The organism is Picosynechococcus sp. PCC 7002 (assembly GCF_963860125.1).
In the GTDB taxonomy this organism is placed as follows: Bacteria; Cyanobacteriota; Cyanobacteriia; order Cyanobacteriales; family MRBY01; genus MRBY01.
The window spans coordinates 1-57,671 of record NZ_CAWLFA010000001.1 but is presented as its reverse complement, the minus strand read 5'-3'; the positions used below and the strand labels follow the sequence as shown (position 1 = coordinate 57,671).

The following is a 57,671-nucleotide window of genomic DNA, read 5'->3' as shown; positions in this document are numbered from 1 at the left end:
TGAGGCGGCCCATGTCGAGGCGCACGCTGAGGCTATTGGTGTCGATGCTTGGTAGAACGGGATTGGCAGGGGGGGCGATCGCCTTTTCTGGAACCGGAGCCTTTTCTGGAACCGGAGCTGCTGCTGCAGAATTTGGAATTAACTTGGGTTCTAACGCCTCAGTCTGAGGAGGGCTGGGGGGAGTCTCGTCCTCGGTGGAAACAATATCATTCTGGATAATCGGTTCGCTGGGTTCCGGTTCATCCATGAGCACCAGGCTCGTGAGATCTACATCGACCTCCCCTAGGGCGTCATCGGCTTCTAGGATCAGTTCAGCCAGATCAATGTCACTCAGAACGGGTCGCATCTCGGCTTCTGGTCGGGCATTTTGGGTTAAAAATTGGAGGGCGGCCAGTTCATCGGCATCGAGGGAAAGACCGTTTCCTAAATCTTCGCCATTGCCGTTATTCACGAGGTCATTGACCGTCTCTAGGGGAAGAGTTTCTGGTGCCGTTGACGGGGAGGGAGTCTGGGTTTGGCTGAGTTGGTGGAGGGCGGCACTGGGTTCTCCTCCCTGGGTGCGATCGCCAGCGAGGACAGCAGCTTGGCCCGCTTGAAAATCAGTAAGGGCGCAGCGGGCAATCTCTAGGTACTGCTCAGCATTGGTTTCAAGGGCCGTTTGGGCCACCTGGGCGATCGCCGCAAAGCCTTCGAGGTTCAACATATCGCCTAGGGTCGCCAAAACTTCCATTTGGGAAACGAGTTCCCCGTGGGGATTTTTCGTCGGCGGTTTGTTGACGTAATTTTCGAGGCGACCAAGGGCCTGGGGGACTTCTTCTTTGAAAATAAATTCAGTAATATCCCCTTCCATCTGCATTTCCGGCAGTTCTGCCGCTTCATCTAGGGCATGACCTAACTTTTCTTCTAACTGGCTAAAGATCGGTTTTGCCCGTCCTAAAGCGTGGTCAGGGTCATATTCTCCCTGGTGAATTTGCTGATTGATGGGGTCTTGGAGGGCGTCATAGGCTTCGAGCAACAGGTTTTCCAGCTCCACATCGAATACAGTGTCTTCTTTATAAAGAGCCCGGATGCCGTTTTCTAGATCATGGGCGATCGCTTGGATAGCCATCAAGCCCACACAGGCAGCGCCCCCTTTAATGGAATGGGCGGCCCGCATCAAACCATGGATTGTCGGTGTTTCGTGGTCTTGGCAGAGGTTCATCAAACCCGTTTCGAGGTGCTGCAAAAGCGCCTGTGATTCCTGGACAAAGAATTCATAGGCTTGATCGTTTGTATCAACTGTTTCCTTGGCCATGATTGGATGATGATCCCCTACTCAACCGATGTGATGATAAAAAATAATGTTGCGATGCGATGTTACTCGACAGGGTGGGGAAAGGGCGATCGCCTCTCCCCGATACCCCGACAACTACTGCACCTTAAAGCGAGACACACTCTGTTGCAGTTCCCCGGCTACCCCCAGGAGCTTGGTGAACGATTCCGCCACCTTCACCGATTGGGCGGAGGTTTGACTAGAAACATTGGCCACATCCTGCATCGTTTGGTTCAGCTCATTGGAAATATCAACCTGGGTAGACGCCGAATCCGCAATTTTTTCGACGGCTTGGTTGATACTCATACTGACCTTGGCGAGATCCGTGAGGGCTTGGCGTGTCCCTTTCACCAATTTCGTCCCGATCAAGACCCGCTTCCGGCCCACATCCATGGCTTTGATCACCTCGTTGGTTTCCGCCTGGATTTCTTCGATGATCGCCTCAATCTCCTTGGTGGCGTTGGCCGATTGTTCCGCTAGGGTGCGCACTTCATTGGCGACGGCAAATCCCTGTTCTTCTTCCCCGGCGCGAGTTGCCTCCACAGAAGCATTTAGGGCGAGTAAATTGGTTTGGTTGGCCAGTTCGCGGATCAGGTTTAAGACCCGGGAGATCTTCTGGGAAGAATCCGCCAGATTTTTAACCTTGCGGGCCGTTGCTTCAACAGTCTGTTGGATCGCCACAATCCCCTGGACAGTCCGGTTCATGGCCATGTCCCCTGATTGGAGGGTTTTGTTGGCCAATTGGACTTTGGCTTGGGCTTCCTGGGCGTTGCTGGCGACCTCTTGGATGGATCCAGTCATTTTAAAGAGCTTATCAAGGGCCACATTGACGCTTTCGGCTTGGCGCAACGCTTCCGCAGACAGGTTTTGAATCAAGGATTCACTTTCTTGGGCAGTGTCTGACACAATGGTTGTCGATTCCTGTACCCGCTGTACCAGCAGTTGGAGATTTTCGAGGGTGGCGTTGAAAAAGTCAGCGACAGTGCCCATTTCCCCTTCGGTGACCCCAGCCCGCACGGTCAAATCCCCTTCAAAGGATTCTTCGATTTCTTCGAGGAAGTTTTCAATTTGCCCTTGGAGTTGCTCCCGCTGTTGACGCTGTTCTTCGGAAACAATTTCTGCTTGGCGACGGGATGTTTCGACTTCCTCGAGGAGGAGGGCTTGGTCGAGGGCATAGCCCAACTGGATCGCCACCTGACGGAAGGACTCTACCAGGGGAGCTTCCCATTCTCTGGTACTCGAACATTGGTGCGCCCCCAAAAGACCATAAAGCTTTTGGTTAACGAGAATGGGAACCACCACGTTGGCTTTTACCTGCCATTTACCGAGTTGTTCTTCGTGACAAGCGGTGAGGCCAGCTTGGGAGACATCGGGGGTCACTTGCACCCGCCCTTGGCGATAGGGTTCAACGTAATCTTCGGGGAAACAGGGGGCATCGCCGGAGGTCATCATATCTTCGCTGAGTTTGCGCCAACCGGATTTGACGGCTTCGTATTTAATCCGGCCATCCCAGTTGTCATCAAAGCGATAAACTACGACCCGATCGCACTTCATGAGCTTGAGGGCTTCTTCGACGCCAGTCCGGAAGATTCGTTCTAGATCGAGGGATTCACGGATCCGGAAACTGATGAGGTTTACTTGGCGTGTCCGGACGAGTGCCTGCTCCTGTTCCCGGCGGAGGAGGGCCTGGTCGAGGGCATACCCCACCTGTTCTGAGAGTTGACGGAGGATATCAATTTCCGTCTCACTCCAAAGACGGGTGCTGGCACATTGGTGCACAATCAACATGCCATAGAGACGTTGGTTCGCACTAATCCCGGTGGCCATATAACCCTTGACGCCATAGGGGGCAAACTCATTCACATGGCAGTCAACAAAATCAGCATTAAAAATATCGGGAATCGCGACGATGTGACCCTTCTGGTAATTTTTTGAGAGCTTTTCTGTGACTCGGGGTTCATTGGTGCGTAAGCCGAGGGTTGTGGGGTAGCCCTGCTCCACCGATTCCGCGGTGATCAGCCCTTTCCAAGAGGAATCAAATTCATAGACAATTGCCCGGTCTGTGCCCAAAAGATCCTGGGCTTCTTCGACGGCGACATTGAGAATGGCCTCTACCGTCGAGGCGGCCTGGAGTCGCATCCGGGTTTCATTCAGGCGCTTGGCACGGTCTTGTTCTTCCTTGAGGAAAGCCTGCTCTAGAACATAGCCAATCTGCTGGGCAATTTGCTTTAGGGTATTGATCTCTAGGTCAGTCCATTGGCGCGGCCCAGAACATTGATGCACGATCAACATGCCATAGAGCTTTTGGTTAGCGACGATGCCAACGGCCATGTAGCCTTTAACGGCATGGGTCGCAAATTCGGTGATGTGACAGTCGATAAAGTCGGCTTCGTAGATGTTGGCGTAGGCCGTCACTTTCCCCCGGATGTAGGCCTTGGCAAATTTTTCGGTGACACGGGGTTCGTTGGTTTTTAATCCCAGGATCGACTCAAAACCAGACACAACGGATTCTGCATTGATCAGGCCGCGCCAGTTTTGATCCAAGCGATAGACAATCGCTCGATCAGCAGTGAGGATGTCTCGCGCTTCTTCGACGGCGGCGCTGAGAATTTCTTGGACTTCGAGGGATTCCTGGAGACGGGCACTCATCTCACTTAGGCGTTGGGCGCGCTCGGCGGTCATCTGCCGTTGTTCAATGAGGCTAATGCGTTCGAGGGCAAAGTTAACTTGGTTGCTAATTTGCTGGAGTAGGTTGCTATCGACTTCTTGCCAGGGGTGGGCACCTTGGCAACGGTGGACGACGATCAGGCCGAAAAGATTGCGTTCGATGGTAATAGGAGCAATCATCATTGCCCGCACCTGGGCCTGGTCGAGGGTTTCTAGTTGGGAGGCACTCAAACCGATGTCGCTGAGGCGATTTAGGACGGTGAGTTTGCCGCGCTGGGCCTGCTTGAGGTAGCGTTCATCGAGGCCACAGTCCTGGAGTGTTTTGCCCATGAGGCTTTTCCAGCGGGGATCAGCAGCTTCGGCGATCGCCAGGGCTTTTTGGGGGCCATCGACCCGAAAAATGAGCACTCGGTCGGCTTGGAGGGCTTCGCGGGCATCGTCTACTGCTGTTTCGAGGATCTCTGCGGTGTCATTAAAACTACCGAGACGGGACGACAATTCATTGAGAATTTGGGCCTGGAGGGCGGCATTTTCTTGCTGTTGGAGGGCAAAGGCTTGATCGAGGGCAGTGCTGACCTGGGTGGCGGCCTGGCGCAAAATCTCTAGTTCACTATCGGCCCAACGGCGGGGTAGTGAGCATTGGTGCACCATCAAAAAGCCCATGAGTTTTTGGCGGGCGATAATGGGGGCGATCGCACTGGCGCGAATCCCTTTCGCCTTGAGGTGATTGAGCACCGCTTCATCGAGGTTGGCCTCGTAGATATCCTCGATGACAGTCACCTGACCCCGGAGATAGGCGTCTTGGTGGGCGGCTTCCAGCCAGGGAAGATCGAGTTCTAGGCCCAGGATTGTCGGAAACTGCCGTTCTACAGCTTCGGCGACCACTTGACCCCCAAGGGCATTTTCACCGAGCTGATAGACCACCGTGCGATCGCCCCGGAGCGCAGTTTGCACTTCCTGAACCACCGCCGCAAAAATATCCGCTGGCGTGAGAGATTCCCGGATCCGCGCACTGATTTGGTTTAACCATTGGGCCTGTTCCGCCGCCGCCCGCTGTTGATCTAACAATTGGGCTTGGTCGAGGGCGTAACCCACCTGTACCGCTAACTGCCGGAAAAATTCGATCTCCGACTCTGACCATTCCCTGGCGATCGCACATTGGTGGGCCACCAATAACCCATACAACTCTCCCCCCAAAAGCAGCGGTGCCGTTAAACTTGCCTGGACTTCCAATTGTTGCCATTGATCCAGTTGGGTATCATCCGTTGTTGTTCCGTGGCCGAGATTGTTGAACGCTTCAACCCGCCCCTGCTGAAAGAGCCGAATGGCATGGTCTGACAACCCCACCAGGGAATAGGACATTCCCAAAGCACTGGGCCACCGCCGTTCCACGGACTCGTACATCACTTTGCCGAGCCAATCTGGATCATCAAAGACATACACTACCACCCGGTCTACATCCAGGGCATTGCGTGCATCCGAGACCGTCGCATTGAGAATATATTCAAAACTTAAGGACTCACGAATGTGGGAAGTCATCGCATTGAGCAGTTCCGCCCGCTCCACCGCTGCCCGTTCCGTGGCTAACAGAGATTGGAGTTCTTCCGTCATCATGTCGATGTTGGAACGGAGATTACTAAGCTCACTAACAAGGGTGCCAGCCTTCGAGGTGAGGGTAGAATGCTTCTTGTTGGTGCTGGTGGCTTGTACCGGCACAATGGTCACCGTTTCTTCGATGGGGTGTTCTTTATGGTCGTGGTCGAGGGGTTGGGGCTGAAGACGGTTGTCTTGGGAGCTGTTGGGGCGGAAGGGAGCTTGAGTCATGGCAGTTTCAGGGAATTTCAATTTAGATAAACGCAGGGAAATGAAAAAATGAGGGGCCAAAACATTGGGCCGATTCATTATTCAGTCTGGAAAAATTAGCCTGGGGATTTGAGGTGATCTAGCAAGGCTTCGAGGTTGATGCTCAAGATGGTTTCCCCCGAAGCCGTCCGAAACTGGCCAGCCACCAAAGCTGAAACCTCAGGGGGGATTTGCCCTGGAGGACCAGGTAATAACTCCAGGCGATCGCCGCGTATGAGATGCTGCACCTCGGCGACGAGAATCCCGAATGTCTGGTGGTTGACCGTAACCCGTAAAACATGGCATTGCGATCGCCCATAATCACCAGCCAATAAAGGAGGCAAACGCAGGGCATAGGCTAAATCCACCAGCCACAGCACATCGCCGCGCCAGCCACAGACCCCCACCACCGCAGGCGGCAAATCTGGCATTTGCACAATGTGTCCCAACTCGACATTGATCGTTTCGACCAATTGAGCCGTGGGTACCATGGCCCGAAAACCATCGGCCAAAAGGATACTAATGTATTGTGTTGTGCTACTTTCCGGGGCAGAGGTCACAGGGGCCATAAACAACGCTCCAAATCAAACTTCAGTCAACAAAAGTTGCGCTAGACGGGACGGCAAATCAGGCAGCGCCAAGCTTAAGGGATCCAACGCCGTACCGCGTTTAACAATTCATTTTGGTCAATGGGTTTAGTGACATAATCATTGGCCCCCTGTTTACTGGCCCATTTTTTATCCATTTTTTCAGCTTTGCTAGAGCACATGATGATGGGAATATTTTGGGTTTTTGGATTATTTTTCACCTCACGACAAAAGCCAAAACCGCTTTGGCCCGGCAGCACCACATCCAAGACAATGCCATCGATCATTTTGTGATCTAGGATGGCCCGCGCTGCCTCTGCCGTCGTCACCTTTAGCAAGCTAAACCCGGCATTTTCTAGGCAACTTGTGATAATTTGTGCTTCTGTCGGACTATCTTCAACTAATAATAAAGTTGCCATTACAAACCTCTGGGGAAAATTCAAATTAAATAACAATTCTTGTTTGAGAGCAACCCTTAAGTAAACTTTGAAAAGTCAAATTTTATCGGGTAGAGCTAGAAACTTTTAAGGTGACATCTTCTGTTTCATTATCCTGTGCGGCAACTTCATCTAAATATTTTTCAATTAAGGCAATGGTTTTTTCTGGATCCGGTGGTTTCCCCAAAAAATCTGAAGCCCCCACGAGCTTGGCTCGATTGCGATCAATCAAGGTATCGCGGCTGGTCAAGACAATAATTGGCGTTTTTTCAAACACAGAGGTTTGCCTGAGAAACTTACACACGGTATAACCACTAGCATTGGGCATCACGAGGTCAAGAATGATCACGTCTGGTTGACTCTCGATAAGCTTGGCAACGCCCCGCATGGGTTCACTAATGCCGATGGTGCGATAACCAGCCCCTTCGAGGATTTTCCGTAGGGTTTGGAGAATCACGGGGCTATCATCAATGCAAGCAATGAGGGCATCACGCTTTTCGGGCGATCTCAGACTGCCGGAAGTGGGGCTATCAGCATCGGTAGATTCTGCAAGATGGCCTAGGGGAGGGGGTAAATCGGCAATTTTTTTCAGTTGAACAATGCGCTTTTTTAATAGGGGAATTAGGGCATTGGCAACGCTATTAACCGATTTACCAAGGCACACAGAAATGTCCCACATGGTGAATTGTCCATTGAGATACTGACCCAAACTGCCAAGGGCACTGGCATCAATACCTGCCTTTAGCACTGGGGCGAGGGTGGGACTCAAGTTACCAAGACCAGCGGCTTGCCATTGTTGTTGGAGTTGCATCACTCGCTTGAGGTCGGGTTCGACTTCTAGGTAAGACAAGGACAAACTGAGGGCGATTTCTGTGGCATTTTTTTGGGTTTCATGGGATTCGATGGTGGCATCGGCATAGCAACCAAGATCGAAGAAGACTTCCTGGGCGATCGCCCGAATAATTGCCTTCGCTTGCATGACCGTCAGTTGTTTGGTTGTGATCCCTTGGTAAAGGAGCTGATATTCCCACATTTGGGGACTTGTCAGTTCTTGAGGATTTGGCGTCCACTGGGGGGCGAGCCGTTGGGTAATGCGGTACCAACGACGGGTAGAGTGGATACCGGCGGTGGCATGGAGAAGACGCCCGGACAGGAGATGAATATGCCCCTGGTATTGACTATTCCCCACAATCAACTCCCCCGTAGCCCGGGTTTGGCACAACTGGTTTAGTTGATCGGCGATGAAACTGAGTGTATTGCCTGCAGCAGTCATATTCTGTGTCTAGAGCATTCTCGGTTTTAATATACCCATAACATCACGATCACCTAACAAAAACTTTGCAACAATACACAAATCAATTTATTAATTTAAAACCCTAGAAATCAAGCGATTAACAGCACAATAAACCCAAACAATATTTTCTTTGCATGGGAATTTATTCGCTTTATTTTGATTTTTATTGCCGCACAAGTATTGAGGCGGTTCTTAATTCCGTTGTTGTTTTCTACGTATAAACACTGAAGCTTGTTTTAACTTTTGTGAAGTTCAAGAACATGTTGACTGTGGGACGTTTGAAAGTAATTCTTAAGAAAAAATTATAGAGATTTCTCCTAGACAATTTTGTGAAGATTTGATGTAGCTTTTGCTGTTCTAGGCGAGAAAAAGACGCCGTTAGCGATGGTTTGGGTTGACAAAGGGCAGTGGCGATCGCCAACAATGACATAGATTTCTAGCCCTCTCCAGTTGAGACCATGACGGATATTGCGACGTTAATTGCCCAGGTAAAGACAGAGGCAGAGCGGGAACCATTTCCCATTGATGTGCCTGTGTACCAAGCAGCACGCCTTAACCCCACGGAGCCAGTGCTCTATGCGGGGAATCTCAAGGCATCCCTGTGTTTTTTCGGGCGGGATTTGGGACGGGATGAGGTGCACGCCCGCCAACCCCTCTATGGTGCTGCGGGCACCCTGGTACGCCAGGGATTTTATTATGCAGTTCACCACAAAAAAATCCATGACAAGGCGCAATTGGCGACGGTGTGCGATCGCATTTTGCTGACCAATACGGTGCCCTACAAACCACCGGGCAACAAGGCCTATCCGGTGTCGGTTAAGGAACGATTTCGCCCTTTTGTGGAGCGGCTGTTGGTGTTGCACTGGCAGGGCAACCAAATCATCACCCTGGGTACGGAAGCCTTTAAGTGGTTTGACCCCTACGGACGACGGGGAGAGGTAAACGGGTTCTTCCGGCGGGGCGATCGCTTTGAGACATCCTTGCAAGTGACCCTCCGGGCGGTGGATGATCTGGGAATGGAACACCAAAAGATCGTTACTTTGTCGCCTTTGCCCCACCCATCTCCCCTAAATCAACGCTACTATGCCCAGTTTCCTCAGATGTTGCAAAATCGTCTGGGGGCGATCGCCTTTTGAGACCTCGCTTTTGCGGGCTGTGCTTAGTCCTGTTCCGTGAGTCCTGCCTGATGAAAATCTTGGCCCGACCCATATTGCCACGCTTCACGCCGTCGTTTGGCCTGGTAACTATCTCCCATGGGCAGACGCTGACTGAGCGCATAGCTAGAGGTATAGAGACCCAGGGCAAGGTAATGGCGCAACCAATCGGCCAACGCGCCCACCCCCAAATGGGGCAACAGGGGCAACACCGTTTTAAAGTTCACCCTGGGTAATGTCTTCGTTAGGCCTTGGAACTGCACCACATCCTGTAAGAAAGGATTGAGGGTGTCTTCCCCTAACTGGGCCATCACCCCAAAGACCGCATTTAACAGGTCATTAATCTGATTGGGTGGGCAGCTTTGGTTTACTCCAACGCTCATCGCTTTTTGAAAAAGCCAGGTGACCGAAAGATTCGGTTGGTAGGGTTGTAGCTGGGCGAGGGATTGGCGATCGCAACAGTCCTGGGTCAGGGCATCATCTAAACCGTTGGTGAGTCGCTCCAGATGCCTCAACATTGCCCCAAAGCCACCAAAACTAACGGGAGATTGGCCACCACTACTGTCGCCAATTGGCAAAATGCGGTCCCAAGGATAATGCAGAGGACTGCGACGATAGCTCGGAAAAAAGCCAAACAAAAACCGTTGAAAATCTAAGGCCGCTAAATCCACCTGTTGATAGTCAGGCAGTAATTTTAGATATTCCTCCAGGAGAAAAGCCAGGTCAAACCGTTGGGGATGGGCATCGAGATAGGTAAATAGATAGGTAGTGCGGCCATCGTGGGCGGGAAAGGCTTCCCAAAAGTATTGACATTGGTTGCGAATCGGCGTGAAGGAATAGATTAAATCTCCCTTACTATTCGCCGCAAACCCCTGGGCGCAGCTTCCCACCACTAGACAGACACCGTCTGGCTTTTGGCCTTGGCGCACCTGTTGGGCAATGGGAGAAAAATGCCCCATACCATCCAAAATTAAGCGGGTGTGGAACGTGAATTTTTCAGTCCTGGCGATCGCCCCCTGCGGCGAAACCGTAATCCCTGTGCAAGGGTGATTCTCAAAAATCTTGCCGCCCCAGGTGAGGAATTTTTCCTTCAAAACCGCCAGTAATCGCCGGGGACTCACACCAATATTTAAAATATCTTTCACCCAGAGGGGATCTCCCCCATGGAATTGGATACGCAGGGGATTGAATTCCGTGGCGATGACTTCGCGCAGTTCGGTCTCACTGAGCAGTTCTAAATCCAGAAGCGTCTGCAACTCACTCCGGGAAATATTCCATTCCTGAACGCGCCCTTGCAATGGCCCCCGCTCCAAGATAATCACTCGCCAGCCTCGCCGTTGCAGGGCCGCCGCGAGGAGCAAGCCTAAAGTGCCCCCGCAGACGAGCACATCACAATCATAGTCAGGGCAGTCTTCCGTACCAATTTGCACCATCGCCGGAGCGCCAATCTTACCCTGTCGCCAATTTTGCCACCGTTGATCAGCGGCCCGTAGCCCCTTGAGGGGATCCCCTGGCATTGCGCCCAAAATTGTTTTTACCTGACCCATGGCGATCGCCTCTCATTTTTCTGCACACTGTGGCTCTTTTTTATCATTTTCCCTGGGAGTGATGGTTATAAATACTTAAAAAATCTTGAATTTCCGGGATTGCCTTGACTTCATAAAACTTAATCAATAGAATCAGCGTAACTTAACACCGCCAAAATATTCAGGCTTAATCATTTGGTGCGTTGAGTGCTGTTTTAATTCATTTTTAATATTCAGGAGCTTGCCCGTGCTAGGAAAAATTTTAGGAAAAAAGAAAGATAACTTTTTCATGGAATTACCTTCCCAAGGTAACGACACAATCGCCGAAGCGTCCGTTGCGCCCGAAGTGCGGGTACAGGAAACACCTCAGGTAGAAGCCCCTGCTGCTGAAGCTTCCCAAAAGGCCCCCGCTCCCGTAGCCAGTGCCCCGGCCCCCAATGTAAATGACCCCACCGATGTGATTGTGGCCGCCATTCAGGCTGCAAGCCGAGAAGCCGTCCTCGCCCAGACAGTAGAAGTTGGAGCCTTCGCAGAAAACTATCTCCTCAAACCCGGCAACCGTTCCAATCGTCGCCGCCCAGGGGCAAACATGGCTGCTTTTAAAGCGATGGCCCAAAACATCAAATTCTAGAAAGAGGCTTGAGTCAACAGAGTTTCTGTCAGGGATAACGACATCCATTCATGATTTAGGGTTGAGAAAGGGAAGTGATTACTTCTCTTTTTTTGTGACAAATTTATTAATGTAGCGATGGTCAAAAAATAAATCTTTGACACTGGGGCCACGGGGAATTTGTGCTGCATGGAATTGGGACCAAAATTTTTTTCGCTGACCGTTTGGGGCAGATCCAAAATCTGTGGTAATTAAAAAGCGACAAAAGCCATTGCGATAGGGTCATCCTCTCTATAATGATCGCAACACTTGCAAACTGTTGCCACCATGAGCCAAAACCTTCCCCCTTCTTCCGAAAACTCAGTGCAAGTTCCACCATCCCGTCGGCGTCAACGTCTCATTACGGGGGCGGCTGTGGGCCTTGTGTTAGCCGTGGGAGCGGGCCTAGGCTATGGGCGTTACTACATCTACCAGCGCTTATCACCACAAATTGAGCAGCAGCTTAATAAGCAAATTGATCGCCCCATTAACCTGGGGTCAGTGCAAGGATTTTCCTTGGGGGGATTACGGTTTGGCCCGTCTGAACTGCCACCAACGGCGGATTCCAATGATCAGCTTCTGGTTGAGGCGATCGCCGTTGATTTTAACCTGTGGACATTGCTCACCCAGCGGCGCTTAGACCTAAACCTCACCCTGATTAATCCCCAGGTGACCGTTGAGCAAAACCAAGCCCGCAGATGGCTAGATTTGAACATTGCTCCCGATGACCCAGACACCGAAGGTCTCGAAGTTAATATCAACAACATCCGCCTCCGCCGGGGTCAACTGACGTTAATTGCCCGCCAACGTTCCGGCACCCTGAGTCCCCCTGTGCAGTTGGCGATCGCTTCTGGTAAAGGCCGCCTCACGAACCAAAACAAAGTAATCAATTTTGATGTCCAGGGGAAGTTGGCGTCGGGGGGAGACTTAAACATCGAAGGAATCCTCGATTTTGAGCAAGAAACCAGCAATCTCAGGATTCGCGCCCAGAAATTAGACCCTGTCGCCATTTCTAACCTGGTGGTTCCCCCTGTCACCTTTTCCGGTGGTGTAGTAGATGGTGCCATCGAGTTATTCCTAGAAGAAGGCGACCTCAGCGATTGGAATGGGGAGTTAATGGCCGAGGGTTCGACCCTAATCGTTCCGGCCCTTACCAAACCCGTAGAAGATTTTTCCGGCAAAATTGGCTTTCAAAACCAAGAACTTCAATTCCAACAGACGACAGGCCGCCTGGGGACGCTTCCATTTAGTGGCGATCTAAATATCAATTTTGAAACGGGTTTTACGGGGCAAATTGAGACGGCCCCCGCCGAAATCGCCCAAATTCTGGACACCTTTGAATTAGAATCCCCAGCCTTTCCGGTGGAGGGTCAATTGGCAACGACGGTGACCTTTGGGGGGCCACTGGAACAAATTCAGTTGGCCGTTGCGGCAACGAATGCCAGCCAATTAAAAGTTGATCGCCTGACCCTGGAGCGTTTTCAGGGCGATCTGACCATTACGGGTAATCGTTTTCTGGTTGAGCAGTTCACCGCCCAACCTACCTTGGGGGGCAATATCACCGGCCAAGGGGTGATTCAATTGGCTGATGAAAGTACGTCTTCGCCTGGGGCGATCGCAATTGCGGCCCAGGGGGATCAATTACCGACAAATGCCCTGGCCCAACTCTACGAACTCAATTTACCCGTCACTGCCGGGCCGGGACGCACAGATGTGGTGTTTGAAGCGCCCCTGAACCAAGTCTCAGAATTTGTCGTCTCAGGTACCGCTGTGGTGCCCGTGGCTGGGGGCCTGGTGACAATGCCCAACCTGCGCATTACCCAAACCCAATTCCAAACCCCTGCCCGCGCCCAGGGACTGCGTCTCGCCCAGCTTACGGAACAGGAACTGCCCTCCTTTCTCCAGCGCAGTATCGTCAATGGTGATTTCCAAGTTGCGGGCACCTTTGGCCAGTCAGAACCCCAGGCACAAGCGGGTTCCCTCGACATTACTGGTCAGGCCCGCACCAGTTTTGCCAATGGTCAGGCGATCGCCCGCAATATTCGCGTTGGGGATGGTCGGTGGCGCGCTGACCTGGCTTTAAATAACCTCGATCTTAAAGAAATTTTACCCGCTGTTCCCCGTACCCTAGTGGCGGACTACTCCGGCCAATTCCAGACTGGGGGAACCTTAGCCGAAGTGAACTTAAATACCATCGAAGCAACGGGTTCTGGACGCCTCACGGTGGGCAATGGCGAGATTCGCACCGAGGGCGTCACCGTCGCTGGGGGGGAATGGTACAGTCGCACCGCCCTAAATAATGTAGATTTAGTGAGCTTTGCCCCCCAATTGGCCAATGTGGCAAATACAGTCCCCAGCCAAGGTCAGTTTGAGGTGCGGGGTAATTTAGAGGATCTCTCAGTAGAGGGGATTTTGGCCCAAGGTTCCCTGAGCGCCAGACTAGCAGGCGGTGTCATTGACGGCGGATTGTTAACGCTTCAGAATGGCCAACTCCAGGGGGATTTTACCGCTCAAAATTTGGCTCTGAATCGCCTCAATAGCAGCCTGGAGGGAATTGGCAGTGGCGCTGTGCAATTAACAGCGGATGTGACCCAGCCAGACCTGAAGAACGTGCGGGCCGAAGGGGATCTGCGCCTCAGTGAAGGGGTCGCCCTGATTAATTCTCCGTTAACCAGTCAATGGGCTTGGAATGGGCAGCAACTGCAAATCCAAAGGGCGATCGCCGAAAATTTCCGGGCCGATGGGGTCTTAACCATTGATAGTGATCGCCTTGGTCGCGATGCAAGCCAAGCAATTACACAATTGGCCCTCAACCTAGAAGCCCAAAATCTCGATCTCCAGCAACTGCCTTTACCGGAGGTGGCCCAGTCTCTCGATGTTGCAGGTCAAGGGGATTTTCGAGGCACGATCCAAGGGACACTCCAGCAACCCCAGATCAATGGTCAAGTCGCTCTTAATAATGTGCAGTTAGCCGAATTAACCCTCGACCCCACCCTCCAGGGCACCATTCAAACCCGCAGCGATCGCCGCACCATCATTGCCATCGAAGGGGAAGAAGACCAGATTTTTGCCCGTCTGAACTCCCGTCTCCGCCCAGAACAGGCCGAACTCAAGCTCGATGGCTCGACCCTAGACCTCGCCCTGGAGTACAACCAAGCGGGCCTCGAACCTACCCGACTCCAACTGAGTAGTGGCAACCTCCCCGTTACTTTGGTTCAACAGGTGGCCCAGGGACAACCCGCTTTGCAACGACTTGATTTTCCCCTAGAAACGATGGTCTTGGGGGGACGACTCTCCAGTGAACTGCGGGCGGATCTCCAGGCGAATTCGGTGTCCGGTCAGATGGCGATCGCCCAACCGATGCTGGGTTATCTTGAAGGCGATCGCCTCAGTGGAAACTTTTACTTTGCCAACGATACCCTCAGGCTCCAGGATTTCCAATGGGCGCAAAATGGCGGCCTCTACAGCGTCGATAGCACCATTGCCCTGGCCAACGAAAACCGTCCTAGCCCAACCATTCAAACCACGGGCACCATCGAACAAGGCCGAATTGAAGATGTTTTAGCGGCCCTGCAAATTTTTGATTACGACGATTTCCAAAATCTCGGCAGTTTGTCCCTACCGGATTATTTTGGCCGTTCCAGTCGCTTCGATCGGAGCGCCGATCTCTATGCCAACCGTCCCCAGGATCCGCCCCCCATCACCACTGAAATTGAGTCTGTGGCCGTGCCAGCCCAACCCACCCTGGAATTAGCCGATGCCACGCCCCCTGAACGGGAAAAATATCGTTGTGATACCCTCCTCAACGGCATGGCTGAAGCGACTCCGCCGGAAAATAATGGCGAAAATCCGGCCCTCTACAGCCGTGGCGATCGCCAACAATCCTTTGCCGAAAGAATCGCTCTCCTCAGTTGTGTCCAAAGCCAACTCAATTTAGATGTCGCCGAGAGTAAACCACTCCTGCCCGCAGAATTAGCAGACCTCCGGGGGGAATTTAGCGGCGATTTGAGCCTTGCCTACAGTGCAGAGACTGGCCTCCAGGCGGATTTTGATCTCACTGGCGGATACCGCGAAGTGGCCGTGTTTGGCGAATCACAGATTGTCGGTTCCCCTTGGCAGTGGGGCGAGATCACGATGCCCCAGATTATCGCCCGTGGCGTACTGCGAGACCGGGTCTTAACGTTGCGGCCCGTGGGCATTCGTCTCTCGGAACAAGATGGCGGGGGACGCCTAAGCTTTATTGGTAGCTTTGGGGGCGATACCCAAACGGGACAATTGCGTCTCACCGAAGTCCCCGTGGCCTTTTTAGAAAAGTTCGTTGATTTACCTGAGGCGGTGGCGATCAACGGTTTTATTAACGCCAATGCCGCCCTTGCGGGAACTCCTGATGATCCCTCGGCCCGGGGTGAAATGACCATGGCCAACGCTAGCATCAATGACACGCCAATCAATAGCGTCAAGGGGAACTTCACCTATGATGATGCCCGCCTCGATTTCATCGTTGATAGTGAACTGGTGCCTGAGGCTGACCCCCTCCAAATTACGGGCAGTATTCCTTACCAACTCCCCAATGCGACAGTCGTCCCGGAGAGTAACGCGCTCAATCTCACGTTTAACCTTGAGAATGAAGGCTTTGCCCTCTTAAATATTTTGACGCGGGGTCAAGTGGCTTGGCTGGGCGGTGAAGGGGAAGTGGATCTGTCCATTGACGGAGAAATTGATCCCGACACGGGGCGGCCAGTGGATCTGGTGGCGGACGGTCAGGTGGCGATCGCCCAGGCAGAGATCCAAGCCCAGGTACTGCCCGATGCCCCCTTGACCAATGTCCATGGGCAAATTGACTTTAATCTAGATACCCTGACCGTCCAAGAACTCACCGGCGATTTTAGTGGTGGCCAGGTGGCGATCTCTGGGCAACTGCCCCTCGCCAGGGCGACGACCGAGAGCCAAACCCTCGATGTGCGCCTAGAAGATCTCAACTTTGTGCTGCCTGATCTCTACCAAGGGGGCGTTGCGGGCAATCTGATCATTGCTGGTACCAGCCTAGAGCCGACCATTGGGGGCGATTTAACCCTCCGAGAAGGGCGTATTTCACTGGCAGGGAACCAAGAAAATGGCAATGGTAATGGCAACTCAGCCGCAGCCATAGACCAACAAACCACGGCCGGGAATAAACAGCTTGACCCAGGGACATCCCCAACACCGAAACGCGTTTCCAATGTCGATCTGCGGGCGATCACAGAGTTTAAAGACCTGAAAATCACCCTTGGCGATCGCGTACAAATTACCAGGCAACCGATTCTGAACTTCCTCGCAACGGGCGATTTAACCCTCAATGGCACCCTCAATGATCTGCGTCCTGCCGGGGTGATTCAGTTAGATCGAGGTCAAGTCAATCTCTTTGCTGCCCAACTGCGGCTTGCGGGTAATCGTAATACCGCGACCTTTACCCCCAACTTTGGCCTCGATCCAGAGCTTGATATCACCCTAGAGACTTCTCTGTTGGAAAATTCCCGGTCATTTCTTGCCACTACCGATCCCCTTTCTGCTGAAATTCGTGACAATAGCGTCTTTGGCCCCAGCCAGATCGGCACCGTCGAAACCATCCGTATCCAAGCCAATGTGCGGGGACGGGCGAGCAATTTAGATGAAAATATTGAATTGACCAGTAGTCCGCCCCGTAGTGAAACGGAGTTGATTTCTCTCTTGGGGGGATCTTTCTTAGAAAACTTCACCGGGGGCAGCACCAACGAAACCCTAGCTTTGGCTAACCTAGCTGGTTCCGCCCTTTTGAGTAATATCCAAGATGTCATTGGCAATGCCCTTGGTTTGAGCGAGCTACGCCTCTTCCCCACGGTGATTACAGAAGATGAAAATGAGAGCAGTTCAACCTTGGGACTGGGGGCAGAACTCAGTGCCAACATCAGCCCAGATTTGTCCTTGTCGGTGCTGCAAATTCTGAATAGTAGCCAGCCCGCTCAGTTTGGTCTCCGGTATCGGGTCAACGATGAGATTTTTGTGCGGGGCTCCACGGATCTCAACAACGATAATCGCTTTTCTGTCGAATACGATCTGCGATTTTAGACACAAAAGCAGAAAATTTAACAATCTTTCCTGAGAAACGTTAACATTATTTAATAACCAACCTGAAACACAGGATAAGACGCTCTTTTAAGAATCGCATAATTATTTTGCTTATCCTCAAATCCTAGGAGGCTCTCAGTAGTGAACAAAAACAACAAAAAATGGCGCAGTACCGGGCTTTATGCCCTATTGGCGATCGTCGTGATCTCCTTGGCTGTGTCTTTCTTGGATCAGCAACCCCAAAGTCGAGAGACCTGGCGTTATAGTCAGTTCCTCCAAGAAGTCCAGCAGGGCAATATCGAAAGTGTCAAAATCAGTGGCGATCGCACTAAAGCTTTTGTCCCGGCCCAGGATGGCACGCCTATCCTCGTCAACCTTCCCCCCGGTGATACGGAGTTAATCGACATCCTCAGCGAAAACAATGTCGATATTGCCGTGTTACCCCAGAGTGACGACAATTGGATTTTCCGCGCCCTCAGTACACTCATTTTCCCAATCCTACTACTCGTGGGGTTATTCTTCCTGCTCCGGCGCGCCCAGAGTGGCCCCGGTTCCCAGGCCATGAACTTTGGCAAATCAAAGGCACGGGTTCAAATGGAACCCCAGACCCAAGTCACCTTTGGTGATGTGGCAGGGATTGAGCAGGCCAAACTTGAGTTAACCGAAGTTGTTGACTTCTTGAAAAACGCTGATCGGTTCACTGCAATCGGTGCAAAAATTCCCAAAGGGGTGCTCCTCGTTGGCCCTCCCGGAACCGGTAAAACGCTCTTGGCAAAAGCCGTTGCTGGGGAGGCTGGTGTCCCTTTCTTCTCCATCTCTGGTTCTGAATTCGTCGAAATGTTCGTCGGGGTCGGTGCTTCCCGTGTCCGCGATCTTTTTGAACAGGCCAAACAAAATGCCCCCTGTATCGTCTTTATTGATGAAATTGACGCCGTGGGTCGCTCCCGTGGTGCTGGTCTCGGTGGCGGTAACGATGAGCGGGAACAAACCCTAAACCAGCTCCTGACAGAAATGGATGGTTTTGAAGGTAACACTGGCATCATTATCATCGCTGCGACTAACCGTCCCGATGTCTTGGATGCGGCGTTAATGCGCCCCGGTCGCTTTGATCGTCAAGTGGTCGTCGATCGCCCCGACTATTCCGGTCGTTTAGAAATTCTCAATGTCCATGCCCGGGGTAAAACCCTCTCGAAGGATGTGGATCTCGAAAAAATTGCCCGTCGGACTCCCGGCTTCACCGGTGCAGATTTGTCGAACCTCCTAAACGAGGCAGCAATTCTGGCAGCCCGTCGCAATTTGACGGAAATTTCTATGGACGAAGTGAACGATGCAATTGATCGCGTCCTCGCTGGCCCTGAGAAGAAAAACCGCGTCATGAGTGAAAAGCGCAAAACCCTTGTTGCTTACCACGAAGCAGGCCATGCCCTCGTTGGTGCTTTGATGCCCGACTATGACCCAGTCCAAAAAATTAGCATTATCCCCCGGGGTCGTGCTGGCGGTTTAACTTGGTTCACCCCCAGTGAAGATCGCATGGATTCTGGTCTATACTCCCGTGCCTATTTACAAAACCAGATGGCCGTTGCCCTCGGTGGCCGCATTGCTGAAGAAATTATCTTCGGTGAAGAAGAAGTCACCACAGGTGCTTCTAATGACTTACAGCAGGTCGCTAATGTTGCCCGACAAATGATTACCCGCTTCGGGATGAGCGATCGCCTGGGGCCTGTAGCCTTGGGTCGCCAAAATGGTAACGTTTTCATGGGTCGTGACATTGCCTCTGATCGGGACTTCTCCGATGAAACAGCCGCCGTAATTGACGAAGAAGTCCGGGGCCTCGTGGAAGAAGCCTACAAGCGCGCGAAAGATGTGCTTGTCGGTAACCGCAGTGTCCTCGATAAATTAGCAGCGATGCTTGTCGAAAAAGAGACCGTTGATGCTGAGGAGTTACAAACCCTACTCATGGAAAGTGACGTGCAAATGGCCGCTTTCTCTAGTACCGCAGCTTAAGCGACTCGGAAAATTGAATTATTGCTAATCACTACGGTGAGAAACGAGATCCCTAATTGTTTTAGGGATCTTTTTTTGTCTAAAACGTTGGCACATTAATGTGGCCGACACTGACGAGCACAGAAGAGCCGCCCACGGCGATTTCCGTCAATTCCCCTTTTTGCTGTTGCATGGTCAGCATGAGCTGACTGGGCCGCCCCATTTGAATGCCTTGGTAAATCTGCCAAGTTTGTAATGTCGCCTGGCTGGGTAGGTAGCGATGTAGATAACCCGCCAAACTCGTGGCCGCTGAACCCGTTGCCGGATCTTCAGCAATGCCCAGGCCGGGGGCAAACATCCGCGCATAAATTTGATTGTCTTCGGTTACGACAAAGGGATAGATGTGGGCTGCCAGTTGATGCTGGCATTCTTTTTCCCAAAAGGTGCGGTTGAGGGAGCAACGGCTCAGGGCATCGAGATCCTTACTACGGTGAGAAACGAGATCCCTAATTGTTTTAGGGATCTTTTTTTGTCTAAAACGTTGGCACATTAATGTGGCCGACACTGACGAGCACAGAAGAGCCGCCCACGGCGATTTCCGTCAATTCCCCTTTTTGCTGTTGCATGGTCAGCATGAGCTGACTGGGCCGCCCCATTTGAATGCCTTGGTAAATCTGCCAAGTTTGTAATGTCGCCTGGCTGGGTAGGTAGCGATGTAGATAACCCGCCAAACTCGTGGCCGCTGAACCCGTTGCCGGATCTTCAGCAATGCCCAGGCCGGGGGCAAACATCCGCGCATAAATTTGATTGTCTTCGGTTACGACAAAGGGATAGATGTGGGCTGCCAGTTGATGCTGGCATTCTTTTTCCCAAAAGGTGCGGTTGAGGGAGCAACGGCTCAGGGCATCGAGATCCTTGAGGGGCAAATATAAAAAGGGCAGTCCACAGGAAATCACCGCCGGTTTTAGCACCGGGTGTAAGTCGTGGGCCTGGAGATTTACCAGGGAAGCGTAATCGATGGATTGCGATCGCTCAATAAACTGGGGCAACTGGGCCGCACTTAGGGCAGTGGTACGAACTTGATCCTGTTCCCAATAGATAGAGACGGGGACAATCCCCACTTCTTCTTGGAAGCGCACAAGCTGACAATTTGCAGGTAGATAACCGAGATGGGCCAGAAGGTAGGCGGTTCCCACGGTGGGATGGCCCGCAAAGGGAATCTCGGCGGCGGGCGTAAAAATCCGCAGTTGAAAGTCCGTATCAGGATCTTTTGTGGGAAAAACAAAGACAGTTTCTGAAAGGTTAAGCTCCTTGGCGATTGCCTGCATTTGATGCGAACTTAACCCTTGGGCCTGGGGGAACACCGCCAGGGGATTACCCCCGAAAATTTGCTCTGTAAACACATCGAGGGTATGAAAAGTATAGGTTTGTGACATATAGGTTAAAAATAAACTTAAACTAAGGCCGGTGCCGTGGAGATTTGAATGGAAACGTCTGCTAAATCAAGAATTTGCGGAATCAGATCTTCTTTTTTGACGGCCATCATATGGACACCGTGGCAGAGATTTTTGGCAATTTTTACCTGCTCCGCCGCAATTTTGAGACCCTCTTCGAGGGGATTTTCAGCTTGGGCTAGGCGCTCAATAATCGCATCGGGAATTTGCGCCCCTGGTACACAGCGGTTGATAAATTGAGCATTTTTTGCCGATTTCAACAGAAAAATTCCCGCAAATACGGGCACATCATATTGACTAGCCACCCGGTTCATAAATTCTTCGAGTCGCTGGAAATCCGTAATCATTTGCGACTGGAAAAACTGCGCCCCGGCTTCTACTTTGCGGGCAAAGCGAGATTCAATGGTGTACCAACTCTTAAGCTGGGGATCCACCGCGCCCCCAGGGAACAAATCCAGGGGGCCATCGGGCATTTTTTTGTCGTTAAAGTCTTGGCCGTTATTTAATTTGGTGATCAGTTTTAATAGACGCACCGATTCGAGATCGAAAACTGCCTTGGCTTTGGGGTGATCGCCCGCTTTGACGGGATCCCCCGTGAGGGCCAACACATTCCGTAAACCCAGGGCATGGGCGCCCATTAAATCTGCTTGGAGACCAATGACATTGCGATCGCGGCAGGCCACCTGAAAAATTGGGTCGATACCGTTTTGCAAGAGTAAAGTTGAGGCGGCAATGGACGACATGCGCATCACGGCCCGGCTCCCATCGGTCACATTCACCCCATGGACGCGATCGCCAAGCAATTTTGCCATCCGCAGCATTTTTGTCGGGTCACCCCCCTTTGGAGGCGCAACCTCAGCCGTAACGACAAAGTCTCGATTTTCGATGGCACGACGCAGACGGGTGGTCATGGAAGCAGTTTTAGGGTTAAAAAATCACAGGTAATGAACCATTCTACAGGGACGGCAGAAAACCAAGGGCGTCTTTCACCTGCTTGAGGGTTGCATTTGCAACAGTGTCAGCTTTTTCACGGCCTTCCCGCAACACCTGATCGAGGTAATCGGGGTTCGCCATAATGTCATGGTATTTCGTTTGGATTGGCTCCAGGGCGGCAATGACGGTCTCTGTGAGGAGGGGTTTAAATTGACCCCAGCCCATATCGGCACATTCAGCGGCTACGGTTTCTTTGGGTTTACCACTGAGCAGAGCATACAACCCCAGCAAGTTATTGCATTCCGGGCGGTTAGGATTGTCAAACTCTAGGCCCCGTTCGGGATCGGTTTTGCACTTTTTGATTTTCTTCGTCAGGACATCGGGGGGATCCAAAAGATTAATCCGGCTTAGTTCCGAGGGATCGGACTTGGACATTTTCTTCGTGCCATCGGTGAGGCTCATCACCCTAGCCCCCGTTGTCCGAATCAGCGGATCCGGCATTTTCAGCACGGGGTTTTTCTTCGTGCCAAATTTGTCGTTAATGCGGATCACAATGTCGCGGGTCAGCTCTAAATGTTGTTTTTGGTCTTCGCCCACGGGCACTTTATCGGCATCATACAGGAGAATATCAGCGGCCATCAGCACCGGATAATCGAGCAGGCCAACGCTGACGTTTTCCCCTTGTTTTTGGGCTTTTTCTTTGAACTGAATCATCCGCTCTAACCAGTTCAGGGGCGTCACACAATTTAACAACCAGGCCAATTCGCTATGGGCTTTAACGTGGGATTGAACAAAAATGGTCGAGTGGGTCAAGTCAATGCCACAGGCAAGATACAACGCGGCGATCGCCTTTGTATTATTTGCTAGAACCTTGGGGTCATGGGGCACCGTAATCGCGTGGAGATCTACCACACAGAAAAAACTGTCATAGTCCTGTTGAATTTCCACCCAGTTTTGGATCGCCCCAAGATAGTTGCCGAGGTGAAGATTACCAGTGGGTTGTACCCCAGAGAGAATGCGCTGTTTCGCCATGGATCGCTACGGTGTGGAATGCCCCAATGATTATCGGCCAAATGTTTCAGACTGTAAAGTTGCCTGACAAAGCCCAGGGGCGATCGCCTTCCTTTTAGCGAGATCTATCACCAAGAGGTCAGATTACAATAGAGATACAGGATCCTAAAATTTGCCCCTTTTTTCCCGTTAATTTTAAAGGCGCAATTTTTGAAATTTCCTGCGGTCATTTGCGCCAGTATTGTCTTGCGGCCCATGCCATGAAAATTCTTTGTCTTACGGTTTTTCCCGATGAGTTTCTTGCGCTCCAAAGGGCGATCCATCACCCCTGGCAGGAAACCTTAACCCCTTGTGGTACTCCCTACCTCGCCACCAACTACAACGGGTTACAACTCGCCCTTGTGCATCTTTCTGCCAAATCCCTTGCTAATCCCCAGCGTCTTATTTCCCTAGGCGACCATCTAAAGCCGCAGTTGATTGTGATGGTTGGCATCTGTCGCGGCAATCCGGCCAAAGTTGTTTTAGGGGATATTATCGTTGCCCAGAAAATTTTCACGCTACCAACGGCAAACCGCACCAGTGACTCCGCTTACATCCTCGCCCAACCTTGGCAAGGACGACTCTTGGGGCAATCTAGCGCTTGGCAACAGCAAATCCAAACGCCGCGTCCTAAATCAAGCTTGCACCAGCGGGGCTGGTTACTCCACACTCTCTACGACCACGAACTCAAGCCTGACCATTGCCCCCCACCCCAGGCCCACCCTGAGCGCCGCCACCACTGCCCTGACTGGCCTTTGATTTTCGAGCAATTAGTCACCGAAAAATTACTCACTGCCGACCCGGTTCGCCTCACGGCCTTGGCCATCGATTTAATCCGTGATAATCACGCGCTCCATTTAGCGACGGGTTTCCCCCACGATCCAGCGGTTCCCAGCGTGCATTTAGGGGCGATCGCCGATGTGACCCATACCAATTTCCAGACCGAGGAGGATCCTTTTGCGACCCAGACTCACCTATTTGGCCTAGATATCGGCAGTGCCGCCGCCACAACCCTGGCTACTGCAATAGACTGTCCTGCCATTGTGATCAAAGCGGTGCAGAGCTACGGTAATCCTCAACCCCCCCTGCCCTTCCGTGCCTATGCCACCGAAGCGGCGGCCCAATTTTTCCTCGGCTTCCTCCGGCACCTTAACACCCCAAATTCCCCTGGGCTATTCTCGCTCCCCGTGAGTTAAAGGCCGTGGCGGTTCTGTTTTGAGAACGAAGCCGTTATAATAACCGAGTTCTGCGACGAGCCTTCACAGTCTTTAATTTTCCCATGTCTGAGTCTAGCCATTCCTCCCTCGATGACATTCGCGCTACCCGATTAGAAAAGGTTGATCAACTCAAGGCGATCGCCATGAATCCCTACGCCTACAAATGGGAGATCAGCCACCACACCGCCGAACTACAGGAAAAATATAAAGACATCGAAGCTGGAGAAGAAGTCGAAGACACCGTATCCATTGCTGGGAGAATTCTCGCCCGTCGTGTCTTCGGTAAACTTGCGTTTTTTAGCCTCCAGGACGAAACTGGCACGATCCAGCTTTACCTCGATAAGAAATTAATTAATGGCGGAATGCCCGACCTCGAAGGCGCATTCAACCACCTCAAAAAACTCACCGACGTCGGCGATATTATTGGTGTCAAAGGTATTATCAAGCGCACCGAAAAAGGGGAACTCTCCATTAAAGTGAGCCAATTTGCCATGCTCACCAAATCCCTGCTGCCTCTCCCGGACAAATGGCATGGCCTCACCGACATCGAAAAACGCTACCGTCAGCGTTACGTTGATCTGATTATTAACCCCCAAGTAAAAGAGACATTCCGCCGTCGCGCCAAAATTACTGCCGCCATCCGCCGTTATCTTGAAGACCGCGATTTCCTTGAAATTGAAACTCCCGTCCTCCAAGCTGAAGCTGGCGGCGCAGAAGCCCGTCCTTTCATTACCCACCACAACACCCTTGATATGCCGCTCTATCTGCGGATCGCCACGGAATTACACCTGAAGCGCTTGGTCGTCGGTGGCTTTGAGCGGGTCTTTGAACTGGGGCGCATCTTCCGTAATGAGGGCGTTTCCACTAAGCACAACCCCGAATTTACCTCCATCGAAGTCTACCAAGCCTATGGTGACTATTTCGACATGATGGATCTCACAGAAGATCTAATTCGTACCCTTGCGAAGGACATCGTCGGTCAAGCTCAACTGCCCTATGGTGAGGTGATCGTTGATGTGGGTACTCCCTGGCGCCGGGAAACCATGCAAAACCTCGTTCAGGAAGCCACAGGGATCAATTTCCTCAGCTTTGATGACCTTAACGCCGCAAAGCAAGCCGCTGAATCTGTAGGAATGCACATTCCCGAAAAATGTAAAACCATCGGGCAATTACTGAATGAAGCCTTCGAGCAAAAGGTAGAAGCAACTTTAATTCAGCCCACTTTTGTGACGGAATATCCTGTGGAAGTGTCTCCCCTCGCCAAGCCCCACCGCGATAAACCGGGTTTAACGGAGCGTTTTGAATTGTTTATTGTGGGCCGAGAACTTGCCAATGGTTTCTCTGAGTTAACGGATCCCGTCGATCAACGGCAACGGTTGGAAGAACAAGCGGCCAAGAAAGCAGCGGGGGACGAGGAAGCCTGTGATGTGGATGAGGATTTTGTCACAGCACTGGAATACGGCATGCCTCCCACGGTTGGTCTAGGAATTGGGATTGATCGCCTAGTGATGTTGTTGACTAATGCCGAAAGTATCCGCGATGTGATTGCTTTCCCACTGCTTAAGGATCGTTTTCGTGGAATACGAGATGAGACGCTTTCTGGTGATAGGGGCCTCAAACTCTCTGACATCGCTGAAGATAAGAAACTTCCTCAGGTTTCTGACCTTGGTGAAATGTAAGCGGATACTCTTTATTTTTTGAACAAAAACCTTCTTCATTCTAGGCAATATTTAAACTTATTCCTGCGGAATTATGGATCAGCAAAAGTTAACGGAAGTTTTGGCGATCGCCCGACAAATCGGTTGGGGTGCAGGGGATGTTCTCCAAAGTTATTACAAAGGAGATATTAAAAATATTTCTGATAAAAAAGATGGCCCTGTCACCAAGGCAGATTTAGCAGCAAATCACTATATTCTGGAAGCGTTTCAGGAAAAGTTAGGCACTGAAGATTTTGCCTATCTCAGCGAAGAAACCTACGACGGCAATAAAGTTGAACATCCTTGGGTGTGGATTATTGATCCCCTCGATGGCACCCGTGATTTTATTGACCAAACGGGAGAATATGCCGTTCACATTTGCCTTGTTCATGAAGGTCGCCCGGTCATTGCGGTAGTGGTCGTCCCCGAAGCAGAAAAGCTTTATTTCGCGTCGAAAGGGAATGGCACTTTTGTGGAAACTCGTGATGGCACCGTCACCCCAATTAAAGTTTCTGAGCGCAATCAACCAGAAGATTTATATTTAGTCGCCAGCCGTACCCACCGGGATCAACGCTTCCAGGATTTGTTAGATCGCCTACCCTTTAAAGATAGAAATTATGTGGGGAGTGTCGGCTGTAAAATTGCCCATATTCTCGAACAAAAATCCGATGTTTATATTTCTCTATCGGGGAAATCTGCAGCAAAAGATTGGGATTTTGCGGCCCCGGAACTAATCCTCACGGAAGCAGGTGGAAAATTTAGTTATTTTGCAGGCAATGAAGTGCTCTATAACCAAGGCGATGTGGTGAAGTGGGGCGGCATTATGGCGTCTAATGGGCCGTGTCATGCAGAACTTTGTCAGCAGGCGATCGCCATCCTTGCAGAACTAGATCGTACATAGTTTGTCACCAAAAGCAAGGTTGGGATCAATCAAGGGGTCATGACCCATCTCAACGACGGCGAGGGTTAAACCAGGAATTTACACCTTTTCCCACAATCACCCCTTATGCTAAAGAGACTCATTTGTTTTTGATTTGCCACCATGTCTTCGAGTGTCCTTGAAATTTTGGTCATTCTTCTGCTAACTATCCTGAATGGCATCTTTTCCGGTTCAGAGATTGCCGTCGTTTCTGCCCGAAAAATCCGATTAGAGCAACTGTTAGAGCAAGGAAACGTAAAAGCGAGAGCGGCGCTGAAATTAGCGAATAATCCGAATGAATTTCTCTCGACTGTACAAATTGGCATCACCTTAATCGGTATCCTGAGCGGCGCAGTGGGTGGTGCAACCATTGCCCAACGCCTCAAGCCTGCTTTTGATAATATCCCGCGCTTACAACCCTACAGTGAAGCCATTAGCGTGGTGATCGTGGTGACAATTATCACCTATCTATCCCTCGTCATTGGGGAATTAGTGCCAAAACGGATTGCCCTTAATGCTCCGGAAAAAATTGCCTGTACTGTCGCTAAGCCCATGCGCTGGCTGTCTCGTTTAACAACGCCATTAGTACGGATCTTGGGCAGTTCAACGGAGGCTCTGTTACATCTTTTGGGGATTCAGGATTCCAATGAACCGGACATCACAGAAGAAGAAATTAAGGTTTTGATTCGTCAAGGGGCAGAATCCGGTCTCTTTGAGGCGGCAGAGCATGACATTGTTCAACGGGTTTTTCGACTAGGCGATCGCCCCATTAAAGCCATGATGACCCCCCGCACAGACATTGTGTGGCTAGATATCACCGCTCCCCTAGAAGAAAACCTCAAAGAAGTGATGGAGAGTAACCATTCCCGGTTTCCTGTAGGTCGCGACACCCTTGACCATTGCCTGGGGACAGTGCGAGGGACAACCCTATTAAGTGCGCAACTATCGGGTCAGCCCATCGATATACAAGCGATGCTCCAACCTCCCCTTTACATTTCCGAAGGAACACGTACCCTGAGTGTGATTGAACAATTCAAAGCCACAGGGATTCACATTGCTTTGGTCACAGATGAATATGGCGGGATCGAAGGTTTGGTGACGTTGAATGACCTGATGGAGGCGATCGTTGGGGACTTGCCCTCTATGGAACACGATGAGGAACCGATGATTATTCAGCGGGATGACAATTCCTGGCTATTAGATGGACTTTTAGACATTGATGAATTGAAAGCCTTGTTGGAAAAGAAAACGCTCCCCGATGAAGACACAGGAGCATTCCATACTTTAGGCGGATTTATGACGCACCTCCTAAACCATATTCCCCAATCGGGTGAGCATTTTGAGTGGAGTGGGATCCGCTTTGAGGTAGTGGACATGGACGGCGCAAGGGTGGACAAAGTTTTGGTTTCGCTGCTGGATGCCAAGGAACTTGACCAAGCTTAAAATTCGCTAGGCTTTAAGGCAAAACAAAACCCCCTCGTTTAATTTAGGGGGCTTTTTGTTGTAACTGATCAAAAGAAATGGAGCCGAGCAGAGTCGAACTGCTGTCCAAACTGGGTATTCACCCCTAGCTCATTCACAGGTTTAGTTCTTCTAATCCTCAGAACGGGAACGACTGCTTGTTCCGAGTCGCCAAGAATCTCTGGTCTAGTCTTAGCTCTAGTGCAAACCAGATGTATTCCTAGAGAGCATCCGTTGGGGGTTTAGTCATAATCCTTAACGGAGTCGAATTATGAATGCTCGAACCTAAGTTAAGGTGTTCTTATTAAGCTACAGCAGCAGCTTTGCGAGCGAAAGGAACGATGTTGTTCGCAGTTACATTTTGTTTGGATCTTTGATTTGCGAGAGGAGACCCACTCTCGACCTGCATCACAGTGGAAGCTTTCGCCAACCTGTCGAAACCGTTGCGGCCCCGTGCAATGTATTTAGTATAGCATTGGGCCTTGGTTCTTAGGGGGGGGAAACCCGCTATCAAGTTCGCGATCGCCTCCCATTTTTTCTCGTAAGAAGTTCTAGCCCAACAAACTCCGGAGCATCCAGGCATTTTTTTCGTGAACCTGCATCCGTTGGGTGAGCAGATCGGCGGTGGGTTCGTCGTTGGCCTTGTCCACGGTGGGGAAGATGGAGCGGGCAGTGCGGACAACGGTTTCTTGGCCTTCTACCAAAAGACGAATCATTTCTTCGGCAGTGGGTACTCCTGTGCCTTCGGGGATGGCGGAGAGTTCGGCAAATTCTTGGTAGGTACCGGGGGCCGGTACACCCAGGGCGCGGATACGTTCGGCAATGAGATCTACGGCCAGGGCGAGTTCGTTGTACTGGGTTTCAAAGAGGAGGTGGAGGGTCTGGAACATTGGCCCAGTGACGTTCCAGTGGAAATTATGGGTTTTGAGATAGAGGGTGTAAGTGTCGGCGAGGAGGTGGCTTAAGCCTTTGGCGATCGCCTCTCGATCGGCTTCGCTAATGCCAGTGTTGATGGGCATCGGGCCAGAGACAGTGCTCATGGCTACTTCTTCTTTGGCTTTGGTCTTAGTTTTGGATTTACTACCCATTATGTGAAGATTTTCCAGTTAGAGTACTTTTACGCCCATTATCAACAATTTTTTCGGCGATCGCATCCTAGGCGTCAAAACCGAACGCATTTTTAAAGAAAGATTGTCAGTATTTCCTGATGGGTCTGTACCTGGGATTGAATCGTTTGCTGCTGGGCTGGGGTCAGCTTTTCGGCGGTTTGCAAAGCGGCTGTCCACTGTTCAGTAATCGCAGTTGCATCGCGGGGCAGTTGATCCAGATCAAGGCCAGGGAGGTGACATTGTTGCTGTAGCTGGGCCACCTTGGGATCGTAGCTCAGGGCAAAGCAGGGACAAGCGGCGGCGGCAAGGATCAGACTATGGAGACGCATCCCAATCAGAAAATCCACTTGGGCAAAAAGGCTTTTGTACTGTTGCGGTTGCAATGGGGTAATAATCGCCTTGGGTTCTGCTAATTCGTCGTAAAGTTGCTTGGCGATCGCCTCGTCTTGGCTTTTTTGAAACGGCACAAGAATCACACTGGCCTGATGCTGCCGTTGAAATTGTTTGAGGGCTTCCCCCAGAACGGCAATTTTTTGGGGTGTTAAAGTGCGGTGGGAGCGGAGATTGACCGCAATGCGGGGACGGGGTAAACCTGGCATTTCCAGAAAAGATTTTGCTGCTAAAGCCCACACCGGATCTGGGGCGAGCCTGTGGGGAATCTGCCAATTTTTTAATAAATCTGCTGAAGCCTGATCCCGCACGGTGATTTCTGTGCAACCCCGGAGAACAAAGCGCGTAACCTGATTCGCCAAACTAGACTGCAACGGGCCGATGCCCTGGCCCCAGGCGATGGTCTTTTTCCCTAGGAGTTGCGCCCATTTCATCAAACCGGCGTAATATAGCAGGCTTCCTAAACTCGTGACATCCTGCAATAAACTGCCGCCCCCAAAGATAAAACCATCTGCTTTGGCGATCGCCTTGAGGGTTGCCCAGGATTTGTGGGGAATTGCAGTCACACCATAGGCTTGGGCAGTAGCGGTGGGATTGTGGGAGAGGACAATGGGCTTCACCCCAGGGGGCAACATCTGCAACAGAGTCAATAGCAGGGCTTCATCCCCGGCATTTCCCTGACCGTAATAGCCACACAGAACAACATTTGGCATTGTGTCGTTAACGAAAAGATAGGCTTTATTATATCGGCGTGTTTGATTGCGCCCAATTGTCCGCCTAAAGTTGAGTGACGGGCTATGTCCCCCTAGAAACAAAAATCTTCAACAGAGGCTTGAATGCGTCCATGGACTATTTAAATTTTGTTTACTTCTTTACAACAATGATCGCGTTGGCGGCACTGCCTAGTACCAGTGTTGCCCTTGTTGTGACCCGTTCTGCGACGGCAGGTTTTCGCAATGGCTTGGCTGTGGCCTCTGGGATTGTCGCTGGAGATTTAGTCTTTGTCTGCCTTGCTTTGTTGGGGTTGAGTGCGTTAGCGCAACAACTCGGCTCAGTATTTACCCTCATTAAAATCATGGGGGGACTTTACCTAATTTGGCTGGGGATCGGCTTAATTCGGACAAAACAGACTTTTGAATTCAAGGTAAACAATCAACGTCGCACAAATTTTTTGGAAAGTTTTCTGAGTGGGTTTGCTCTTACCCTTGGGGATCTTAAGGCTATTTTTTTCTATGCCAGCTTATTTCCGGCAATCGTTGATCTGAAAACTCTTGGATCTTCTGAAGCAATCACCATTGTGCTTACCACCATTGTGACGGTGGGAGGAGTCAAAGCTGTGTACGCTTATTTTGCAGAACAATTAGTCAAGCGAGTCAAATCACCCAAGGCTCAAAAAGCAGGTAGGGTCGCGGCAGGAACAGCAATGGTTTGTGGTGGCACTTATCTGATTTTCAAGCAGTGATTTTTGCCAACAACCCATGTTGAATCTAGCGAGGGAAAAGAGAAACTGACTTTAAATCGCTGGGGTGATAGATTTTGTGGGGGCGATGGGCGGCATCAATTTCAATCACCAGATCTGTCCAATGGGAATTTTGGGTGAGGGGCTGAATAAAAAGTTCTGGGTGGAGCGATCGCCAAAAATAATCCACAAACTGATCAATTTCTGCATCACTCATTCCCGTTTTACCCTGGGCGATCATTTGGTGTTCTGCATCCTTGCGCCACTGTTTACTCAGACGATAATCTTCCGGGGAGAGCACCAACAACCGATCCAGCTTTTCCCACAGGGGAACATATTCTGCTAAAGCCTCGTTAATGCGGCGGGCAAAAAGGCGATCGCCTGCGGTTAAAATCGGTTCTGGGGCTGTTTCAAAAACTTCCGGGGCAACGGGCCGACAACCCACAAACCAGCCTTCAAAAAGTACAATTTCCACCGGATCAATCCACTCCGGCCCAAGGCGATCGCCCGCACCATTATGTAAAGACTTATCGAAGCGGGGAATGGCAATTTTATCTCCCAGGTTGGCCCGTTGTAGTTGCGTTAAAACTTCTAGGCCCAGGTCTACATCGTGGGTACCGGGAGGGCCACGCCAAATTAGTTCCGGCTGAGTTTTTCGTAAATCCTGACGTTCGGCATAGGTTTTGTAAAGATCATCAATGGAAATCGCCACACAGGGATATTGCCACTGCGCCAGAACCGTTTGCAACACCCGACAGAGGGTCGTTTTGCCTGTGCCTTGGCCGCCGAGGATGCCATAGATTAGCGGTTGATCCTGCTGTTGGCGAGCGGTACGAATTTGTTGGGCCAGGGGCAACCATAGTTCCCAGAGGGTTTTGAGAATTGCGCCTTGATCGTGGAATTTGAGAGTGTTACAAAGCTGGAGAATTTCCGGGGCGATCGCCAAAAAATCCTTAGCCCGGTGGGTAATGCCGGCCAGACTCAGATCATAATCGAGGGCTGCAGCTTGGTTTGGATCCGCTTGGGCTTGTTCCAGTAAGTAGAGCAAGTCTGCTGCTTGGGTTTCTTGAGCCGTTAACCAGTTGCTTAAGATCGTTTCCAGTTGCATGATGAAACTCTGCCCATGTCCCGACAATTACTTGGCTTTAGGGTAAACCTAAATGCCTCAAACCGGATCGAAAAGTTGGCCCGCTTTGACACTTCAATCCTGTAAATTTTCCAAATCAGCTAAATCCTGCCATCGACCCGAAGCACGTTTATTTAACCGTAAATTTTCCAAATCAATGAAATCAATGACAGTCCCCTCAATTTCAACTGGTACCCGCAGATCATAGCAATCTGCAAATTGAATTCCATCTACTGAAGTCAGCAAATCAATACGACTCGGCGGATATCCTAACTGAATCACTTGATTAGCCGTTGCAAAATCTTCTGTTTGTAAGTCAAGGTCACCAAAACCAAAATCCCGTAGTGCCTGCATGACTTTCACGCCATTTTCCTGGGAAGCTTCAAGCCAAATATCAATGTCTTTTGTGTAGCGAGGATAGCCATAGAAGGCCACAGCATAGCCCCCAACAACTAAATAACGAACCTGATTAGCGTTGAGAAATTGTATAAATTCTTTGAAATCTTGGTTCAGCATTGTATTGCCATTGATGATACTCTTTGCGGATATTTTCTAGGGCGGCTAATCGTTCTAAATAAGATTTTGTTAGCCAAAATTGCCGATCATTTTTTCTTTCATATAAGGAAACTTTTTTGATAACTTTTTCCATATTTTTGTCATAGTTTCAAGTTGTTTTAATTTTAACTGGTGGCAAATCCGGTTCAGCGATCGCCCAATGGCTTTATTCGTCATTCTATGATGATCACTGTGTAGATAAACCGTAAATCGTGGAAAATAGGAAAGGTAGTTTCTTGTGTCACCGATGGATAGTCAACAACAGGAAAGGCACTTTACCCTAGCGCGAGCCAGTCTCCAGCAGGCCCTGGCTTGGTATGGCAACACCCGTCGCCATTGGCACTATCCCCCCGACCCAGCATTAAAAGCGGCTGTACGGCCCGAATTGCAACAACTCCAAACGGCGATCGCCAAACTCGATCAAAATCTCTTGCGTATCGCCACCTTTGGCCTGGTCAGTCGCGGCAAATCAGCGGTGATCAATGCCCTCATTGGCGAAAAAATGCTCGAAACTGGCCCCCTCCACGGGGTGACCCAATATCCACGGGCGGTGCGTTGGCCCCTGACCACGGAAAAACTCAAAATTGAATTAGTCGATACCCCAGGCCTCGATGAAATTGCCGGGGAAGCCCGCACAAAAATGGCAGCGGAAGTGGCGGCAAACTCTGACTTGATTTTGTTTATCATTGCCGGCGATATTACCCGCACCGAGTACGAATCTCTCTACGAACTGCGCCAACAGCACAAACCATTACTGGTGGTATTTAACAAAATTGATCTCTATCCCGACTGCGATCGCCAAAGTATTTTCCAGCAACTCCAACAACTGAGCCAAGAATCAACGGGCACCCGGTTTCCCCTCAGTCCCGAAGAAATTGTCATGGTTGCCGCCGAACCCCAACCCCTCGCTGTCCGCATCGAACATCCCGATGGCCGTGTTGAAGAAGCTTGGGAAACCCCCGACGCCCAGATTGATCCCCTACGGGAAAAGATTTTTACGATCCTCAGCCGTGAAGGCAAATCTTTGATGGCTGTCCATGCCCTTGTCCAGGCGCGTCACTTGCAAACGGCGATCGCCCAAAAAACCCTGTCCCATCGCCAAACTGAAGCCGAAGAATTGATCTGGAACTATGCCAAAACCAAAGGTGCGGCGATCGCCCTAAATCCCATTGGCTTTTTGGATCTCCTTGGGGGGACCTTTGCCGATTTAGCCTTGATCCGTGCCCTCGCCCGCTTGTATGGATTGCCCATGACCAGCCATGAAGCAGCCAAACTCTGGCGCAATATTCTAATCAGTGCGGGAATTTTGTTTGTGGCGGAACTGGGTAGTGGTGTCTTTCTGGGTTTAGGCAAAACAGCCCTCAGTTTTGAATCTCTAACCAATCCGAGCACCCTCGGTCTCTATGGCACCGCCGCCCTCGCCCAGGGGGGAATTGCCGCCTATGGTAGCTATGTGATCGGAAAAGTGACCCAGACCTATCTGCAAAATGGCTGCAGTTGGGGAAACCTGGGGGCAAGTACGACGATCAAAGAAATTCTTGCCCAGTGCGATCGCCAAACCCTGCTATATCGACTACAAGCAGAGATCGCCGCAGTCTAGGGCAAAATCGGATAAAAATGGCCCACTGGCCCCGTCCCCTGACCAATGGCTAGGCTATGTTTTAGGGCTTCTGTGACGTAGGTCTTTGCCTTGTTAACGGCTTGGAATGGAGGATCTCCCAGGGCTAAGCGAGCGGCGATCGCCGCCGAAAGGGTACAACCAGTGCCGTGGGTGTGGGGGGTCTGGATACATTCCGTTTTTAAAATTTCAAGCCGTTCACCATCGAACCACACATCCACCCCTTGTAATGCCCCGGTCATCGCTCCCCCTTTAACAAGCACTGCCCCACAACCAAGCTGATGAATTTTTTGGGCTGCCTGTTCCATGGTGGCGAGATCGGTAATTTCTAGGCCACTGAGAATCTCCGCCTCGTAACGGTTTGGCGTGAGGATCTGGGCGAGGGGGATTAATTGCTTTTGCAAAAAGGTGATCGCCCCGTCGTCGATGAGCTGTACCCCCGTGCGGGAAACCATCACCGGATCCAAAACCCAGTTGGGGAGCCTACCGATTGCTGCAGCCATCAAAACCGCCGCCATGATCTTTTCGTTCAGGAGCATCCCTGTTTTCACTGCCTGGACGCCAATATCCTTGACCACTGCCTCAATTTGCGCAGTTACCATGGCCGAATCCAGGGCCACCACATCGGTGACGCCAATGGTATTTTGGGCCGTGACACAGGTGATCGCACTGGTGCCATGGACACCGTGGAAGGCAAAGGTTTTGAGATCGGCTTGGATGCCTGCCCCACCGCCACTATCGGAGCCGGCAATGGTTAAGGCGATCGCCGGAGTAATTGCCATCGACCTACTGCTTAGAACGATTAGAACGACGCATCAAAAAGTCAGGAATATCCGGGAAACCATTCCGGGGGGCGGGGGGCTGTTGGGCCTGGGGTGGTGCAGCAGGACGGGGTCTAGGGGTTTCTGGCACTGGCGGAGCCTGGGAAAGATCCGGCTGGGGAACCGCCTGCATCCGTCGCTGTTGGGGTAAAGGCTGGGGCGTTTCTGCGGCTTGGGACTCTACAGCAAACCCAGTGGCAATGACCGTAATTTTGATTTCCCCTTGGAGATGTTCGTCGATCACCGCCCCGAAAATAATATTTGCATTGGGATCGACCACTTCGTAAACGGCCTCCGCAGCATCATTGACTTCATGCAAGGTCAGATCGTGGCCCCCGGTAATATTCAGGACAACGCCTTGGGCTCCTTCAATGGACGACTCCATCAGTGGCGAAGAAATCGCCATCAAGGCTGCTTCCCGTGCTCTGGATTTACCAGAACCGACACCAATCCCCATCAGAGCAGAACCGGCATCGGCCATTACCGCCCGCACATCGGCAAAGTCGACATTCACCAGGCCGGAGATGGTAATAATATCGGAAATCCCTTGTACCCCTTGGCGGAGCACTTCATCGGCAGCGCGCAGGGCCTCGGACATCGACGTTTCCTGGGGGATCATATCCAGGAGCTTTGTATTGGGGATAACCAAAAGGGTATCGACGCGGCTCTGGAGTTCTTTGATCCCTTCTTCGGCTTGGTTCGAGCGGCGGCGGCCTTCAAATTTAAAGGGTCGGGTCACCACCGCAACGGTGAGACAACCTAAATCTTTTGCGACTTCGGCGACGATGGGGGCGGCGCCAGTGCCAGTACCGCCCCCCATGCCAGCGGTAATAAAGACGAGATCTGCGCCTTCGAGGGCTTGGGCGATTTCATCGCGAGATTCTTCGGCGGCTTTGCGACCAATGGCTGAGTTACCACCAGCCCCAAGACCCCTGGTGATTTTTTGACCAATTTGCAGGCGCTTTTTTGCTTTGGAGTTGGTTAGGGCCTGGGCATCGGTATTAATCGCCCAAAAGTCGATACTCGACATGCCTCCTTCAATCATCCGATTCACCGCATTACAGCCACCACCACCCACACCGATGACTTTGATTTGAGCAACGCTGCTGGGCATGATCGGAAATTGCGACGCGGTTTCTTCGGCGCTGGCGGAATGGTTTCCAGTCGCATCGAAGGAGGCGTTATGGGGTTGGAATAGATGGTTTTGGCTCACGGTCACAAAAAAAGTGTGATGGATATGAATATTTAAGTTTAGTCGTTTAACAGGATTTATTAAGTATCTTTTGGGAGAAATTTCTTAGATCATAAGACCTTCAAGCTTTTTTAGACTGCCAGATTTTGGGAGATGTTGCTGTTACAGGGGCATCATTTTTTTAGGTTTGGGGGGTTTCGGGCTGGGAGGCTGGGGGAACGATGGGTTTGTTGCTCTGGATAATAGGCTCGTCAGGATTTTGCAGATCAATGTATTGGATATCCTGGGCGGGAATGGTTGTGCCGAGGGTTTGTTGGAGCTTGGCGATCGCCGCTAATTGGGCCTCGAGTTGCGTCAGATCTGGCCCCAGGTGAAAACTACCAAGTTCGGTGTTCAAAATCAAATTGTTGGAGTCTTGCCAGTTGATGCTCAAAATTTCAACGGGCGATCGCCCTAGGGTGCGATAGAGTTCGGGCCAGAGGGGCAGTTGCAGCTCCCGAATTCCGGTCACTTCTAGGGTCGGTAAGGGCTGATATTCACTGAGGGGTTCGTAGACTGCGGCGGGGAACCATTGCCCTTCGGCATCTAGGTATCCCGGTTCAAGGGGGCGATCGCCTTGGCTAGAGATGGGCGTTTGGGAGCGGGCGACGGGGAAGCGTTCTTGGACTTGGATCGCCAGGCTGGGGGGCACCAGACGACGGGAAACCAGGGCTTCGGCGATCGCCCCTTGGGCTTCAATGGCTTGCTCTAGTTCCTGGGGTTTGAGGGTTAGGATTGGTTGGGGATAGGTGAGGGGGATCAGGGGACGAATCCGCTCTGTGGGCAGGACTTGATTACCTTCAATGGTGATTTGAGCGGCACTTTTGATAATCCAATCGGGTCGGTCTAAGACCCAGAATGCCCCATAGGCCAACCCTATCAGGGCCAGCGATCGCCATAGACCCTGGAACCAGCGGAGGGTACGCTGTCGTTGTTTTTGCTTCCGTTGTTCCCGGAGCTGCTCCCGTGTTGCCATGGTGATTTCTGTCATAGGTGACGTTAAAACCGACACAATGTATGACTATCTTACTGAAGTTAGTTCTCTTTCCTGGAAATTACCCTTGGATTTGCCATGATCAATCGCCCTGGCCCGCCATTTCCCACGTCCCGCCCCATTGTGCAGCGGTTGGCCGACCGATTGTGGTCTTCTCCCCGTAGTGATGCTCAACCCGGACTTTATCTTTTTCGCTGCAACTATCAAGCCCAAGAGCAGGAACTTCTGGCACAACTCCAGGGCAATCTAAAACTGCGATGGCACCAGGTTTTTTCTCAGTTTACGGCGGCATACTACAGTGACCAGGCGTTGGCAGATTTAGAAGAAAAGGCGATCGCCCAGGGGCTACTTTGTCTGTGGCTCGAACCCCAGGCCGATGATCTAGGAGCGATTTTAAATCTGTTAGAGACAACCCTAACCAATCTGGGTATCCAGCCTTCTCACATCAATGGCGCCATGGTTTTTGGGTTAACCCCAGCCGTTAACTTAACTGCGGCAACGTTTCAAAGCCAAATTGCCCTCTGGATTGTGACGCTACCAACGGCAGATTATCAAGAACGGCAAGTTTCTGATGGGCTGGCAACCGCAACGGATTTGGGAGAAATTACCTGGCCTTCCCAGGCGCTTCAGTATTTTTGGCAACGTACAGAACAGGACTACTTTCAAAAACTAACCGCCTCTGGCCCCCTAATTTTTCTCGATCATCGCCACTGGAATTTAGCGCCCGGTCAACGGGGTTATCGAGAATTAGAGTTAGCCACCAAGACCCTGAGTGAAGGCGCGGGTTTGCTCTGCTTTATCCAGGGACGACAAGCCCACCAAGATCAGCAATGGCAAACAGCCCAGCAAGCCTATCAGGAGAGTCTGCGCCACTATTGCCGTGGGGAGCAGGGGATCGATTGGCTCAAGGTGCTGCGGGACAATCCAAATTCGCCGTTGCTAGAACAGTTATCGCGTTCTCAGGGTCAACAACTAGCTCTGATTTTGTTTCATTTGGGTCTACTCCTAGGCGATCGCCCCCAGCATTATCAGGCCCCCAGTCCAGAAGGAGAACAAGCTCTCCATTATCTCCGCCTGAGCCGTTGCCTCTGGGAACGACAGGAACAATGGGCTTGGGTTGGTCAACTGAGTTTACTGATCGGTGTATTTTTACAGCAGTGGCAGCGTGGGTCAGCCCTAGGGGATTTGGCTTGGTCACTCCTCAAAGGGGTTCAGGAGCCTTGGCCACCCGAACTACTAGCCCAGCATTACGGTCTGATGGCGGCGATCGCCCTACAGGAACAACAATGGCACAAAGCCCAAACCCTCGCCCAAACAGCCCTAGAACATTGTCAAGCCCTGGATGAACCGCCCCCAGTGGTGGTCAGAGCTTGGAGTGCCCTTATTTTGGCCCAAGCAAATCAAGCCCTTGGTCAATTTGCCCAGGCGATCGCCACCCTAGAAGAAATTCTGCCGCCCAGCCGCAGCCAACTCACATCGCCCAAAACATTACCTATTCCCTGGGGCCACTGGCAACAACGGCTCTATGATCAGATTTTTGCTTGTCTCGGTGATCTTTACCGACAAGGTAAGGACTATCGCCAGGCCTTTGACCTCGCCTGGGAACGCCAACAATACGAACAAAGCTGGGGTTGGCGGCCTTTTGTGGGGACTCAACCCCTACCAGATCAGCAACAACAGAACCTATATTCGCTCCAGGATCCCCTCAGTCTGGTGACGCTCCAGGGTTCCCAACGAGATCAGGATCTCCAGACCTTGTTCCATCGGTTGCAGCGCCCCCAACCGAACCTGATTTTGCTCCATGGGGCTACCGCTGTGGGCAAAACCTCCCTTCTTCGAGCAGGACTGATCCCCAGACTCCAAAGCCAACCCCTAGATGGACGGCCAGTACAGGTCATTTATTTTAAAAATTATGGTCAGTGGGCCCGCCGCCTAGTGCAACAACTCCATGGCGATCGCCCCTTTTGTCCCTGGCCCAATCCCCCCAGCTTAGATCCCCTCGTTCACCTCCAACAGCAGCAAGATTTTGCCCCTTTGACGGTGTTGATCTTTGATCAATTTGAGCAGTTTTTCTTGCAATATCCCAACCCGGAAGAGCGTCAGGATTTTTTACGCTTTTTGGCCCAGAGTCTCCGGCTACCAACGGTGAAAGCAATCTTGTCCTGTCGTAACGAGGCCCTAGCGCCCCTTTTGGATTGGGAAGCAGGGGCGGATCTGGGGGAGGCGAACCACAACCTTTTTGACCATCGCCTCCGCCATCGCCTGGGAAATCTGCGTCCCGATGCGGCGATCGCCCTTTTAGAACGGGTGGCAACCTGGGCCAAACTGCCCCTAGACAAAGCCTTAATGCAGCAACTAATTCAGGATCTGCAGGATGGCCACGGGGAAATTCGCCCCCTCGAACTCCAGGTCATCGGCGCGCAACTGCACCAGGATCATCTTTATACCAGGGAGGAATATTTAGGGTTGGGCTTTCCGCCTAAATTGCTGCTGTTGGAGCGATCGCTGCTGGGGATCATTCGCTACTGCGGCGATGAAAACCGTGATTTGGCCTGGCAATTTCTCCATTACTTTACGGATCTGCGCCATAGTCAACTGGTGCTCACCAAGGCGGATATCCTCCAACTGGGGCGTCAATTCCTCGGCGATCGCCGCCTGGGGGAAGAAAAAGCAGAACTCATTTTGCACATTTTTAAAACAACGGGGCTAATTCGCGCTCAACTCTATGGCGGCCAAGAGTCCTACCAACTGGCTCGGCCCGATCTCGTTGAACCCATCCGGCACCACTACCAAGCCTTTCAGTCCCAACAGTGGCTCCAGCGCATCACTGGTCGGGAACGGGAAATGCTCTGGCGGCGCTGGTGGAAGGTGTCGGTGGGCACCGTTTGGCGCTTGGGTCTGGTGGCGATCGCCTTGGGGTTTGGCCTGCGCTGGGTGGAACTGCAACGGTACCAACGGTGGCAAGGGGCGCAAAACGCCATTTTGATGAAACTGGCCGAGGCTGCCAAGGTGCTCCAGGATGGTGCCCAACCCGTCGAGGCTCTCCGGGAAAGTATCCGGGCGGCGGTGGTCTTGCAGCGACTGGATGATAAGGACGATGATGTCGTTACCCCCGCAACCAGACTTAAGGTGCTCCTTGCCCTAGAACAAAATTTCAGCACCCTCGCTGCAGCGACCACTTCGGTAACGGTGCGGGACTTTAGTCAAAATTTTATTCCGGCAGTTTTTCGGCCCCCAGGCGATCGCCAAACCATGACCCCAGATGTGCCCATTACGGACTTTAGCTTTGTGGGGAATAGTTTCCAGCTTCTGCTCGCCCAGCCCAACCAACCTTTGCGGCAGTGGCCCAACCAGGATCAAACCCTGAGCCCAAATAATGAATCAATCACCAGTCTCGCCTGGCAACCACGGGGTCACTTCTTTGTCACTGGAGGAGACGATCGCCGGGTGAAGCTCCGCCAAAGAAATGGACAGATTTTGCAAACCCTGGGGGGCTTCCAGGACAAAATTAACGTTGTTGCCTGGAGTCGTGATGGAAAAATGTTTGCGGCGGGCAGCCAGGATCAAACGGTGCGCCTTTGGACAGAAACTGGGGAACTGTTGCAAATTTTGACGGAACATCGGGGGCCCATTACCGCCCTACAATTCAGCCCCGACGGAAAACTATTGGCGACAGCGGCAAGCGATCACACCGTGCAAATTTGGCAGCGGCGACGGAATAATTCTTTTTTCCTTGTGACCCAATTTCCCCCCTTTGCCACGGAAATCATGGATCTCCAATTTGGGGCGGATAGTCGTCACCTCGGCTTGACGGGGCGGGATCATCAGGTGTTCGTTTACCCGATGACCTACGAGAATAATAATCCCGTCTTTGGGGAACCCATTGCCATCAACCACCAAAGCAATGGCCCCGACCGCATCGGTTTTTATGGCGCTTTACCTTTGTTGATCACCAATACAGAAAACCACCACCTGCAATTTTGGCAACTGGATGGCACCTACCTCGGGAGCCTCACGGGGCACCAAGCTCCGATCACGCAACTCCACTGGCAGCCCCAAGGAAAGGCGATCGCCACTTTAGATCAAAACAATCAGCTCATCCTCTGGAATCTCGATCTCGACGAATTACTCCAAAAGAGTTGCCGACTATTAATCTATGGTGATTTGGGAATTCCTAGCAGCCAACGCCTAGGCGATCGCCAATTGTGTACGGCCCTCCTCGACCTCCCACCGGAGTAGCACGTTATACTCACAAAAGTAAGTCATTCACTTCATTACACCGATTTCATTTCGCAAAAACCATGACCCAGGCCGTCACTCCTCTTTCCGCCCTAACCCCCCTCGATTGGACTTGGCGCGACCAACAAATCCGCTACACCGTCCAAGGGGAAGGTCAACCCCTCCTGCTGATCCATGGGTTTGGCGCTTCGATCGGTCACTGGAAACACAACATTCCCGCCCTTGCCGCCCATGGTTATCAAGTTTTTGCTTTAGATTTATTAGGCTTCGGCGCTTCAGCGAAACCCGCCTGGGACTATAGCCTCGACCTGTGGCAAGATTTACTCCGCGATTTTTGGCAAGCGAAAATCCAGCAACCCACGGTATTTGTGGGCAATTCCATCGGCGGTCTGCTCAGTTTGGCAATGTTGGCGAATTATCCTGACCTCTGTGCGGGGGGCGTGTTAATTAACTGCGCGGGCGGCCTCAACCATCGCCCCGATGAATTGGCTCTACCGTTACGGGTGGTGATGGGTACTTTCGCGAAATTGGTTAGTTCGCGGTTAACGGGGCCATTTATTTTTAATCAGGTGCGTCAAAAATCGCGCATCAAAAATACCCTTTATCAAGTCTATGGCGATCGCCAAGCCGTCACCGATGAATTGGTCGAGATGCTCTACGAACCTTCCTGTGATCCAGGGGCGCAACAGGTCTTTGCGTCGGTGATTACGGCTCCTCCTGGGGATAGCCCGACGGAACTTTTACCAAAACGGCAACATTCTTTACTGGTGCTTTGGGGCGATCGCGATCCCTGGACACCGATCAAAGGCTCGCAAATTTACCAAGATCTCGCCGCGCAAAATGCCGGGGTCGAGTTTCATCCCATTCCGGGGGCAGGCCACTGTCCCCACGACGAAAATCCCAGTTTGGTTAATTCTTTGATCCTTGATTGGTTGCAGCGTTTGGGGTAACACCCTTCCACCCTCCGGCTTCGCCACCTCCCTCTAGGTGACACCCCTCTGACTCCCCTCCAGGGAAGAGAACACCCTCCGGCCTAGCGGCCACCTCCCTCTAGGGAGGATGTTAGGGACTTTCCAGAACACCCACAAACCATTCCCCTCTTGAGAGGGGTCAGGGGAGTGTCATTCGGCGAGGCAGTAAAAAGCGATCGCCGTTTTGCCGTAGTTTTTTTCTTTGAATAGCTCTAGTCCCGGTAATTCAAGGGGTTGCCAGAGTTTCGGGTCGTATTCCACGGCCAATTCTCCGCTGGGAGCGAGCAATTCTAAGTCAACAATTTTGGCTAAAACCCGGTCGTAGAGTTTCGCGGCGTAGGGTGGATCAAAATAAATCAAATCAAAGGTTTCACCCCCTAAATTTTCTAAGCGTTTGAGGAGATCACCTTTTAAAATTTGGTATTCTTGGTCAACTTTAGCCACTTTCTGCCAATTTTCTTGAATAATGCGGCAAGCCTGGGAATTTTTCTCAATGCCGACAACTTTCACTGCGCCGCGACATAATGCTTCGGCCCCCATAGAACCAGAACCCGCACAGAGATCCAGCCAGCGGCAGCCCGCTACCTGTCCTTGCCAAATATTAAAAATTGCCTCCCGCACCTTTGCCAGGGTAGGCCGCGTTAATTCGCCAGGAAGAGTTTTGATTTGTCGATTGCCATAGATGCGCATCCCGGTATTTTACCGCGCTGACACAAAACGTTCCGAGGCGATCGCCCGTAATTTTTCCACATCCTCTCGCCGCGACACCGACAGGGGCACCGTACTTTTCATCTGAGCCACCAGCGCATCCGTCGTTAAGGGAGTTTGGGCGTAGAGAGCCTGGTATAGCCCGGCAATTATTGCCTGTTCAATCTCTGCACCACTATAGCCTGCCGCCGCCGTCACCAAGATGCGCAAATCAAAATCTTGGACATTTTGTCGATGGCGCGCCAGGTGAATCGAAAAGATCGCCGCCCGCTCTTGGGCATTGGGCAGATCCACAAAGAAAATTTCATCGAAGCGCCCTTTCCGCAGCAGTTCCGGCGGCAGTTGCAACAGATCATTGGCCGTTGCAACGACAAAAACTTCCTGGGATTTCTCCTGGAGCCAAGTCAAGAACGAGCCAAACAAACGTAAACTCAGACCCCCATCGCCCTCACCGCTGGGATTACCAAAGCTTTTTTCAATTTCATCGATCCACAACACCGCCGGGGCCATGGATTCAGCCAGTTTAATTGCTTGGCGGAAATTTTTCTCCGATTCACCGACAAATTTGTTGTACAGGCGGCCCGCATCCAGTTTTAACAAGGGTAGTTGCCATTCCCTAGCAATGGTCTTCGCCGCGAGGGATTTCCCGCACCCCTGCACTCCGACGATTAAAATGCCCTTCGGGGCCGGAAGATTCACCCGCTTTGCCGCCGTGCTAAAGCCCACTTGAGACCGTTTTAACCATTGTTTGAGGCCCACAAAGCCTCCTAGTTTTGCGGTATTTTCTTCGACGGGAAAAAGTTCGAGGAGGGATTCTTCCCGGAGGATCTGGGCCTTGCGGTGGATCACCTTGAGGATATCAGCCCCGTTTAACTCCCCGTCGATCAACGCGGCATAGGCGATCGCCTGGCGGGCCTGCTTGAGAGTCATCCCACTGAGGGCATGGACAAATTGATTCAGTTCTTCCCCCTGGAGCGTAATTGCTAGCTTATGGCGCACCTTGAGTTCCCGCATCACCTCCGACAGGGTTTGGTACAGCTCGTCCCCATCCGGGAGGGTCAGCTCAAAATACACCGCATCGTGGGCGATCGCCTTTGGTAAAGTGATCGACTCCCCTGTCAGCACCATCGCCGAATTCACAACCCCATAAATCTCAGCCAACTCCCGTACTTCCCGGATGACTTTGGGATCCTCCAGGTGGGGCGCAAAATCCTTGAGCCAAAAAATGCCATTGCGTTCAATCTGGCCCATATATTTCAGTACATCAAGGGGATCTGCCGTATTTTCAAAGGCGATCGGCTTGTTCGCCCCCGGTCGGGCATAGTCATTGGTGCGGGGCGCATATTTTGTCCCTGGGGTTGGGGCCAGTCCCAAATTTACCGTCCATTCAAATAAGGGCATGTGTAAATCTTTGACCACTTCCCGCAGGAGCGCCTCTACCCGTTCCTCTTCGACGGTCTCAATGACAATGATTGGATGAAACGCACAGATGAAGGTTTTTAAACTGTGAATGTTATCCAAAAAGCCCATGGTTCTCCCCAAACTCCCGACCCGACTCAGAGTAAATTGCGGTAAAGCAAACGGAGTTCCTCAACTGTTTGGAGGTGGTAAAGTTGATTTTCGATCATTTTGAGGCCATGCAGACTAGGAATTTGTTGAATATCGGCAAAAATGCGATCTGCATCCTGGGGAAACTTGATGTCTAGGCCGTGGCGGATTTGATTGAGGACACCCCGTCGCACACTGCGATCAATTCCCTTTTTGACCAGTCGATTAAACTCAACCATTGAGGTTCCTCAGAAAAACATTGGCCGTGGTAAGAAAACGGTATTTTGATCTTACGTTATTTTCCAAAACTCCCTCTAAATTTACGGTTTCGCCCCTGGCACAGCAGAAAGAAGGGGACATTTCTTCACATATTGTCATGCTCAATTCACAAAGATAAAAATTCTAACGCCTGCCCCCACAGCCCCAAAGCACCCCTTAAGGTAAAAGAAGAAGCCAGCGTTTTGTCATTAACGACAATCCCCCTATGAACCACCAACCTTTTTCGACCCAAGGTAGTAGTGCTGCCTTTGAAAAAGAAGCTTTAAAACGTTTTCGTCAACTCACGGCCCTACTTCCCAGTCGGTGCCAAATTTATCGTGAAGTCTGGGGCGAATCTACTGTCTTAACCCTAGATTTTGAGGCCTGCCCAACCCAACTGGCGACCGTAAAAGACCAGGCAATGATGTTGTTGTTAGTCGCTGATCATTTAGGGTTAGCCCAATCTCTATTGTTTCGCCTCGGGCCTAAAATTGAAGGCTGGATTAATTTTGCAACTACGGATTCCTAGGGAGTTGTCTCCCCTTGAATTTAGGAAACGTGAGCAGTCAAACTAAGCATCAAGCAAGCAATTCAGTATGGTAACGCCTCAGATTCAAGTAACCCGTTGTCTACACACAGCAATTTTGGTGACAGATGTGCAGCGGGCAGCGGCCTTTTATGATCGACTGCTGGGGCTGCCAAAGGTGGAACGACCCTTTAACTACGGTGGCGTGTGGTACCAATTACCCCAGATGCAGGTTCATCTGATTGAAGATCCGACGTTCCAGGCGAAATTAGCCAATCCAGAAAAGTTAGGTCGAAATCCCCATATTGCTTTCGGCGTAAAGGATCTAAATACAGTGCGATCGCAGTTGGACGGAGAAAATTACCCCTATGAGATGAGCGCATCGGGGCGACGAGCCTTATTTTTGCAAGACCCAGACGGCAACGTGATCGAGGTTACGGAAGAGAGTTGAGGGGCTGCGACCAGAGGGTTTCCCTCGTTTGCTGCTGGCTGATTGGATTGACCCACACCAGTTCGGCTTTCGTCGGTCGGCCTTGGGTGAGGGTAATCACAGAAAAACTGTGGTGGCGATCGCCATTGTTGTAGGTTTGAATTCTGGGGACGCGGGCGGCATTGAAATAGAGGGTTTCGTCTGAAAATTGGCATTGGGTGCGTAGGCGATCTTTGCGGTGCCGGAGGCTGTGGTGCATGTGGCCAAAGGTGACTAGGGGAATTGTCTTATTCTGACGGCGGGCGATCGCCAGGGCCTGGGCAAAATCCGGATCACCAAAATCACCCCCCAGGGGATTCCAATCGCGACCACACATATCTTCTGGTTCCGAACCCAATCCGGTAGGGCCATTATGTCCGAGAAAGATCAGGGTTTCGTACTGACAGGCCGCAATATTTTTCTCAATTAACGCGGTGGATTCCGTAAAGTCATGGACGCCATAGCGATCACCATAGAATTTTTCATTTTTCCACTTCTCACCCCCCCAACTAAAGGGCCGTGCCCCGACCACTGAAAGCTGAAACTCCGGTAAATCCAAATGGCCGTAGCCTACATGGGTTGCCCCCAGAATCTCTAACTGGGCTTGCACACGATCTTCGGTGGCATGGTCGTAGGGGGCTTTTTTGCGACCCCAATCGGAGGCAGTATACCAAGCATCATGGTTGCCCAAAATTACTGCTTTGGGGAAAGGAAGCGCTGCCACTTGTTGCACTAATTTCACCGCTTCGTTGCCAAAATCCCCGACAAACAACACGAGATCTACCCCAAGAATCTCCAGGGCTTGGCGATCGCCAACGGCATCCCATTGGTCATGGACATCTCCCACCACGGCAATGGTTAGTGAACAGTTATCAATCATCGGTTATGCGGTCTTAAACTTAATTGCTGAGGGCTTTTAGAAAGTTTTGCAGACCCCCAAGCAGTCCTGTTTTCTTGATTTTCGGTGCGTTGGGATTTGCTGCTTCCCCCGCTTCGGGTTCCACCGCCGCCAACAGCAGCCGCTCTAAATATTCGCCAAGGGGTTTGGTCGTTTCGCTGGCGATGAGTTCGTATTGGTCTTCCTCTTTTTCGAGATACACTTCCCAGGCCGAGGGGTAAGAACGCCAAACCATCGCGCTTTCGTAGGGTCGGATGTAGTAGGCGGTTTCGAGGGTGCTGATAAACCGCTCCCGCAGTTGCCGCGCCGCATAGCCAATCCCGACAATGGATACGTCCTCCAGTTGGGGAATCAACATAATCACCGGGCGATCGCCTGCCAAATTACAGAGCTTTTCCACTTGGCCTACTTCCACCGCCGACGGGCAGACAATGATAAAGATCTGGTCATCATCACCGATTTTATTCTCAATCGGCGATCGCGACGTGCCGATATCCGCCACCTTAAAGGGAATTTCGCCCCAATCCCGCCGGGCCAAAGCTGCGGCGCCCGTATCCGGAAAGAAGATTTTCAACCCCGAACCATAATCCTCAACAAACAATTGCGCCCAATTCCAGGCCAGCGCCTGGGCCTGTAGGGCAATTTCGGGAAAGCACAATTCAATCAAAATCCGCCCACAGCCTGCTTCTAAACTGTTTAGGGTTGCGGCTTTCGCTTGTTCGAGGGTTTCTTCAAAGGATTTGGGCAGATTGGACATGGTTTACCGACGCACAACAAGATATTGGTTTATTATCAAACTTTTTCTCTGGCTTCGTCAAAAAACTTTTCTTTCGAAATAAATGCAGTAATTTTTTTCCGGTAGAACTATATCTTTTCAATCAACCCATAATCCGGCATTTTTGGGATTTGCAAAAATAAATCATCTAGCTTAGGTACTTCATCGAAGCTATTGTTTTGATATTGATGAAGTCCGTGCATCCACTCAAACAGACCGCAGGCAGTGACGCACCAGTTTGCTATCGGGATCATTGAAAAAAATAGTTTTGCGCCATCATATCTGTTTTTCTTACCCGTCTTTTCTTTACAGTATTGAACGATAGGTTCTTCATGCTTTTTTTTATCAAGAGCTAAGCCTTGTTGAAAAAGATTTTCCCAATATTGCTGCCTAGCCTCTTGTAATAATTTTTCCTGACGAGTATCTGACAATGATAATTCGAGATTATTTGATTCTTTATCCTTGAAACTCGGCAACATATTATTGTATCTAGCTTGAATATACGAATCTGGATAAGATGCTTCTCGTAATTCAATAATTTGATCAAGAGTTAATTTACGCAACTTGTTCAAATTCAAAAGATAGTTTCCCATTTCATTTTTAGCTTTGTCTTCTTCACCAATTTGATGCTCAAGAAGCTTCAATTGTTCAACTGCCTTTGCCGGAAGAATACAATTAAATACTGAATGCTCTTCTTTAGATTGTTCAGGCATAGCGGTAATGACTTTCCCATCAGAAGAAGTAGCAAGCTCAATACCAATATTGCCGAGATAGCATTGTGAAATTCCATTCCATAGTTGTTTATCGTCTTGATCTTTAGATTCACTAAAGCAATTTTTCTCAATGCTAACGGCGTCGAAATTAGGCTGTTCTTTATTATCTTTGACAAATTCAAGAATTTTCTGAAGTTTTTCTTGCCCGATACCAGATAAGCCATTGCATCTGTAAGGTAGCTCGTTTAAGATCCGCTCTGCAAAAATCTTTGCTGCTCCCTCTGTAGACCAGACTAATGGGTCTTTCATTTTTTCGCGCCGACTTAAAATTCCATCTAACTTTTGTACATACTCAACAGGAACTTGGTGACCTCTTTCCGGACTTTTTTTCTTCAGAGCTTCTAAAATTTCCATTTGTGACCAGATTTTCCCCGCTTTATATCGGACAGCAGGGCGAATAAAACCTAGTTCTAGAGCGCTCTTAAAAGTCGAGTCACTTTGATCTACCTTTAAAAGTGCATGCAAGACTGGATTATTATTTAAATCTGAATCTGGAATAATAACACCTCGACAAAATAAAGCATTGAGCTTAATGAACATTTCAATGTCGCCGGATTTTAGGTAGGTATTGCCGTGCGTTCCAAAACGAGTATCTAAAATCAAAGCATCAGTGACCGTAATATTATTTTTCATGGGATATTTACCTCTGTTAATGTAAAGGCGGCAATGGAAAGAGCACAAGTTATGTTTCCTTGAATAATACTTGCTTTTACTTCGTCTGCATTAAGCCACACTGTAGAAGGGTGAATAGCTTCCATCGATTCATGCTGTGGGGAAATATTAGTAAGACTCGATGGTTCAATATCTACGAAAATAACGTGACATGGGGTTGTGATCAAGCCAGAATCTGCTTGGATTATCCCCTGAGATTGAGCATTAATACCTTGAAGTCCTAGCTCTTCTTGAAGTTCTCGTTTTGCTGCATTAAAGAGAGATTCTCGTTTTTCGACGGCTCCCCGTGGAAATTCTATAGACATCGCGGAAATTGGATATCTATAAGTCTGCAGAAAAGCATATTTGTCTACTAATTTAGGGACAACGACTACAGCGCGATCTGTATTCCATTGCCACCTCAGATATGTGCCTTGGGTATTTTGGAACTCTACTTTATCGTTAAAAAGCGTACCAAATTGATTTGAAAAGACTATTCTTTCTAGTATTGTTTTTATCTTCATGCGGGAGATAAAACTTTTCAGTTCATAGCGCTTATCCGCATTATATCTACTTTCACATTTTTGAGCATTATTTTCAATCGGATTGCTCTTGGGGAGATCGCTCCATTGGGTTTTCACAAGCTTCGAGGCTTAATTCTTTGTAAAAAATCTTATGTTAATTTCAATCCTTGGTAGGCTTGCTCAATAGAAAAAGTGAGGCCAATACTTTCTAAGGTGATCATATCTCCGGCTTGATAGTTAGTAATCAGCCATTCTCCTGATTTATTCTTATGATACAAATCCATCTCAATGGCGGTAGAACTCACCAGTAAATAATCTTTTAAGACCGGATTTTGGCGATAGAGTCTAAATTTGCCACCCCGATCATAAGCCTCAGTGCTTTTTGATAAAACTTCGACAACCAGACAAGGATATGTAATGAATTGGGTGGTGGACTGATCTCGCTCATCGCAGGTGACGCTGATATCTGGATAGGTATAGTTATGGCTGCTGGGAATTTTGATTTTGAGATCAGAATTTCCGGTTTCGCAACCGCTACCATCCAGATGATTAAAAAATAAACTCGACAGCCTCACGGCAATTAGACTATGGTTTTTGTTGCCGCCCCCCATGGCATAGATTTGACCATCGATATATTCGTATTTTTCGGCTTGCTGTTCCTCCCAACGTAAATATTCGTCAGGAGTGAATCGGGGAAATTTTTCTTCAGCAATAACCATATAGTCTTTCTTGCAATCGGGATATTCACCGTTATAGCATTTCTGGAATCAAAGATACTTAAGCGGTATTAGATGACGAGCTAATGGTGCTTTTGGCAGGCTAAAAAACGTGCATAATCATCTTTTGCTTAAGCCTCCTAAAAAATGCCATGGCAATCATTCCTGAGACTTGATCAATATTTAAAGAACAGTCCTCCTTCACCCCAGGACGACACCCCCTTAAGCGATGGTGATTTCAGAATCAAGATAGACATCTTGGATCAGGTGAAAGAGTTTAACCCCTTCTGCCATGGGTCGTTGGAAGGTTTTACGACCAGAAATTAGGCCACAACCGCCCGCGCGTTTATTGATCACAGCAGTGCGAATTGCTTGGGCAAAATCGTTTTCGCCGGAGGAGCCACCGGAATTAATTAAACCAGCCCGCCCGCCATAACAGTTCAACACTTGATAACGGGTGAGATCGATGGGGTGATCGCTGGTGAGTTCGTCGTAAACTTTGGGGTGGGTTCTGCCGTATTTTTGGCCCGTCGCTTTGGCGATCGCCCCGTAGCCATTATTGGTTTCCGGTAATTTTTGTTTGATAATATCCGCCTCGATAGTTACGCCCATGTGGTTCGCTTGTCCCGTCAAATCCGCCGCCAAATGGTAATCCTTGTCCTGTTTAAACACATTGTTGCGCAGATAACACCAGAGAATCGTCGCCATTCCTAGCTCGTGGGCGCGGGCAAAGGCACGGCTAACCTCTTGAATTTGTCGGCTCGATTCTGGAGAGCCAAAATAAATTGTTGCACCGACGGCGATCGCCCCCAAATTCCAAGCCTGTTCCACCGTCGCAAACATAATCTGATCCGTACCGTTGGGATAGGTCAGCAGTTCATTGTGATTGAGTTTGACGATAAACGGGATGCGGTGAGCATATTTGCGGGACATCATTCCCAACACGCCGAGGGTCGTCGCCACGCCGTTACACCCCCCTTCAATGGCTAGACGGATAATGTTTTCGGGGTCAAAATAAATCGGATTCGGGGCAAAGGAAGCCGCCCCGGAATGTTCAATGCCTTGATCGACGGGCAAAATTGAGAGATAGCCTGTATTCGCTAACCGTCCCGTACCAAACAATTGTTGCAAGGAACGTAAGACTGGAGTGGGGCGATCGCTCTGGGCATAGACCCGTTCTACGATATCGGCTCCGGGGAGGGTGAGCAGATTTTGATTAATTTTCGCGCTGTGACCCAAGAGACTTTCTGCTTCCTCTCCAAGCCAAGCTGCAATTGATTTTTCGGCAGAAATGGTCGTCGTCATGGTGAAAAATGTGGGGACTTGCTACAGTTCCGTTGTAACACTTCTGCCAAAGTGGGCCGCCCTGAGGATCATGGATAATAAACGAAGTTATCTTTTGTTTAACCGATCAAAATGGCCCTGCAAGTTTACGGCATTCCCACCTGCAACACCTGTAAAAAAGCCTTGAAATGGCTAGAAACAGCCGGAATTTCCTACGAATTTATCAATACTAAAGAACAACCGCCAACTCGGCAGGCGATCGCCCAATGGGTCAGTGACCTCGGCAGCAAACCGATGCGCAATACTTCTGGGCAATCCTATCGGGCCTTGGGGGAAGAAAAGAAAACCTGGGATGATAACCAGTGGATCGAGGCTTTTAGTCAAGATGCAATGCTCTTAAAACGGCCTTTGTTCGTGCGGGATAACAAAGCGGTCTTGGTGGGGTTTCGGGCGAGTGAAACGGAATTGCGCGATCGCCTCGGTACTCAGTAAGCCTTTAAAATAATCTTGAAATCCCGCTGAACCTATCCCTATGCTTGAAACCCGCACACCCCCCTGGGGCAAAGTCACGATTCTCGAAGAAGGCGATCGCTACCGCATTAACCGCATCGAAGTGAAGCCCAGTCACCACATTAGCACCCAAATGCACTACCATCGCAGCGAGCATTGGGTCGTCGTTTCCGGGACAGCGAAGGTGATTTGCAACGACCAAGAAATTATTCTGACTCCCCGCCAGTCTACCTATGTCCCGATGAATACCAGGCACCGGGTCGAAAATCCGGGGGTAATTGATTTGGTGATGATCGAAATTCAAAACGGCGAATTTTTGGGAGACGAAGATATTATTCGTTTCGAGGATCGCGATTCAGCCTAGCCCCACCCCGACGCCACCGAGCAAAAATATCTGACTTTCGACTAGGGAACCGATATGCTTAGTGGTTGTACTTCCGAGGATTACCGCGATTGATGGGTAATGTTACGCTAAATTCTGCTTTAATCTCTCCCCCTGTGACCCTGGCGGATGTGCCCTTATCCCGTCCGGTAAAGTTGGGAGTCTTGGCCTCCGGTAGCGGCAGTAACTACGGGGCGATCGCCAAGGCCATGATCGCCAAAGAACTTAACGCAGAGATCCCGATTCTGATCTACAACAACCCCAAGGCGAAGGTTTTAGAACGGGCCGCAACATTTGGCACGAAAACCCAACTGATTAACCACCGGGATTTTGCCTCGCGGGAAGCCTGTGACCAAGCGATTTTAGATTGCCTGCGCGCCCATGGGGTGGAGTGGGTCATCATGGCGGGTTGGATGCGCATCGTTACGGATGTTTTGCTTACTGGCTACGAAAATCGGATTTTAAACATTCATCCCAGTCTATTGCCCAGTTTTAAAGGGATTCGCGCTGTAGAACAGGCTTTAGCGGCTGGCGTAAAAGTGACGGGCTGTTCGGTACATTTTGCTAGCCCAGAAGTAGACAGCGGCGACATTATCATGCAGGCGGTAGTGCCCATTTTGGCCGATGACACCCCTGAAACGCTCCACGCCAGAATTCAAGTGCAAGAACATCGTATTTTTCCAGCGGCGATCGCCTTAGCTGTGTCCCAATATTCCTAGAAATTTCCCGTAAAACCCATGTCTGATCTGATTGCCCAGTTTAAAAATCGCCTAATTATTTCCTGCCAAGCTCCCGCTGATTCTCCCCTCCATGACCCTGAAATGATTGCGGCGATCGCCCAAGCTTGCGTCAATCAAGGGGCCGTTGGGGTGCGCATCGATAGCCCTGACCACATCCGCGCTGTGCGGGCCAAACTACCCCAGATCCCGATTATCGGTTTATGGAAACGTACTTTTCCCACATCAGATGTTTACATTACCCCCCGGCTAGGGGATGCCCTGGCGGTGGTCGCAGCGGGAGCCGATATTGTTGCCGTTGATGCCACGGCCCGCCCCCGCCCGAACGGAGAAACCCTCGCGGATCTGATCGCCGGGATTCACCAGCAAACAGGAAAATTAGTGATGGCGGATCTCGACACCTACGAAAATGCTCAATTGGCCGCCCAAGCTGGTGCTGATATTTTGGGGACGACCCTCTACGGCTACACGGGGGACACCAAAGATTTAACGCCCCCTGGTTTTGGGTTGCTCGAAAAACTTGCCCAGGATTTTGACCAGCCGCTCATCTGCGAAGGAGGCATCCACACTCCAGAAATGCTGCAAAAAGCCTTTCGACTGGGGGCTGATAGCGTCGTTGTTGGGACAGCGATTACCGGTGTTGATCTCTTGGCACAAAAATTTTGTCAGGCGATCGCCCCAGGCTGCCCATGAGTAAAATTCAGATATACAAATTAGAGGTTCACCAATGGGCCTAAAAAGTTATCTTCAGACCCTGGGCGATCGCACCCTCCACAGCACTGCCATCCGCGTCGCCCTAATTGTGGGCACTGTGATTTTTTGCATTAACCACGGTAGTGCCTTTCTCCATGGGGCAATGACCCGGACCCGTTGGACGTCCATGGTTTTGACCTACTTTGTGCCTTACTGCGTTAACCTCCATGGCCAAATAGCCAGCCGGATGCGCCAGCAAGCCAAAGCCCACCCCTCTTCCGAGCCATAAAGATCTAGAGCCACTTTTTTATTAGTTTGGGGATTGTACCGATGCGCTTGACAATCTATTTCCGAGCCTTAGGCGATCGCACCTTTCGACCAACGGCGATCCGGGTTGCCCTGTTTGTGGGGACTGTCCACTTTTGTATTAACCATGGCGTTGCTGTGTTGAATGGCACCATGACCAGTACCCGCTGGCTGGCGGCGGCCATAACTTACTGTGTGCCCTACTGTGTCAATATCCATGGCCAATTAGTCAGCCGACTGCGAGCCGAAGCAGAAGCGGCCCAGGAGAGTTCCCAAGCAGATCCCCAAAAATTGACGTCGTAACTGGCATCAAAGTTAAGAGATTAATAGGTATGTTGGCCTTTATTGGCCGCTTCTTTTTGCCAGCATTTTTCTAACAGGTTGATTTTATAGAGATACCAAAACCGATTCGGGTTCCATACGGTATGCCGATCTGTGTGTCCCACGGGTTGATTGAGATATTGAAATACAGGATCGACTAGGTGCCTAATTTTGAGCCACATAGACAGCATCCTCACCTTAGATAATATTTTTTGAATCGAAAAGCGGCGGTACATCACGAAACGCCTGCCCTCAAAATCTTGCTATGTCTTTAATGTGCCAAATTCCCAGACGAAGCCAAAGGGATGCTTTTTTGGGGAGGATGCTCATTTTTGCGAAAATATCCCTCAATTTGTCCTAATAATTCCTTTTTTGCCAACATAAACTTGATAGAAAATGTTGTAAAACTAGGCCCAGATGTAATATTTCTTTGGATAGTTACTATTTGTTGAAATATTACTTATTTGAATAAAGAGAGTTTTTGCCAGGCAGTTTTTGGATAAAGGCGATCGCCAGTCGGTTGCAAAATTTCCGTGAGAATTTCTAGGGAATCCACAAGGCGCGGCCCTGGTCGGTTGAAATAAGCGTTGCCATCACAGATAAATAACTGATCATTTTGCACAGCTCGTAATTGTTTCCACTCAGGGTGCAACTCCAAGTCGGCGAGCATTTCCTGGCGGGTACGTTCGAGGTCAAAGCCGCAGGGCATCACCACCACCACATCGGGATCACTGGCCAGGAGGGTTTCCCAACTGATGTAGGGGGAATGTTTGCCCGGTTTGCCTAAAATATTCTCGCCGCCCGCGAGTTCAATGAGTTCCGGGAGCCAATTACCGCCGCCCATGAGGGGATCAATCCATTCAATGGCCGCCACCCGGGGCCGTTTTGCTAAAGTCTTGCCTCGTTTTTGGCAAGCTTGTACCCGCTGTTGTAGATCCTGCAAAACGGGTTGGGGATCACGGTTAAACTGCTGGGCAACACGGCGAATATCTTGGTAAACGTCCGCTAGGGTATTGGGCTGGAGCGAAATCAACTGCGGCGGATGATCACTCAACTGGGCGATCGCCTTTTGCACATCGGCCAGGGTGACGGCACAAACATCGCACTGATCTTGGGTGACAATGTGGGTGGGTTGTAGGGCTTGCAAGACATCTAGTTTCACTTCATAGATCCCCAAGGCTCCTTGGAGTAAGGCCAAAACTTCTTGGTCAATTTCGCCGCTGGGACGTTCTGAATCGAGGCGGGCAGCGGTACACACGGGGCGATCGCCAATCTCCAGCGGGTAGTCACATTCATGGCTCCGGCCCACCACGTTGGGAGTTAAACCCAGACAATCTAAAATTTCTGTGGCACTGGGCAAGAGCGAAACGATCCGGTAGGAAGCAACCATGAATAAAACACAATCGATGAACTACTGCTCATTGTAGCGGTGTCTTTTTTTGTACGATGTGGGCCGCTTGTCCCTAGAGGTTTTGGTGATGGTGATTAATGCGATCGCTAATTTGGCTCACCAATTGGGAGATTTTTTGATTTTTCGTCAGTAACTGACCAATTTTGTCGCAACTGTACATCACCGTAGTGTGGTCTTTGCCACCGAACAGCTCACCAATGCGGGGCAAGCTGAGATCGGTGTGTTGGCGCATCAAATACATTGCAATTTGCCGGGCCGTACTAATTTCCCGTCGTCGAGAAGCCCCCTTTAAATCCTCAATGCTCACCCCCGTGGCTTCTGCGGCAATTTGCAAAATCACGTCCGGGGCCGCCGGGGCATATTCCACCGTCGGGTTCAAAATGGGGGCGAGGTTTTCCACCGTCATCGGTAGGCCAGAGATCGCAATGTGGGTCACTGCCCGCAGGAGCGCCCCCTCCAATTCGCGGATATTCGCCGTGTAGTGGGTGGCGATATATTCAATCACCGAGCGGGATAGGTTTAAATTTTCCGCCTCCGCCTTTTTCTGGAGGATCGCCATCCGGGTTTCCAGGTCGGGGGGTTGGATGTCCGCAATCAGACCCATAGAAAAACGGGAAGACAGCCGTTGTTGCAAGCCTGGAATTTGGTGTGGGGGGCGATCGCTCGCGAGAACAATTTGTTTACCCGCTTCGTGGAGAGTATTAAAGGTATAGAAAAATTCCTCCTGGGTGTATTCTTTCCCCTCGATGAACTGAATGTCGTCTACCAGTAAAATATCGGCGGTGCGGTAATGCTCCCGGAACGTTTGCAGACTATCCTTGCGAATCGCAACAATTAAATCATTGGTAAATTGCTCCGTGGAAACATAGAAAATCTTCGCATCCGGCTGGGTATCCAAACGGTAATGGCCGATCGCCTGCATCAGGTGCGTTTTTCCCAGACCCACCCCCCCACAGAGCACCAGGGGATTAAAATCCCGCCCCGGTGATTCCGCCACCGCTAAGGCCGCCGCATGGGCCATGCGATTGGTTGGGCCAACCACAAACCGTGAAAACGTATATTTCGAGTTGAGTTCTGGGGTCTTTTTACCTGGACGGGTCGATTGGCCACTGCGGGAACTATAGAAACTCTGGGTCGCTGCGAGGGTATTCCCTTCTGGAGAAGTGAGGCGTACCTTAACGGGCTGCTGCAATAATTCGGCGATGGTTTCGGTGATCAACGCACCATAGTATTTCTGGATATGGTTCAGGACAAAGGCATTTGGGGCACAGAGAACGATTTCATCCTCTCGCCACTGTTGGATCGCCGTCGGCTGAATCCAAGTTTCGTAGGTGGGGCGACTCAGTTGTTGTTCAAGTTTTGTCAGGACTTCTTGCCAAAGCCATTGGGGATTTTGAGTCAC

General features: G+C 50.7%; 48 protein-coding genes and 1 other RNA gene (1 of these 49 running past the window's edge). 20 read left to right on the top strand and 29 right to left on the bottom strand.

What is annotated here, in order from left to right; all coding sequences use genetic code 11:
* From AACQ84_RS00245 to AACQ84_RS00225, 5 genes are all read right to left on the bottom strand, one after another.
* Positions 1-1,294, bottom strand: partial view of a hybrid sensor histidine kinase/response regulator gene (locus tag AACQ84_RS00245; RefSeq protein ID WP_012305690.1) — the 5' end (the start) only. It extends 1,841 nt beyond the left edge of the window; 1,294 of the gene's 3,135 nt are visible here — the first part of the coding sequence; the start codon lies at positions 1,292-1,294; its stop codon lies beyond the left edge, outside the window.
* Between the two features lie 114 nt (positions 1,295-1,408).
* On the bottom strand, positions 1,409-5,803 hold the full coding sequence (locus AACQ84_RS00240) for a GAF domain-containing protein (protein ID WP_041443695.1): 4,395 nt from the start codon (positions 5,801-5,803) through the stop codon (positions 1,409-1,411).
* Between the two features lie 95 nt (positions 5,804-5,898).
* Entirely contained in the window at positions 5,899-6,390 is a 492-nt protein-coding gene (locus AACQ84_RS00235) for a chemotaxis protein CheW (protein ID WP_012305688.1), read from the bottom strand.
* Positions 6,391-6,464: 74 nt separating this feature from the next.
* On the bottom strand, positions 6,465-6,827 hold the full coding sequence (locus AACQ84_RS00230) for a response regulator transcription factor (protein ID WP_012305687.1): 363 nt from the start codon (positions 6,825-6,827) through the stop codon (positions 6,465-6,467).
* Positions 6,828-6,909: 82 nt separating this feature from the next.
* Complete coding sequence (locus AACQ84_RS00225) at positions 6,910-8,118, bottom strand: response regulator (RefSeq protein WP_012305686.1); 1,209 nt, start codon at positions 8,116-8,118, stop codon at positions 6,910-6,912.
* Positions 8,119-8,597: 479 nt separating this feature from the next.
* On the opposite strand from AACQ84_RS00225, the gene AACQ84_RS00220 reads away from it, so the two are divergent.
* Positions 8,598-9,275: a uracil-DNA glycosylase family protein gene (locus tag AACQ84_RS00220; protein ID WP_012305685.1), complete on the top strand. Its 678-nt coding sequence runs from the start codon at positions 8,598-8,600 to the stop codon at positions 9,273-9,275.
* A gap of 23 nt (positions 9,276-9,298) precedes the next feature.
* Here AACQ84_RS00220 and AACQ84_RS00215 read toward each other — a convergent pair whose 3' ends face one another.
* Complete coding sequence (locus AACQ84_RS00215; protein ID WP_012305684.1) at positions 9,299-10,840, bottom strand: FAD-dependent oxidoreductase; 1,542 nt, start codon at positions 10,838-10,840, stop codon at positions 9,299-9,301.
* 268 nt (positions 10,841-11,108) lie between these two features.
* Here AACQ84_RS00215 and AACQ84_RS00210 point away from each other — a divergent pair, with 268 nt between their 5' ends.
* The 3 genes from AACQ84_RS00210 to ftsH3 all read left to right on the top strand — a co-directional run bounded on the left by AACQ84_RS00210 (position 11,109) and on the right by ftsH3 (position 19,556).
* Positions 11,109-11,450, top strand: a complete 342-nt coding sequence (locus AACQ84_RS00210) for a hypothetical protein (protein WP_041443293.1) — start codon at positions 11,109-11,111, stop codon at positions 11,448-11,450.
* A gap of 306 nt (positions 11,451-11,756) precedes the next feature.
* A complete protein-coding gene (locus AACQ84_RS00205; RefSeq protein WP_012305682.1) occupies positions 11,757-17,552 on the top strand; it encodes a translocation/assembly module TamB domain-containing protein in 5,796 nt (1,931 codons plus the stop codon).
* Positions 17,553-17,693: 141 nt separating this feature from the next.
* Positions 17,694-19,556 carry an ATP-dependent zinc metalloprotease FtsH3 gene (ftsH3, locus tag AACQ84_RS00200; RefSeq protein WP_012305681.1) on the top strand — a complete coding sequence of 621 codons (1,863 nt, stop codon included), beginning with the start codon at positions 17,694-17,696 and terminating at the stop codon, positions 19,554-19,556.
* Between the two features lie 79 nt (positions 19,557-19,635).
* On the opposite strand, the gene AACQ84_RS00195 is transcribed toward ftsH3, so the two are convergent.
* The 4 genes from AACQ84_RS00195 to trpS are packed head-to-tail and all read right to left on the bottom strand — an operon-like array spanning position 19,636 to position 22,954.
* Positions 19,636-20,085: a PhzF family phenazine biosynthesis isomerase gene (locus AACQ84_RS00195; RefSeq protein WP_083764419.1), complete on the bottom strand. Its 450-nt coding sequence runs from the start codon at positions 20,083-20,085 to the stop codon at positions 19,636-19,638.
* A complete protein-coding gene (locus AACQ84_RS00190; protein WP_012305680.1) occupies positions 20,069-20,971 on the bottom strand; it encodes a PhzF family phenazine biosynthesis protein in 903 nt (300 codons plus the stop codon). Before AACQ84_RS00190 ends, AACQ84_RS00195 begins: the two co-directional genes overlap by 17 nt.
* A 17-nt stretch (positions 20,972-20,988) precedes the next feature.
* Positions 20,989-21,900 (bottom strand): methylenetetrahydrofolate reductase, encoded by a 912-nt coding sequence (locus AACQ84_RS00185; RefSeq protein ID WP_012305679.1) that lies wholly within the window; start codon positions 21,898-21,900, stop codon positions 20,989-20,991.
* Positions 21,901-21,943: 43 nt separating this feature from the next.
* The gene (gene trpS / locus AACQ84_RS00180) at positions 21,944-22,954 is read right to left on the bottom strand and encodes a tryptophan--tRNA ligase (RefSeq protein ID WP_012305678.1); all 1,011 of its coding nucleotides are present in this window, start codon (positions 22,952-22,954) and stop codon (positions 21,944-21,946) included.
* A 239-nt stretch (positions 22,955-23,193) separates the two neighbouring features.
* Here trpS and AACQ84_RS00175 point away from each other — a divergent pair, with 239 nt between their 5' ends.
* The 4 genes from AACQ84_RS00175 to AACQ84_RS00160 all read left to right on the top strand — a co-directional run bounded on the left by AACQ84_RS00175 (position 23,194) and on the right by AACQ84_RS00160 (position 28,248).
* Positions 23,194-24,168 (top strand): hypothetical protein, encoded by a 975-nt coding sequence (locus tag AACQ84_RS00175; RefSeq protein ID WP_012305677.1) that lies wholly within the window; start codon positions 23,194-23,196, stop codon positions 24,166-24,168.
* Positions 24,169-24,251: 83 nt separating this feature from the next.
* Positions 24,252-25,868: a lysine--tRNA ligase gene (lysS, locus tag AACQ84_RS00170; protein WP_012305676.1), complete on the top strand. Its 1,617-nt coding sequence runs from the start codon at positions 24,252-24,254 to the stop codon at positions 25,866-25,868.
* A 73-nt stretch (positions 25,869-25,941) separates the two neighbouring features.
* Complete coding sequence (locus AACQ84_RS00165; RefSeq protein WP_012305675.1) at positions 25,942-26,787, top strand: 3'(2'),5'-bisphosphate nucleotidase CysQ family protein; 846 nt, start codon at positions 25,942-25,944, stop codon at positions 26,785-26,787.
* A gap of 141 nt (positions 26,788-26,928) precedes the next feature.
* The gene (locus AACQ84_RS00160; protein ID WP_012305674.1) at positions 26,929-28,248 is read left to right on the top strand and encodes a hemolysin family protein; all 1,320 of its coding nucleotides are present in this window, start codon (positions 26,929-26,931) and stop codon (positions 28,246-28,248) included.
* Positions 28,249-28,323: 75 nt separating this feature from the next.
* Here AACQ84_RS00160 and ssrA read toward each other — a convergent pair.
* The 3 genes from ssrA to csaB form a co-directional block, all read right to left on the bottom strand.
* Positions 28,324-28,719: a transfer-messenger RNA gene (gene ssrA, locus AACQ84_RS00155) on the bottom strand.
* Positions 28,720-28,817: 98 nt separating this feature from the next.
* Positions 28,818-29,306, bottom strand: a complete 489-nt coding sequence (locus AACQ84_RS00150) for a Dps family protein (RefSeq protein WP_012305673.1) — start codon at positions 29,304-29,306, stop codon at positions 28,818-28,820.
* Positions 29,307-29,446: 140 nt separating this feature from the next.
* The gene (csaB, locus tag AACQ84_RS00145; RefSeq protein ID WP_012305672.1) at positions 29,447-30,478 is read right to left on the bottom strand and encodes a polysaccharide pyruvyl transferase CsaB; all 1,032 of its coding nucleotides are present in this window, start codon (positions 30,476-30,478) and stop codon (positions 29,447-29,449) included.
* A gap of 131 nt (positions 30,479-30,609) precedes the next feature.
* On the opposite strand from csaB, the gene AACQ84_RS00140 reads away from it, so the two are divergent.
* Positions 30,610-31,227, top strand: a complete 618-nt coding sequence (locus AACQ84_RS00140; protein ID WP_012305671.1) for a LysE family translocator — start codon at positions 30,610-30,612, stop codon at positions 31,225-31,227.
* A gap of 25 nt (positions 31,228-31,252) precedes the next feature.
* Here AACQ84_RS00140 and AACQ84_RS00135 read toward each other — a convergent pair whose 3' ends face one another.
* Both AACQ84_RS00135 and AACQ84_RS00130 read right to left on the bottom strand, forming a co-directional pair.
* Positions 31,253-32,332 carry a hypothetical protein gene (locus AACQ84_RS00135; protein WP_012305670.1) on the bottom strand — a complete coding sequence of 360 codons (1,080 nt, stop codon included), beginning with the start codon at positions 32,330-32,332 and terminating at the stop codon, positions 31,253-31,255.
* A 93-nt stretch (positions 32,333-32,425) separates the two neighbouring features.
* Complete coding sequence (locus tag AACQ84_RS00130; protein ID WP_012305669.1) at positions 32,426-32,866, bottom strand: DUF6036 family nucleotidyltransferase; 441 nt, start codon at positions 32,864-32,866, stop codon at positions 32,426-32,428.
* A gap of 286 nt (positions 32,867-33,152) precedes the next feature.
* Here AACQ84_RS00130 and AACQ84_RS00125 point away from each other — a divergent pair, with 286 nt between their 5' ends.
* On the top strand, positions 33,153-34,505 hold the full coding sequence (locus tag AACQ84_RS00125) for a GTP-binding protein (protein ID WP_012305668.1): 1,353 nt from the start codon (positions 33,153-33,155) through the stop codon (positions 34,503-34,505).
* On the opposite strand, the gene thiD is transcribed toward AACQ84_RS00125, so the two are convergent.
* The 3 genes from thiD to AACQ84_RS00110 all read right to left on the bottom strand — a co-directional run bounded on the left by thiD (position 34,502) and on the right by AACQ84_RS00110 (position 37,566).
* Entirely contained in the window at positions 34,502-35,305 is an 804-nt protein-coding gene (thiD, locus tag AACQ84_RS00120; RefSeq protein ID WP_012305667.1) for a bifunctional hydroxymethylpyrimidine kinase/phosphomethylpyrimidine kinase, read from the bottom strand. The two genes, AACQ84_RS00125 and thiD, sit on opposite strands and share 4 nt — an antisense overlap.
* A 4-nt stretch (positions 35,306-35,309) precedes the next feature.
* A complete protein-coding gene (ftsZ, locus tag AACQ84_RS00115) occupies positions 35,310-36,458 on the bottom strand; it encodes a cell division protein FtsZ (RefSeq protein ID WP_083764478.1) in 1,149 nt (382 codons plus the stop codon).
* A 259-nt stretch (positions 36,459-36,717) separates the two neighbouring features.
* A complete protein-coding gene (locus AACQ84_RS00110) occupies positions 36,718-37,566 on the bottom strand; it encodes a cell division protein FtsQ/DivIB (protein ID WP_041443292.1) in 849 nt (282 codons plus the stop codon).
* Between the two features lie 81 nt (positions 37,567-37,647).
* Between AACQ84_RS00110 and AACQ84_RS00105 the strand changes: the two genes are divergently transcribed.
* Both AACQ84_RS00105 and AACQ84_RS00100 read left to right on the top strand, forming a co-directional pair.
* Positions 37,648-41,808 (top strand): nSTAND1 domain-containing NTPase, encoded by a 4,161-nt coding sequence (locus tag AACQ84_RS00105; protein WP_012305664.1) that lies wholly within the window; start codon positions 37,648-37,650, stop codon positions 41,806-41,808.
* Between the two features lie 62 nt (positions 41,809-41,870).
* The gene (locus tag AACQ84_RS00100) at positions 41,871-42,758 is read left to right on the top strand and encodes an alpha/beta fold hydrolase (protein WP_041443291.1); all 888 of its coding nucleotides are present in this window, start codon (positions 41,871-41,873) and stop codon (positions 42,756-42,758) included.
* A 171-nt stretch (positions 42,759-42,929) separates the two neighbouring features.
* On the opposite strand, the gene rsmD is transcribed toward AACQ84_RS00100, so the two are convergent.
* From rsmD to AACQ84_RS00085, 3 genes are read right to left on the bottom strand one after another with little or no spacing between them, the layout of a single operon-like run.
* The gene (gene rsmD / locus AACQ84_RS00095; protein WP_012305662.1) at positions 42,930-43,469 is read right to left on the bottom strand and encodes a 16S rRNA (guanine(966)-N(2))-methyltransferase RsmD; all 540 of its coding nucleotides are present in this window, start codon (positions 43,467-43,469) and stop codon (positions 42,930-42,932) included.
* A 9-nt stretch (positions 43,470-43,478) separates the two neighbouring features.
* A complete protein-coding gene (locus AACQ84_RS00090; protein ID WP_012305661.1) occupies positions 43,479-45,017 on the bottom strand; it encodes an AAA family ATPase in 1,539 nt (512 codons plus the stop codon).
* Between the two features lie 26 nt (positions 45,018-45,043).
* Positions 45,044-45,274 carry a hypothetical protein gene (locus tag AACQ84_RS00085; protein WP_012305660.1) on the bottom strand — a complete coding sequence of 77 codons (231 nt, stop codon included), beginning with the start codon at positions 45,272-45,274 and terminating at the stop codon, positions 45,044-45,046.
* A 245-nt stretch (positions 45,275-45,519) separates the two neighbouring features.
* On the opposite strand from AACQ84_RS00085, the gene AACQ84_RS00080 reads away from it, so the two are divergent.
* Positions 45,520-45,822, top strand: a complete 303-nt coding sequence (locus AACQ84_RS00080; RefSeq protein ID WP_012305659.1) for a hypothetical protein — start codon at positions 45,520-45,522, stop codon at positions 45,820-45,822.
* A gap of 82 nt (positions 45,823-45,904) precedes the next feature.
* Positions 45,905-46,270: a VOC family protein gene (locus AACQ84_RS00075; protein ID WP_041443690.1), complete on the top strand. Its 366-nt coding sequence runs from the start codon at positions 45,905-45,907 to the stop codon at positions 46,268-46,270.
* On the opposite strand, the gene AACQ84_RS00070 is transcribed toward AACQ84_RS00075, so the two are convergent.
* From AACQ84_RS00070 to AACQ84_RS00045, 6 genes are all read right to left on the bottom strand, one after another.
* A complete protein-coding gene (locus AACQ84_RS00070) occupies positions 46,254-47,168 on the bottom strand; it encodes a TIGR04168 family protein (RefSeq protein ID WP_041443290.1) in 915 nt (304 codons plus the stop codon). The genes AACQ84_RS00075 and AACQ84_RS00070 overlap by 17 nt on opposite strands.
* Positions 47,169-47,187: 19 nt before the next feature.
* Positions 47,188-47,943, bottom strand: coding sequence for a DUF1995 family protein (locus AACQ84_RS00065; RefSeq protein ID WP_012305656.1), 756 nt, complete (start codon positions 47,941-47,943; stop codon positions 47,188-47,190).
* 107 nt (positions 47,944-48,050) lie between these two features.
* On the bottom strand, positions 48,051-49,367 hold the full coding sequence (locus AACQ84_RS00060) for a hypothetical protein (RefSeq protein ID WP_012305655.1): 1,317 nt from the start codon (positions 49,365-49,367) through the stop codon (positions 48,051-48,053).
* Positions 49,364-50,026, bottom strand: coding sequence for an NUDIX hydrolase (locus AACQ84_RS00055; protein WP_049761528.1), 663 nt, complete (start codon positions 50,024-50,026; stop codon positions 49,364-49,366). Before AACQ84_RS00055 ends, AACQ84_RS00060 begins: the two co-directional genes overlap by 4 nt.
* Positions 50,027-50,058: 32 nt before the next feature.
* Positions 50,059-50,628, bottom strand: coding sequence for a Uma2 family endonuclease (locus tag AACQ84_RS00050; RefSeq protein WP_012305653.1), 570 nt, complete (start codon positions 50,626-50,628; stop codon positions 50,059-50,061).
* 219 nt (positions 50,629-50,847) lie between these two features.
* A complete protein-coding gene (locus tag AACQ84_RS00045) occupies positions 50,848-51,930 on the bottom strand; it encodes a class I fructose-bisphosphate aldolase (RefSeq protein ID WP_012305652.1) in 1,083 nt (360 codons plus the stop codon).
* Positions 51,931-52,041: 111 nt separating this feature from the next.
* Between AACQ84_RS00045 and AACQ84_RS00040 the strand changes: the two genes are divergently transcribed.
* From AACQ84_RS00040 to nrtS2, 6 genes are all read left to right on the top strand, one after another.
* Positions 52,042-52,401 (top strand): Spx/MgsR family RNA polymerase-binding regulatory protein, encoded by a 360-nt coding sequence (locus tag AACQ84_RS00040; RefSeq protein ID WP_012305651.1) that lies wholly within the window; start codon positions 52,042-52,044, stop codon positions 52,399-52,401.
* Between the two features lie 40 nt (positions 52,402-52,441).
* Entirely contained in the window at positions 52,442-52,783 is a 342-nt protein-coding gene (locus AACQ84_RS00035) for a phosphomannose isomerase type II C-terminal cupin domain (RefSeq protein ID WP_012305650.1), read from the top strand.
* A 92-nt stretch (positions 52,784-52,875) separates the two neighbouring features.
* Positions 52,876-53,520, top strand: a complete 645-nt coding sequence (purN, locus tag AACQ84_RS00030; protein WP_012305649.1) for a phosphoribosylglycinamide formyltransferase — start codon at positions 52,876-52,878, stop codon at positions 53,518-53,520.
* 18 nt (positions 53,521-53,538) lie between these two features.
* The gene (locus AACQ84_RS00025) at positions 53,539-54,231 is read left to right on the top strand and encodes an N-acetylmannosamine-6-phosphate 2-epimerase (RefSeq protein ID WP_012305648.1); all 693 of its coding nucleotides are present in this window, start codon (positions 53,539-53,541) and stop codon (positions 54,229-54,231) included.
* Positions 54,232-54,265: 34 nt separating this feature from the next.
* Positions 54,266-54,520: a nitrate/nitrite transporter NrtS1 gene (gene nrtS1 / locus AACQ84_RS00020; RefSeq protein ID WP_012305647.1), complete on the top strand. Its 255-nt coding sequence runs from the start codon at positions 54,266-54,268 to the stop codon at positions 54,518-54,520.
* Positions 54,521-54,561: 41 nt separating this feature from the next.
* The gene (gene nrtS2 / locus AACQ84_RS00015; protein ID WP_012305646.1) at positions 54,562-54,840 is read left to right on the top strand and encodes a nitrate/nitrite transporter NrtS2; all 279 of its coding nucleotides are present in this window, start codon (positions 54,562-54,564) and stop codon (positions 54,838-54,840) included.
* Between the two features lie 478 nt (positions 54,841-55,318).
* Here nrtS2 and AACQ84_RS00010 read toward each other — a convergent pair whose 3' ends face one another.
* Both AACQ84_RS00010 and dnaA read right to left on the bottom strand, forming a co-directional pair.
* Positions 55,319-56,248 carry a cobalamin-binding protein gene (locus tag AACQ84_RS00010; protein ID WP_012305644.1) on the bottom strand — a complete coding sequence of 310 codons (930 nt, stop codon included), beginning with the start codon at positions 56,246-56,248 and terminating at the stop codon, positions 55,319-55,321.
* Positions 56,249-56,321: 73 nt separating this feature from the next.
* On the bottom strand, positions 56,322-57,671 hold a 1,350-nt coding region (dnaA, locus tag AACQ84_RS00005; protein WP_445260517.1), incomplete at its 5' end, for a chromosomal replication initiator protein DnaA.

Excerpts from the sequence above, each read along its gene's own strand:
- AACQ84_RS00240 (WP_041443695.1), bottom strand. The coding sequence starts at position 5,803 with ATGACTCAAGCTCCCTTCCGCCCCAACAGCTCCCAAGACAACCGTCTT.
- AACQ84_RS00235 (WP_012305688.1), bottom strand. The coding sequence starts at position 6,390 with ATGGCCCCTGTGACCTCTGCCCCGGAAAGTAGCACAACACAATACATT.
- AACQ84_RS00230 (WP_012305687.1), bottom strand. The coding sequence starts at position 6,827 with ATGGCAACTTTATTATTAGTTGAAGATAGTCCGACAGAAGCACAAATT.
- AACQ84_RS00225 (WP_012305686.1), bottom strand. The coding sequence starts at position 8,118 with ATGACTGCTGCAGGCAATACACTCAGTTTCATCGCCGATCAACTAAAC.
- AACQ84_RS00220 (WP_012305685.1), top strand. The coding sequence starts at position 8,598 with ATGACGGATATTGCGACGTTAATTGCCCAGGTAAAGACAGAGGCAGAG.
- AACQ84_RS00215 (WP_012305684.1), bottom strand. The coding sequence starts at position 10,840 with ATGGGTCAGGTAAAAACAATTTTGGGCGCAATGCCAGGGGATCCCCTC.
- AACQ84_RS00210 (WP_041443293.1), top strand. The coding sequence starts at position 11,109 with ATGGAATTACCTTCCCAAGGTAACGACACAATCGCCGAAGCGTCCGTT.
- AACQ84_RS00205 (WP_012305682.1), top strand. The coding sequence starts at position 11,757 with ATGAGCCAAAACCTTCCCCCTTCTTCCGAAAACTCAGTGCAAGTTCCA.
- AACQ84_RS00195 (WP_083764419.1), bottom strand. The coding sequence starts at position 20,085 with ATGTGCCAACGTTTTAGACAAAAAAAGATCCCTAAAACAATTAGGGAT.
- AACQ84_RS00190 (WP_012305680.1), bottom strand. The coding sequence starts at position 20,971 with ATGTCACAAACCTATACTTTTCATACCCTCGATGTGTTTACAGAGCAA.
- AACQ84_RS00185 (WP_012305679.1), bottom strand. The coding sequence starts at position 21,900 with ATGACCACCCGTCTGCGTCGTGCCATCGAAAATCGAGACTTTGTCGTT.
- trpS (WP_012305678.1), bottom strand. The coding sequence starts at position 22,954 with ATGGCGAAACAGCGCATTCTCTCTGGGGTACAACCCACTGGTAATCTT.
- AACQ84_RS00175 (WP_012305677.1), top strand. The coding sequence starts at position 23,194 with ATGAAAATTCTTTGTCTTACGGTTTTTCCCGATGAGTTTCTTGCGCTC.
- lysS (WP_012305676.1), top strand. The coding sequence starts at position 24,252 with ATGTCTGAGTCTAGCCATTCCTCCCTCGATGACATTCGCGCTACCCGA.
- AACQ84_RS00165 (WP_012305675.1), top strand. The coding sequence starts at position 25,942 with ATGGATCAGCAAAAGTTAACGGAAGTTTTGGCGATCGCCCGACAAATC.
- AACQ84_RS00160 (WP_012305674.1), top strand. The coding sequence starts at position 26,929 with ATGTCTTCGAGTGTCCTTGAAATTTTGGTCATTCTTCTGCTAACTATC.
- AACQ84_RS00150 (WP_012305673.1), bottom strand. The coding sequence starts at position 29,306 with ATGAGCACTGTCTCTGGCCCGATGCCCATCAACACTGGCATTAGCGAA.
- csaB (WP_012305672.1), bottom strand. The coding sequence starts at position 30,478 with ATGCCAAATGTTGTTCTGTGTGGCTATTACGGTCAGGGAAATGCCGGG.
- AACQ84_RS00140 (WP_012305671.1), top strand. The coding sequence starts at position 30,610 with ATGGACTATTTAAATTTTGTTTACTTCTTTACAACAATGATCGCGTTG.
- AACQ84_RS00135 (WP_012305670.1), bottom strand. The coding sequence starts at position 32,332 with ATGCAACTGGAAACGATCTTAAGCAACTGGTTAACGGCTCAAGAAACC.
- AACQ84_RS00130 (WP_012305669.1), bottom strand. The coding sequence starts at position 32,866 with ATGCTGAACCAAGATTTCAAAGAATTTATACAATTTCTCAACGCTAAT.
- AACQ84_RS00125 (WP_012305668.1), top strand. The coding sequence starts at position 33,153 with ATGGATAGTCAACAACAGGAAAGGCACTTTACCCTAGCGCGAGCCAGT.
- thiD (WP_012305667.1), bottom strand. The coding sequence starts at position 35,305 with ATGGCAATTACTCCGGCGATCGCCTTAACCATTGCCGGCTCCGATAGT.
- ftsZ (WP_083764478.1), bottom strand. The coding sequence starts at position 36,458 with ATGCCCAGCAGCGTTGCTCAAATCAAAGTCATCGGTGTGGGTGGTGGT.
- AACQ84_RS00110 (WP_041443292.1), bottom strand. The coding sequence starts at position 37,566 with ATGACAGAAATCACCATGGCAACACGGGAGCAGCTCCGGGAACAACGG.
- AACQ84_RS00105 (WP_012305664.1), top strand. The coding sequence starts at position 37,648 with ATGATCAATCGCCCTGGCCCGCCATTTCCCACGTCCCGCCCCATTGTG.
- AACQ84_RS00100 (WP_041443291.1), top strand. The coding sequence starts at position 41,871 with ATGACCCAGGCCGTCACTCCTCTTTCCGCCCTAACCCCCCTCGATTGG.
- rsmD (WP_012305662.1), bottom strand. The coding sequence starts at position 43,469 with ATGCGCATCTATGGCAATCGACAAATCAAAACTCTTCCTGGCGAATTA.
- AACQ84_RS00090 (WP_012305661.1), bottom strand. The coding sequence starts at position 45,017 with ATGGGCTTTTTGGATAACATTCACAGTTTAAAAACCTTCATCTGTGCG.
- AACQ84_RS00085 (WP_012305660.1), bottom strand. The coding sequence starts at position 45,274 with ATGGTTGAGTTTAATCGACTGGTCAAAAAGGGAATTGATCGCAGTGTG.
- AACQ84_RS00080 (WP_012305659.1), top strand. The coding sequence starts at position 45,520 with ATGAACCACCAACCTTTTTCGACCCAAGGTAGTAGTGCTGCCTTTGAA.
- AACQ84_RS00070 (WP_041443290.1), bottom strand. The coding sequence starts at position 47,168 with ATGATTGATAACTGTTCACTAACCATTGCCGTGGTGGGAGATGTCCAT.
- AACQ84_RS00065 (WP_012305656.1), bottom strand. The coding sequence starts at position 47,943 with ATGTCCAATCTGCCCAAATCCTTTGAAGAAACCCTCGAACAAGCGAAA.
- AACQ84_RS00060 (WP_012305655.1), bottom strand. The coding sequence starts at position 49,367 with ATGAAAAATAATATTACGGTCACTGATGCTTTGATTTTAGATACTCGT.
- AACQ84_RS00050 (WP_012305653.1), bottom strand. The coding sequence starts at position 50,628 with ATGGTTATTGCTGAAGAAAAATTTCCCCGATTCACTCCTGACGAATAT.
- AACQ84_RS00045 (WP_012305652.1), bottom strand. The coding sequence starts at position 51,930 with ATGACGACGACCATTTCTGCCGAAAAATCAATTGCAGCTTGGCTTGGA.
- AACQ84_RS00040 (WP_012305651.1), top strand. The coding sequence starts at position 52,042 with ATGGCCCTGCAAGTTTACGGCATTCCCACCTGCAACACCTGTAAAAAA.
- AACQ84_RS00035 (WP_012305650.1), top strand. The coding sequence starts at position 52,442 with ATGCTTGAAACCCGCACACCCCCCTGGGGCAAAGTCACGATTCTCGAA.
- purN (WP_012305649.1), top strand. The coding sequence starts at position 52,876 with ATGGGTAATGTTACGCTAAATTCTGCTTTAATCTCTCCCCCTGTGACC.
- AACQ84_RS00025 (WP_012305648.1), top strand. The coding sequence starts at position 53,539 with ATGTCTGATCTGATTGCCCAGTTTAAAAATCGCCTAATTATTTCCTGC.
- nrtS1 (WP_012305647.1), top strand. The coding sequence starts at position 54,266 with ATGGGCCTAAAAAGTTATCTTCAGACCCTGGGCGATCGCACCCTCCAC.
- nrtS2 (WP_012305646.1), top strand. The coding sequence starts at position 54,562 with ATGCGCTTGACAATCTATTTCCGAGCCTTAGGCGATCGCACCTTTCGA.
- AACQ84_RS00010 (WP_012305644.1), bottom strand. The coding sequence starts at position 56,248 with ATGGTTGCTTCCTACCGGATCGTTTCGCTCTTGCCCAGTGCCACAGAA.